Source organism: Enterobacter sp. CP102 (assembly GCF_025152625.1).
Classification (GTDB): domain Bacteria; phylum Pseudomonadota; class Gammaproteobacteria; order Enterobacterales; family Enterobacteriaceae; genus Enterobacter; species Enterobacter soli.
Map to the genome: position 1 here is coordinate 2,984,251 of NZ_CP104014.1, position 57,671 is coordinate 3,041,921.

The window sequence follows — 57,671 nt, forward strand, 5'->3', positions numbered from 1 at the left end:
CGCGTCATCCTGATAACCCAGTAAGGTGATATTGCTGGTTGCCAGTTGCTTAATCTTGTCCATTTCTGAACCATCGCCGATAACGATGAGTTTTTTATCCGGCATTTTGGCAAACGCGCTGACGATAAGATCGACACGCTTATAAGGAACCATACGACATGCGGCCAGATAAAAGTCTTCTTTGCTGTCGCTGAACTCAAACTTATCCGTATTCACTGGCGGATAAATAACGTCCGCTTGTCTGCCATAAACTTTATTGATACGGCGGGCAATAAACTGCGAGTTACCAATGAAATGGTTAACACCCGCGGCTGTACGGTAGTCCCAGATACGGATTTTGTGCAGCAGATACTTAGCAAGCCAACCCTTAAGGCCTTTGTTTAAGCCTGATTCACGCAGATACTGATGCTGGAAATCCCACGCATAGCGGATTGGTGAGTGAACATAAGAAACATGGATCTGGTCCGGCCCCGTGATCACCCCTTTAGACACCGCATGACTACTTGAAATCACCACATCATAAGCGGACATATCAAGTTGTTCGATTGCCAGCGGCATCAATGGCAGGTAGGACTGGAATTTTTTAGCGGCAAAAGGTAAACGCTGGATGAAGGTCGTCGCGACTTTTTTATTATTCAGAAAATGTCTGTCTTTTGGTTTTAAAAAATCACATACGGCAAATACATCCGCTTCTGGATAGCAACGCAGAATTTGCTCAACTACTTTTTCAGAACCGGCATAGGAACTGAACCACTCATGAACGATTGCTACTTTCATTACGCTTCTCATCAATTAACTTAAACATTTTTTCAGTACGTGACTGGTAAGTATACTGCTGCGCAAGTTCCTGGCATTTCTCAACAGAAATCCTGTTCCCTGACGTAATATCTTCCAGTGCTGAAATAAAATCTGTTGGCGTGTGAGCGATACGAACATAGTCTTTAAAGTCACATAATGACGCTAAGTCCACACTCACAACGGCCTTCCCCGCAGCCAGATATTCAAAGAACTTCATTGGGAACATCGAGGCGGTGTATTCATTCAAATTGTTCGGCAACAACGTTGCCGTGAACCCTTTCAAATACCCCGGTAACTGCTGGTACGATCGTGGGCCAATCAGATGAATATTCTTATGACGGGTTAACTGAGTCGCATCGGTATTCGGGTCACCCTCGCCGACGTCGCCGATCATCACGATAGACCATTCCGGATGCGCCTTCGCTATCTCTTCCAGCAGCGAGAAATTAACTTTATAGCCACTGATTGCACCGATGAAACCAATTCTTGGCTCCGGGATCTGGCTCAGGTCTGCGGGTACAGGCAAATTCTCGTCAAGCGCGGTAGAAAAGTGGTTATAGTCGGCCACATTCGAAAAGTAATAAACCTCATCGCTCCATTTCTGCCTTGATTTTAGCAGCGTCAGGGAAGTCACGAAGGTGATATCTGCGCGACGTACCAGCTCTTCTTCCGCATCCTGGAGGATATCTACCGGCATTCCCGGCTGCGCTTTAATTTCATCCACGCAATGATAGACAACGTAACCAAAATCACTCGGCTCAAGAAAACGGGTGGTCAGCGGGTTATAGGTCCAAAGCGTTTCATCTTTGAACTTCAATCGCCAGCACCAGAACTTGAGCGCACTGCTGAGGATCAACTTGTTGAGCTTACGGACAAACGCATAATTATTGAACGGGATCGATATTGGCGACCAGACCCAGATGTTGTCACGTACCTGACGAGGAGCTTTAATCGCTTTTAATACGCGACGGAAGATACGCGAGAGATCTTTCTTGTTCACGCTTGGGCGGCGCAGCCCCAAAGATTCAATATACAGCACGCGATGCCCGCGGTTTGCCAGCTCTACAGCAACATGCTGTTTGTTTGTCCAGAAAGGGTTGTCCCAGTCTGCTGTTGATAAGACGACGATGTCGTTTATGTCTGTAGTATTTTTCATAAGATTAATATGTTATCTCAGTCCCTTTTTGATGAAAATCCCTTTAATACCCTCGCGGTACATGGGGAACAACATTGCCCATAACAGACTAAACACCACAAATAATGTGCCATTCACCAGCAATCTGACCATCACATTACCAGGTTCAGTAATGACGTTTTCTAAAGCCAGGAGCAACAATGTGTATATCATCAGCCCAGGCACAATCTTCAATGCGGCAGGGATCAGGTCTTTCGCAATTTTAAGATACCAGGCACTGCATACGAACATGACCAGTCCATAAATAGAGTTACCGATCCCCAGACCAAATGCGCCCCAAATCTTGTATGTAGCCAGGTTAACCAGTGCGTTACTCAACAGTGCCACGATCATCACAATCAGGACCTGCTTATTATTAAGATGGGCGCTGAGTGCTTTAATGAAAATGTAACCGATAACCTGCGCCCAGAGTCCGATACACATCCCCTGGATGATGTCAGTTGTGACGGTCACAGAGTGTTCATTAAACTGACCGCGCATAAAGAGCAACTCAACAATATCCCTGGCATACATAAAGATGAAAAAGGACATATTCATCGAAAGCAGTGCCAGCCAGTTATATATCGTGGTTACTTTCTCACGGACAACTTCAGTGGATTGCGAGGACCAGACAGGTAAACCCGCAAAAGCAATAGGTACCGAAAGGATGAAGGTGACGGTGTCGGTAATAAAGCGGGCATAATCCAGACCGGATACCACATCAATACTGAGTAACGACGCCAGCGCCCTTTCGAGCGTGATGTTTCCCTGAAGAATCAGGGGCAGCAACAGCAATGGGCGTAATGTTATCCAGAAGCTATTCATCACCTGCTTAACTTCCGCCATCTCAAAACGTTCCGGCAGGTTAAGAATGTTGCCTTTTTTGGCTCTCATCACCGCCCAGAAGCTAAAGACGATGTAACTGCCTGTAAAACCCCACGCCAACAACAAATAATTATTATAGTAATAGGCGGCAACAACACCTAACAGCATCCCCACGTTCTGAATAGAGGCACGCATGGACATGGGTTTATAGTCCCCATGCGCCATTGATATGTAGTTTATCAAGCCAGAACAGAGATAGAATGGGCAGCAAATCGCCATTATCTTGAACAGCTCATTAGTCATTTCACGGGCATTACCATTAATACCCGGCGCCATAATACCGACCCAATAATCAGACAAGAAGAACAGAACAAAAAATAGCAGCAGCGAAATCACAGCAAAGAACATAAACATGCACAACTTGAACGTTGAAGCACGAAACTCGTTTTCTGTGAGATATTTTTTATATAACGGAATAAATGCTGAATTCAGGCTATCGCTTGTCATGAAGTTGATGGGTACTAAGGTGCCGGTCTGGGCAATTCGGTAGGCCCCGTTGATATCACCTGTACCAAAAAATTTCGCCATCAAAACTTCTCGCACCAACCCAAGAACTTTTGAGAGCATATTTCCGCCAAGTAACTGGCTAATAGCTTTTTTCATTTAGAGATTCTTTGAAATAATGAAATATATTCACCCACGGCGTAACTCAGTGTGTTTTTAACGGGAATATATGATTCTCTTTCCATGTTGCTAACCGTATCAATATAAGCAAGCACTTGTCCTGTAGGAATTTCATTCGGATTACATTTGAAAATCTTTTCACCTGCGGTAAATGTAAGATGTTCAGAGATAATTAATGGCAATCCTGCACTCATGGCTTCAAGCACGTTTAAGGGTAACCCTTCCACTCTTTTCGTCAGGAACAAAAAGAGATCGGCACACTGCATGAGAGTGGCTAATTCATTTCTGGTTTTCGCGCCCATAAACAGCACGTCCTGGCTCAATGCAAGCTCGTCAACCTTCTTCCGCAGCTGCGGTTCATAGGGGCCATTACCGCAAACTAGCAGTTTTGCATCAGGCTTGAGTTTTTTGACCTGTGCAAACAGCTCAATGTTTTTATCCACCCCTTTTTGCTCATGCAAACGTGAAGCAGACAAAAATACCAGCGCATCAGGCGCGATGCCCAGTTGCTCCCGCAAGGCGACTTTTTGCGAAATCGCATCGGAGAAAAGCTGTTCATCAATGCCATTCTCAATCTTCGCCACCTTGTTCTTATCACAGATAAGACGAGTCGGGAAATTCGTTAAATCAGCCCGGACAGCTTCCCCCACCGCCACAACCCAGTCGAAGTGGGAATAATGCATAGCATCTAAGTAAAAACCGTGTACGTTTTTTACACTGGACAGGATTTTTTTAATCTGCCGGGTTTTCAGTTTGGAAACGAATTCCCCGACCGACGTCCCGTGCGCCTGCATAATAAACTTCGCTTCAGGAAACAGCTTTTTATACTTTAGCGTACTAAACGCGCCGGCACTGATGCTTATCACCGCGCGGACATTTTCTTTATTGCTCCAGCACTCTGCTAACTTCTCTGTTTCAGACCACCATCCTTTCGAATACGCAGCCCTCGGGATATTTTTAATCTTAATGATTTCAGGAAGATGCTCTGAAGCAGGAACCTCTGCATCAAAATCTGTCGTGATAACCTTAACATCGAACCCTTTTATCTGTAGTTGCAAAGCAAGATCCCATGCCACGACTTCCATGCCACCAAGATGGTGGAACGGAAGGGAGCGCGCGAAAATAATAACTTCTTCAGCCATGAATCAGTTCCTGATAAATTTTTCTAACTTTAAGGTTTACGTCGATAAATTGAATTTTTCGCTGATAAAGTTACGTGCATTCCTGCCCATTTCAGCGCGTTTTTGTTCGTCATTAAGCAGGAATGATATTCTGTCGGCCAACTGCATATCATCACGTTCAGTGACCAAAAAAGCCGGGTTGCTCATCGATGATGGCTTCTGAGATACTGCCATGACGGATACCAATCACCGGCACGCCCGTTACTGCTGCTTCCAGCAGCACCATTCCCAGGCCTTCTGCATCCCCAGTTTTGGCCAGTATGCTGGTTTTAGCCATCCATGCAATAACATCTTTGTGTGGCAAAACGCCAATGAAGATGGCGTTTTGCTCAAGGATTAATGGCGCTAATTAAAACGGCAGCTTTTTTTCAACCAGGCTCGCCACATGCCGGATAATACCCTGATCGTCTTCTCTTTCGCGAGGTTGGTATTTATCAACATCAATACCGATATCGTGCTGGACATATCTTATGTTCAGGGAAGCCGTGGCTCAGGGCTTACTGGGCGATGACATTGGAAACACTGATAAATTTATCGCCCTGGTTTTTAACTTTTTGCTGACGAATTATGCAGTTCCCAGCATTCATTTAATACACAGGCAATCGCGCCCTCAGTTTTTTACCGATGACGTGCCTGCCGACATAGCACTTTTCAAAGTGCTGAGGAGCCTCAGCCTGCTGCTGAATGAAAACCGCTGAACCTTTAAATAGTTGGCCCCTGAAAATACCGACCATTTTCATTCTTATCTCTTATTTTTCGAGTTATCTGTACGTTACCTGCCATACATAACCCCAGCATGACGGCTAATACCATCATCTGATGCGGTTCACCAATCAGGCCAAAGTTTTCGCCAAAACCATGCGCAAACAACCAGGAGAGCACCATTAATAACGCGAAACCAATATTTTTCTGTTCTGCGCTGGCGTTTTTGATTGCGCGTAATGCAATACCAATGCTGCCCAGAATAAAAGCTATTCCCATAATAGAGGCAATCACCCCGGACTTTGACCAGAGATAGATCAAGGTGTTGTGCGGTGGAAGGAAATAGTCACTGTGCTGACTGTAATCCACTTCCCAGCCGCCGAAACCTTGCCCCATCAACGGGTTGTTTAAGAATGCATTGAACGCGTAATTCCAGATTTGATAGCGCGCTTCAGCTGTGTCGGTTGACTCCTGCAAGAAGCCGCTCTGCTCAACAACGCTGAAAATAACGCTAATAGCAATCAAAATAATGGCAAAAGAGGCTCCAACCGAGCCGACAACCACCTTTGTCGAACGTTGTAATTTCAGGTAGAAAATAAAAGCTGGGATCAGCACGGCAAAGAGCACACCCGCTTTTGACCCGGTAAAGAAGACGGTCAACCACAGCAGAATCGCCATAAGCAGCGTTATTTTGGACTTCAACGCTTTATAAATACCCCATGCCATAAAGGATGAAATACCCGCATAACATGCCGCAGCGTTGGCATTGACAAACAGTACACCGCCCGCTTTTACCGGATCGTAGAAATTATTCCTGACCCCATCCAGTAATCCCTGAAGCGTGTTCATTCCCATGGTAAATTTACTTACCGGAGAAAGAACTATCGCCAGTTCCAGCGATTCATTCAACCTGAATATGATGACGGTAATTGCCTGTAAGCAAATAAAAAATATCATCACATTGATGGTTTTATAAAGCGCTATCCGGTCTTTTAATGCCAGTACATAGATGGCATTGGAAATCACGATAAACTCAGTCAGGTAAGCAATATCGCGAATGCCCATCGATTTTTCAACCGACCACGCAAGACTCAAGGTACTAATACAAATCAGCCCCAGAAGCGCGATGTTCGTCGGTTTGGCTAAGAACCGGTTTGCATTAATTATCAACTCGGGCAAAAGCAGTGCAGGGAGCAAAAACGCAAGCGGGACATCTGCCCCACCCAGTTGCACCAGATATAACTGTGGAACGCTACACACCAGCACCATCAACAGCCTGATGTGTAAGGGAAGCGCGAGGAAAATAAAAAAGAAAATTAAACCTAACGCTGCTAATAACACTTCTATCATTACTATTTTCCCACGCGATTAAGCACTCTAATAATTTAGCTATTTATCAGCCCTAACAGCTCATCTCGTTTTGTTTCCATCAAATCCCAGTTGGCATCCGTTTCAACATTAAGGCGCAGCAGCGGTTCTGTGTTAGACGTACGGATGTTGAAACGCCAGTCGGGGAACGACATGCTCAGACCATCCGTATAATCAATATCAATGGCCTGTGATGAATAACGAGCCTCAATATCTGCGATTAGCGCTGTGGCATTTGCCACTTTACGGTTGATTTCACCCGAAACAGGGAATCTGGCAATACGAGATTTCACCAGCGAGCCCAGTGAAGAACCAGAAGTTAAAACAAGCTCAGCGACCAGAAGCCACGGGATCATTCCACTGTCGCAGTAGGCAAACTCCCGGAAGTAATGGTGGGCACTCATTTCACCACCGTAAACCGCGTTCTCTGAACGCATACGCTCTTTGATAAATGCATGTCCGGTTTTAGACATCACAGGGATACCACCCGCCGTCTCAACAATATCAACAGTGTTCCATGTGAGTCGCGGGTCGTGGATGATTTTCGCGCCAGGCTCCTTATTCAGGAACGCTTCCGCTAAGAGCCCGACAATATAGTAGCCCTCGATGAAATTTGCTTTTTCATCGAAGAGGAAACAGCGGTCAAAATCACCGTCAAACGCGATACCCATATCCGCCTGAGTGGCTAATACAGCATTTGCCGTATCCTGGCGCGCTTCAGGTAACAGGGGGTTAGGAATGCCGTGCGGGAACGTACCATCCGGGTCGTTATGAACTTTATTGAATTCAACCGGCAAACCTGCCGTTTTGAAGCGTCGTTCAATTTCGTCAATGACGTGTCCCGCAGCACCATTCCCGGAGTTAATGACCAGCGTCATTGGCGAGATACGGAAATTATCGAGATTCACATAGCCCAGCAGATGATCAACATACTCATTCAGAATAGTGACTTTCCTGTAGCTCCCTTTGCTTTCATAGGGGGTAAAGTCGTTGGCTTCCGCCAGGCGCTGAATGTCTCTTAAACCGGTGTCACCGCTGATTGGACGGGCGCCGCTGCGAACCAGCTTCATCCCGTTATAGTTGATGGGGTTGTGGCTGGCGGTCACTTCAATTCCGCCATCGACGTTCAAATGGAAGGTGGCAAAATAAATCTCTTCTGTTCCGGAAAGCCCGATATCAAGGACATCACAACCGCCATCCATCAGCCCTTCTGCCAGCGCCATCTTTAATGACTCGCTGGTCAGACGCACATCGCCGCCCACGACAACCTGTTTTGGTCCCAGACACTGTGCATAAGCGCGGCCAATACGCCAGGCGATATCTTCATTAAGCTCTTCACCTAATTTCCCACGGATATCATAGGCTTTAAAACAGGTTAACTTGTTATTATTTTTATCGTCCATTACGAAATCCTTAGTACGTCATCTTCGCCCAAATAACTACCAAACTGAATTTCCAGAATCTCCAGATTTATTTTTCCAGGATTCGACAGCTTATGTTTTTTACCAACTGGAATGGTCGTTGACTCATTTTCAGTGAGATAAATTTCATTACCTTCAACGCCAATCAATGCCGTCCCGGTCAGGACAACCCAGTGCTCAATACGATGATGATGCAACTGAAGAGAGAGCTCACCGCCAGGAATAATGGTTACGCGATTCACTTTATATCGAGCATCACGCACCAGGGTTTCGACATGGCCCCACGGCATATAGCGCGTAGTATGTTCACGGCATTCGCTTCGCGCATTCGCTTTAAGGTGTTCTACGACAACTTTAACGTCCTGGACATTATCTTTATGGGATACCAGAAGCGCGTCTTTGGTATTAACGATAATCAGGTCATCGACCCCTAACGCCGCCGTCAGTTTACCTTCGCTGCGAATATAGCAATCACGCGTTTTATGGGTAAAGACATCACCAATCAGCGCATTACCCTGCGCATCATGGGCAGAGGTTTCCCACAGAGCGGACCACGAACCCACGTCATTCCAGCCAGCATCCATTGCCGTCACAATACCTAATTCGGTATGTTCCATCACAGCGTAATCGATTGAATCTGAAGGGCAGCAGTTGAAAATCTCTTTATCGAGTTTAATAAAGTCGAGATCGTTGACAGGCTGCTGCATGGCATTTTTGCAGGCATCGAGGATCGACGGGCAAAACTTCGCCACTTCGTTCAGATAAGCAGAAGCGCGGAACATGAACATGCCGCTGTTCCACAAGTACTCTTTGCTTTCGAGGTAAGAAACCGCGGTTGCCTGATCGGGTTTTTCAACAAATCGCTTAATTTTCCAGGCCGTTGAATTCCCCGCGTGCTGTACTTCGCCGCGCTGAATATAGCCATAGCCGGTTTCTGGTTGCGTTGGCACGATGCCAAACGTAACCAGTTTTCCGTCTTCGGCGAAAGGAATTGCGTCGGTAATAACCGAATGGAATGCCGTGTTATCGGCGATGAGGTGGTCGGCTGCCAGAATTAACATCACAGGGTCCTCCCCTGTTTCCAGCGCATGTAAGGCAGCCAGAGTGATAGCCGGAGCAGTATTACGACCAACAGGTTCAAGGATGATGTTGCCGGCCAGTTTGTGCATTTGCCTTAACTGTTCCGCCACCAGAAAACGGTGATCTTCGTTACAGATGACAATCGGATCTGCCACGTCCAGCCCATTCAGACGCGAGATCGTGTTTTGCAGCATTGACCCCCCCTGATGGAATGAAAGGAATTGCTTGGGCTGCAACTCTCGAGACATCGGCCAAAGTCGACTCCCTGTTCCTCCTGCGATCACCACTGGAAGTAACATCCTGCTTCTCCTGCTTTGCTCAATACGGGTTTGTGTGTAAAAAAGGCACGCTACCGCCCCTGGCTTACGCTACCAGAAGCAATATTCGAAATTGATATTTCCCGGACTGCATGTGTCGTTCAGTTGCAGGCGAGATTAGCAATAAGGTATTTGGCAGCGTTTATGCCAAAATCTAAAATCGGGTTTGTATGCTTTATATAAGACAAAAGACCACACTGAAATTTCAGGGTAGTCTCCTGTTTTACTACGCCATCAAAACGGTCGTTTACTCATAGGTTTCTAACAGCTTCTTAATGCTCTCGCGGAACTTCTGCCCTTCTTTCAGGTTGCGCATTCCGTAGTTCACAAACGCCTGCATGTAACCCATTTTCTTACCGCAGTCGTAGCTGTCGCCGGTCATCAGCATGGCGTCAACGGACTGTTTCTTCGCCAGCTCTGCAATGGCGTCAGTCAGTTGAACACGATCCCATGCGCCAGGAGTCGTCTTCTCGAGCTCGGCCCAGATATCAGCGTTCAGAACATAACGGCCAACGGCCATCAGATCGGAATCCAGCGTCTGTGGTTGATCCGGTTTTTCGATGAACTCAACGATGCGGCTCACCTGACCTTCAGAATCCAGGGACTCTTTAGTCTGGATGACGGAGTATTCGGACAGATCGCCCTTCATGCGCTTAGCCAGAACCTGGCTGCGGCCGGTTTCATTGAAACGGGCAACCATAGCGGCGAGGTTGTAACGCAGCGGATCGGCGGTTGCGTTGTCCAGAATGATGTCTGGCAGCACAACAATAAATGGATTGTCACCCACGACAGGACGTGCACAAAGAATGGAGTGCCCCAGGCCCAGTGGCTGCGCCTGACGCACGTTCATGATGGTCACGCCAGGAGGACAGATGGACTGAACTTCGGCCAGCAGCTGGCGCTTAACACGCTGCTCAAGCAGCGCTTCGAGTTCATAAGAGGTGTCGAAGTGGTTTTCTACGGCATTCTTGGATGAGTGCGTCACCAGAACGATTTCTTTGATCCCTGCGGCAACAATTTCGTCAACGATGTACTGAATCATTGGCTTATCAACGATTGGCAGCATCTCTTTAGGAATTGCCTTCGTGGCTGGCAGCATGTGCATACCCAGGCCCGCCACCGGAATGACTGCTTTCAAATTAATCATTATTTCTTCCACCTTAAAATGGTTGACGAATTATAGCTCTTTAACCTGTTTTCGCCAGCATGATTTACCATAACCTTCAGGTGATATTACGCTTTACCATCACAAATTACAGTAGTTGCATTCTGAATCACGCGTGGATTCATACCAGGAATTATCGCAAAATAGCAAAATCCGGGTTAACCGTGCGGCAGTCTAAAATTTAGCCGATCCGTATTCACGATTTGCTGATCAACCCGGTCAATATCTACCGAACTTTGCCCCTTCTCATTTACTGCCTTGATGTTTGCCAGAGACAACAACGTCTCTTCTTTGGCCATAAATTTGCCGCGGACATCCTTGCGGAGATCAAAGTTCATCTTCAGTGCCGGACCGATGGTGGACTCTTGCATCACATTGATATTGCGTAAGAAAAGATGTTGAGGTTTATTGTGAAGTTCGAGGGTGGCGCGCGTCATGTTGACGTTGGTGATGGCGACAAAAGAGGTGGCATTGCCGGATGATATCTGGATACCGCGCAACTTATAATCAAGCTGCCTATTATCCAGGCTAATATCATTGATTTTAAAGTTCTGCGGTATCGAAAGATAATCTCCCTTAATTACCCCATAGCCAATTAACATGCCAGCGCTATTGACCATATCAATATTATCAATAACAAAGTTATCGCAGCCGTAAATAGCTACCGTGGCATTATCGATCCCCGCTTTTTTACTGAAATCAGGGGTGATATTTTTGGCTTTTACATTACGAATAATAAAGTGTTTGCCGTTTTCCACATGGACTAATTGCCTGCAATTGCTGCCGGTAATATTCGCTACCACGAAATTCTTCACCGCCTGCTTTTCAGGATAATCATTGTCATAGGTGCTTCCGGCAAGACCGATGCCGATGCCCCAGTTGATCTTGCCGTTGGTACAGTTGATGTTATCGATAACATGGTCAGAGATCAGGATATCCTGGTCGTTAATGGCCACGTTCCATTCGATGGCATCCCCCTGTAAATGACTAAAACGGCTGTTGGTTATGCGCGCGCCTGCCACCTGATTATGAAATCCCTGGCGCAGGATAGCGTAATTCGCCTGCGTCACAGTAATGTCATCAATAATAAGGTTACGCATAATTTGTGGCTTTTTACCCCCAATATAAATCTGGGTAACGGGGCCAAAACCACTCATCGCCAGCCCGCGGATAACACAATTCGATCCGCGAACGTCCAGGGTAATATTCTCGCTACGCCCCCCCGCTTCGCCAATCACCTGGCAGCCATCCTGTAACACAAAGCGACCACGTCCATTGCCCGTCAGCGTCCCGCGGATCAGCAGCGTTTTACCCTCAGGAATAAAAATGCCGGTATTGATGTTGTCACAGGTGAAGCCAGCGGGAACCACCACGGTATTGCCTTCGGCAAATGCCTGCTTAAACGCGGCTATCCAGTCATGGTTGTTGTACTGGTTGATGTTCACCGTGCGGCTGCCGGCCGCCCTGGCAACCGGAGAAGAGAACAACGGGGTTGCGGCCAGCACAGAGCAGGCCGAAATAAATGAGCGTCGGGTAATTTTTTTCAGCATACAACCTCGGCGTTAAAGCGTATGTAACAGGCAGGCCAGTTCGCGGTTTATCACGCGCTGGTTGAACTCAGCCTCTACCTTCCGGCGCGCGTTATGCAGTACGGGGATCAGGTCCTGCTGGGCAATATGGCTAAAGGTTGCCAGACGTTCGGCCAGTGCCGGTGCATCGTTTTCAGGCACCAGCCAGCCGGAGTGATCAGGTTCGATAAGCTCAGGGATACCGCTGTGTAACGTCGATACCACCGGGATCCCTACCGCCATGGCTTCCATCAGCGCAACCGGGATCCCCTCCATATCACCATCCGTGCCGGTTACGGAAGGCAGCAGGAAAACATCCGCCTCATCCAGCATGGCTTTGACTTCATGGCTCGGTTTGAAACCGGGCATCTCGACATAGCCATCAAGCTCATACTGTTCGATAAGCGTACGCAGGCGGCGTTCCCACGGGCCGATACCCAGAATGCGATAGTGGAACGCCACCCCTTGTTCTTTCAGCTGCCGACAGGCCTCAATGGCCACATGCAACCCTTTTTTCTCAGTCAGGCGCGCAACAGAGATGATTTGCAGCGGTTTCCCCGGCACCTTGACCGGGCGCTGAGTGAAGCGGTCCATATCCACGCCCATGCGCGATACAGTGATTTTCTCCCCCGGGCATCCCATGTTTTTCAGGCGCCCGGCCCATAGCTCGCTGATCGGCAGCATCATGTCGCCCCGGCGGAAAAGTTGCTGGTACTCCGGGGTGTAGTGGTTAAGCACTTCACGGCTTGAAATATCAATTCCGTGGAAAATGGTCGCGATTTTACCGTCAATAACGCCTAGCTCGCGTAATTTCGCTGCGGTAACACCCGCCGGGCCAAAGTGGGCGATAAACACATCCGCCTGATATGGCCGTGGCGTTTGCCCGCAAATTGCCGAGAGGATCAGGTTGCGCGACTCAGCACCGTAGCGCGAAATGTTCAACGCCCGCCACGTCGCGGGGCGATGGATCCCCCGCAATGTCTTAACGGCGCGATGACGCAGTTTGCTCAACCGCCCACGCGGCTCGTCCTGTAACCAGCGGGTTTTTGCCTCCAGCCCGTACTGGGTCCACGCCGCATGGGTATTTTGCGTATCGCCCTTTTGCAGGGCGATAATCTCCACGTCATACCCCATATCGATAAACGCGGTTATCTGGTTCAGGACGAAGGTTTCTGACGACAACGGAAATTTCAGTAAGAAGAAACCAACCTTCATTTCCCCTCCCCGACACGGTCGAGAACAGATTTCACCATCCCGATACCTTTTTCGCGCTCCAGTTTTACCGCCACCGCGAGGCGTTCATTAATGGCCGGAAGTTGCCCCAGCGTATCTGCAACCATCCCGGCAAGAGATCCATCCAGCAGATGACGGATATCCACTGCCATCTCGGGCATTCCCAGCTGCTGCATAATGCCGGCAGATTTGTGCTCATAGTTGATGGCAATCGCTGGCGTACCAAAGTTCATGGAGATAATCGCTGAATGCAGGCGCGTCCCGACGGTCAGGTCGCAGGCTGCGAGCAACTTGCCCATCTCAAGATCGTTCAGCTCGTCCATCACCACATGATAACGCGACGGATCGTTGATGTGCTGACGCAGGTTCAGCGCCACCATGCGGTCATCTTTGTTATAGCTGTCGATACCGGTACAGGTAGAGAGCGCCAGCACCTGATAGCCATCGTCCAGCAAGCGGTTTACCACCCCAGCGAAAGCTTTCTCGTAGGCCGCCTGCGTCGTTCCCAGACGTTTATCAAAAGGTGCAAGTTCGCGCAGGGTAATTGCCACGGTTTTCTGCTTCGCCGCGACGTCCAGCCAGTGCTGCACCGCATAGCTTGCCTGGAAATGTTCGTTCTGATTTTCCACCAGCCAGGCGGTATCCACCCCGTGCTCAACTTTAGAGGTGTCGATTTCGCTGCGTTTCATCAGGTCGAGGCTGACCGACTCGCGCAGGATCAATGCATCACAGTGGCCAAACACATAGTTGGCCAGCTGGTTAAACTGTGGATCCTGGAAAGGCCCCACGCTGTGTCCAATCATGAACAGCGGTTTTTTGGCCATAAAGGTGCAGAGCGCGTGCTCAAACTGCGGCACGCCATACAGATCGACAAAGAACGAACCACCGACCTGAATAATGGCGTCATAGCCGGACAGCAGACGAACGAAATCCGTAAAACCCTGTGCGATAGCGATGTTTCTCAGCTTGCCGGTGTCAGTCACACGGGAGAGCAGCACCTGGTGCTGATAGCGACGGCGCAACACCTTCTTTACGCGCCCCATCACACCGGCCGCATTGTTGTGCTGTTTCATCTGACTGTACAGCGGGTCGCCCATTACCGGGCGGTTCAGTAACCAGGAGGAGCTAACCGGATAACGGCTCATCACATCCACTTCTGTCTCAGGCTTAAGAGTGTTAATTGCATCCAATAAACCGCGCAGAATGGCGCTGTCGCCACGGTTGCCGCAGGTATGGTTGCCAAGGATAAGTAATTTCATAATGGCCTCTAAAATTAGCCTGCACGAAGCAGCATTTTCATTTTTTCGTTACGGCAAAACTGGCGCTTCATCTCCACCACCAGCGCATTGCGCGACAGCACGATCATCACGCCAAATGCCAGCGCGCCCGCCGCAATCTGCACTGCCAGCAGTGCCGCTAAAGGCAGATGGCCGTTCAGCACTACGCCCAGGCCATAACTCACCGCCAGGGTTGGCAAAGACAGGTATAGCGGCAGCCACAGGCTCAGAATGTACTGACGGTAGCTGGAGCCCAGCACCGGCTTAATCATCACGAAGTAGCTCAGAACGGTATTGATGATTTGCACCAGCAGGAAACCCAGGGTGACCCCAATCGCACCCGCCAGATGCCCGCCGACGATAATCGCCGGAACAAACAGGAACGTTTTGAACACATTGAATTTAAAACTGATATCGACACGTGCTTTCGCCATTAACAGCGAGCCGATTGGATTGCCAACGGAGCGCAGCAACCCCACCACGCACAGCAGTTGCAGAACCGGAATGATGCTGACCCACTTCTCACCGAAGACCAGCGGCACCACATTACTGGAAACCACCATCAGCCCCAGCAGTACCGGGAAGTTAATAATCCCCACCACTGAAAGCAGCTTGTAGAAGTTAACGCGCAGCTTCTCCGTGTCGTCCTGAATTTTGGCGAACGCCGGGAACAGCACGCGGGTGATGATGGGGTTTAGCTTCATCGGCGGAACAACCGCAACGTTATAGGCCAGGTTATAACCGCCCGCGACGCTGGCCCCCAGAATGCGCGCCAGCACCAGCGTGGACAGGTTGGTGTTGACGTAGTTGATAATGCTGTCGGCCGTCAGCCATGCGCCAAAGCGCAGGTTCGACGACACCGACGCCAGCGAGAAATGCAGCCCCGGGCGGTAGATCTTGCGGCCAAAGTAACCAAACAGCAGTGTACGTACACCAGAGTTCACCAGGTAACCCAGGATCGCGGTTAACGCCAGCGGCCAGAAATGCGCGCTCACCACGGTAAAGGTAAAGCCCGCCAGCACCGCGCTGGTTTCAATCATGCCAATCTTGTTGAACTCCAGCTCTTTTTGCATCAGCGCGCGATACTGCTGGCCGTGCGGGATCACCACAAAAGCAAAAGAGAGGGTACGCATCAGCGGGGCCAGATCCGGGTTATGCAGCACGCCCGCAATCATGTCGCTCAGCAGAAACACCAGCACAAAGACGGTGATCCCCAGCCCCACGTTCAGCCAGTAGAGCGTGGTAAGCTCAAGCTGGCTAATCTCTTTACGCTGGATAATCGAGTTGGCGATACCAAAATCCGACAGCGTGTCGGCAAGCGCAATAATCACCAGCGACACGGTCAGCAGACCGAACTGGTGATTATCGATAATGCGCGCCAGCACCGTCATCTGCACCAGGCCCAGGCCAATGATGACAATGGTCGCCATTGCCGACCATTTTGCGCCGCTGATGGTTTTTTCACGTAAACTCATGACCGTTCCTTAATACGCCGCTTTGTTCACAAAGCCTTTAAAGATGGTCAGAAAGACGATTTTGATATCGAACCAGAGACTCCACTCACGTATGTACTCCAGGTCAAACTCAATACGTTTTTCCATTTTTTCCAGGGTGTCGGTTTCACCGCGCCAGCCGTTAATCTGCGCCCAGCCAGTGATCCCCGGCTTCACTTTGTGGCGCAGCATGTAACCCTCAATCAGCGAGCGATACTGTTCGTTGTGCGCTACCGCATGTGGGCGTGGGCCGACGATGGACATGCCACCGGTAAAGACGTTGATAAACTGCGGCAGCTCATCCAGCGAGGTACGACGCAGGAAATTCCCCACCCGGGTCACGCGCGGATCGTTTTGCGTCGCCTGCGTCACCACCTTGTCGTTTTCCATCACCTTCATGGAGCGGAACTTCCACACCATGATCGGCTTGCCATCCATGCCATAGCGGGTCTGGCGGAAAATAATCGGGCCTGGAGAGCTGAGCTTCACCGCCAGCGCAATGCAGCACAGCACCGGGGAGATCAGCAGTAAAATCAGCGAGGAGAGCAGGATATCTTCCACGCGCTTGAGCACGCGGTTAATGCCTGAAAGCGGCGTATCATACAGCGGCACAACGGGCACGCCGTTCACTTCGTCGATACGTGAATGCAGGATATTAAAGGTAAAGACGTCAGGAATGAGGATCACCGAACAGGTAGTATCCGCAAGCTCTCGCACCAGATGTTTAATGTACGACTCATCGCTCATCTGCATGGCGATGTAAACGTTGTGGATCTTGCCCGCCTTCGCGTCGTCAATCAGCTGTTCGAAATTACCCGCCCAGTCGGCAGGCACGCCGCCAGGTTTGGCATCGTGGTAGATCCCTACCCCTTCCAGCCCCAGCCATGGCTCTTTGCGAAAACTGTCCAGCAGCACCTGTCCTACCGGTAAATCGCCTGCAACGGCCACATAGCGGGTGTTGTAACCCCGGTTACGCAGCCAGCCCGCGAAGTAGCGGATCAGGGAACGGCAAACCACCATGCCCAGGCTGGTTAACACATACCAGCACAGATACGTCACCAGACGGGTGTCAAAATCATGACTGAATGCCACCAGCCCTGCGCTGAAAATCAGGCTTAACGTCCAGTTCTGAATCAACAGCAGCAGCTCTGTGGTAATTTTGACGCCACGCCATGAACGGTAGAAATCGGTCACCCCGCCGATCATCTGAAACACCACCAGCGCAATCAACGCCATCAGCAAATGCATGTAGAAGAATGGCTGTCCGCTTATCCGGCACACCACCCACAATCCACCGACCATGATGGTGATGTCAGAAAATCGCTGCACCATTGAGATTAACGATGCATTCGTTCTGGCTCGCTCGCGCTTTCTTAGATTCGTCATCGTTGTTCCTGTTATCCGATCCCCCTCCCTTCGGGAGGGGGCAAGTTTTACTGATTCAACAACGCCAGAATGTCCTGCGTTCGCGCTTCCATCAGTGGGACATCCGCCCGCGATTCCACATTCAGACGCACTACCGGCTCGGTGTTTGAAGAGCGCAGATTGAACCGCCACTGCGGGAACGACATGCTGATGCCATCAGTACGATCAATTTCCAGGGCGTGGAGAGCAAAATGCTGCTCTACGCGGGCGATCGCCTCGGCCGGCAGCGCCAGCTTGCTGTTGATCTCTCCACTTGCCGGGAATGCCGCCATACGGTCACGTACCAGCTCGCCCAGCGACTGACCTTTCAGGCACAGCAGCTCCGTCACCAGCAGCCACGGGATCATCCCGCTGTCGCAGTAAGCAAAATCACGGAAGTAGTGGTGGGCACTCATCTCGCCGCCATAGATAGCATCTTCTTCACGCATCCGCTCTTTGATGAACGCGTGGCCGGTTTTGGACATCACCGGCTTGCCACCCGCAGCCGCTACCACATCGACGGTATTCCATGACAAACGCGGGTCGTGGATGATCTTCGCCCCCGGATTTTTCTCGAGGAACGCTTCCGCCAGCAGGCCAACGATGTAATAGCCTTCGATAAACTGGCCTTTTTCGTCGAACAGGAAGCAGCGGTCAAAGTCGCCGTCAAAGGCGATACCCATATCGGCGCCGTGTTCGATCACCGCGTTGCGGGTGTCATCGCGGCACTCGGGCAGCAGTGGGTTAGGAATACCGTTCGGGAAGTTACCGTCCGGGGTGTTGTGCACTTTAATGAAGGTGACCGGGACGTTCAGCGCCTTAAAGCGTGCTTCCAGGGCATCGACAACCGGGCCTGCCGCGCCGTTCCCGGAGTTAATCACCAGCTTAAGCGGCTTGAGGTTTGCCACGTTGATGTAGCCAAGCAGATGATCGATGTACTCTTTTTGCAGATTGATCTGTTTGTAGCTGCCGCGTGTTGCTTCGTTCACCGGCGGGAAGTCGTTGGCTTCGGCCAGACGCTGCACGTCGCGCAGGCCGGTGTCGCCGCTGATCGGACGCGCGCCTTTGCGCACCAGCTTCATGCCGTTGTAGTCCATCGGGTTATGGCTGGCGGTCACTTCGATACCGCCGTCCACGCCCAGGTGGAAGGTAGCAAAATAGATCTCTTCCGTACCGGAAAGGCCAATATCCAGCACGTCGACGCCTGCATCCTGCAACCCTTTTGCCAGCGCGCTTTTCAGTGACGCACTGGTCAGACGCACATCGCCACCCAGAACAATGGTTTTCGGCTTTAAATATTCGCCGTACGCACGGCCAATGCGCCACGCGATATCTTCATTCAGCTCTTCGCCCAGCTTGCCGCGAATATCGTAGGCTTTAAAACAGGTTAATTTTTCCATGATGACCCCTTTTTCAGGCAACAGTTGGCCCGCCCGATTAACAGGCAAAATTGTTTTTATTCATTCGTAGGCCGGATAAGCGAAGCGCCATCCGGCGTTAAAGACGGTGCTAGACCCGGCCGTAGCGATCCTGGAAGCGCACAATATCGTCCTCTTCCAGATACGAGCCGGAGCGAACTTCAATCAGGTCGAGCGGAATTTTCCCCGGGTTTTCCAGGCAATGCGTCGCCCCAAGCGGGATATACACCGACTCGTTTTCACCAATCAGTTTGATTTCACCGTCGATAGTCACTTTGGCGGTTCCGGCCACCACCACCCAGTGTTCGGCGCGGTGGTGGTGCATCTGCACAGACAGCCCTTCCCCTGGCTTCACGGTGATGCGTTTTACCTGGTAGCGATCGCCGGAATCGATGGAGTCATATTTGCCCCATGGGCGATACACTTCGCGGTGAATGTGGTGTTCATGGCGGCCATCAGCCTTGATCCTTTCCACCACTTTTTTGACGTCCTGAACCGCGTTACGGTCAGCAATCAGCACGGCATCTTTCGTCTGAACGACCACCAGATCCTTCACGCCCACCGTGGTAACCAGCCCGGATTCAGCGTAAACATAGCTGTTTTCCGTTTTATGGCTGATTACATCACCATGGTGGACATTTCCCTCCGGGGTGTGCGCGCTGATCTCCCACAGGGATGACCATGAGCCAACGTCGCTCCAGCCCGCATCCATCGGTACCACTACCGCATCGGCGGTACGCTCCATCACAGCATAGTCAATGGACTCTTCCGGACAGGCGAGGAAGGCTTCTTCATCCACGCGGATAAAGTCGAGATCCGGGTCAACCGCATCCATGGCTTTTTCACAGGCGCTGAGGATATCCGGGCGGAATTTTTCCAGCTCCTCCAGATAGCGCCCGGCGCGGAACAGAAACATTCCGCTGTTCCAGTAGTATTCACCGCTGGCAACGTAGGCCTGCGCGGTTTCCAGATTCGGTTTTTCGACAAACTGCGCCACATTAAACGCCAGGCTCTCTCCTTCGCCCGGCGTGACATCCCCCCGGCGGATATAGCCATAACCGGTTTCCGGCAGGTCCGGTACGATCCCGAAGGTCACCAGCTTGCCGCTCTCGGCGTAAGGAATGGCAGAACGCACCGCGTCACGGAAGCTGTCTTCCTGCTGGATAACATGGTCAGCGGCCAGCACCAGCATCATCGGATCACAGTCCGGGCTGCTGCGTTTTGCCGCCAGCGCCGCCAGCGCAATGGCAGGTGCCGTGTTGCGCCCTGCTGGCTCCAGAATGATGTTTTCCGTCAGCTTGTTGAGCTGACGCAGTTGCTCGGCCACGATAAAGCGGTGTTGTTCATTACAAATCACCACCGGGCTTTCGCATTCCACGCCGTTCAGACGGGACACCGTCGTTTGCAGCATGGTGAGATCCCCTTTCAGGCAGAGGAACTGTTTTGGATAGAGCACGCGGGACAGCGGCCACAACCGGCTACCAGAGCCACCAGCCATCACGACCGGAAAAAGTTTGGTTTGACTCATCATTTATCCCCGAATATCTGCAATAAATTGGCTAAGGACGTTCTCTTTTTCGAGCGTCCGCCCGGCATATTCACGTGCCACGATGTTCTCTTTCGGCAGCGCGAGCGCCTGTTCAATCCCGGTAACCAGCGCCTCAACGGACTCTGGCTCAACGCAAACCGCAATTCCCGGGTAGCTGTCGCACAGCTGACCCAGCTCGGTATCGGCCTCGGCGGTGATCACCGCATTGCCACCTACCGCCAGAATGTTGGTCAGTTTTGATGGCAGCACAGCATCTGCTGCGCCGCGTTTTTGTACCACCAGATGGCAGTCGCCCATCTTCAGCAACGCCGGCAGCGCCTCGTACGGCTGAAGCGGGTAAAATTTCACGTTGGTCAGCCCACGTTCGCTGACCATTTTTTCCAGTCGCGCTTTACCGCCACCCTGCCCGACAATCACAAACGTCAGGGCATGATGTTGAAGCTGTCCGGCCGCCTCAACCACGCTTTCCAGCCCCTGTTTTTCCCCGATGTTGCCCGAGTAAAGAATGATTTTTTGATCTTCAGGCAAACCGAGTTGTTCACGCAGCGCCAGCGCATCCTGTTCGGATACATCGCGAAAACGCGCCACTTCAGACCAGTTCGGGAAAAAGATCACTTTTTCCGCAGCTACGCCTTTCTCCTGCGCTTTATTCATCATTGAGCGCGAGATGGTCGAGACGTAATCCACGTTGTGCAGGCCGCTACGTTCAAACGCGCTGGCCAGTTTTGCCACCTTGCCACCCTTGCCTTTCCCGGCCATTCCCAGCCCCAGCATGGCGTCCACTTCGTAGTCCTGAATGTGCAGCAATGTCCGCGCACCTGAAAGCTTGCCCAGCAGGCGCATTCCTGGCGTGCAAAACAGCGTGGGCACCACGCCGATAATGAGTTCAGGCTTCCAGCGACGCTGCGCCATCAGCGGGAAAAAGCTGCTCAGGGCAAAACTGCCCAGATGAATTAAACGTTTCAGCGTTGACGGCTGTTTTGGCACGTACAACGGGCAACGCCAGACGGTTGCAGCGCCCTGCTCGCAGCGGTAGCGCCAGCCTGAGTAGCGCTCACCCACCTGCCATTCCGGGTAGTAAGGCGGCGCGGTAATGACCCGCACGTCATGTCCCTGCTCCGCCATCCACTCAACCATTTCGCCGGTGTATTTCCCGATGCCGGTGAGTTCCGGCGAGTAGTTGATTCCGTATACGAGGATTTTCATAAGCCCGGCACCCCGGCCTGACGTTCTGCGAGGAAATAGGCCCGACTGTTGTCATGCACATTGTCGCTCGCCAGTAACGCCTCTGGCGTCTGCCAGCGGTAATCGTCATGCTGTGAATCAGGCAGACGCAGATCTGCCTGATTCACCTTCAGGCGAAAACCGAGCACCACGTAGTGCGTGGTGAAATCAGCCCCGGAAAAGTTATCGTCGTAGAAGTGCTGCCAGACCCCGTAAAACCGGCCTGCGGACTGCGGCAAGCGCAGCCCGAGTTCCGCCAGGGTAAGACGCGCAAAAGCATCCGCGAGCGTCTCATCCTTCTGTACACGTCCACCGGGTACGAACCAGTACCCTTGTGCAGGGCGGTTGGTTCGTTTCCCCAGCAAGAACTCGCCGCGTTCGTTCTCCACAATCAAATCGATTGAGATAAGCGGAGTGGAACGGACTACCGTGGCAAAGTCTTCCTGATTTAAAAACATGTTTACCCCCGGAAGCGGTGCTGGTTTTCCAGGAACCACTGATAGGTGCTGGCCAGCCCCTGCTCAAGTGACACCTCGTGATACCAGCCCAGCTGATGCAGGCGCGTTACATCCAGTAATTTACGTGGCGTGCCGTCGGGTTTTGAGGCGTCAAACACCACGCGACCTTTGTAACCCACCACTTTCGCCAGGGTTTGCGCCAGCTCGCGAATGGTGCAGTCCACGCCGGTGCCCACGTTAATGTGCGAGAGCATCGGTTGCGTGTTCTCCTGCCACACTTCACGATCCAGCTCCATCACGTGAATGCTGGCTGCCGCCATGTCGTCCACGTGCAGGAACTCACGCATTGGCGTACCGCTGCCCCACACCACCACATCCGGGGCGTTTTCAGCCGTTGCTTCGTGAAAGCGGCGCAGCAGCGCCGGGATCACGTGCGAATTGCTCGGGTGGAAATTATCGTTCGGCCCATACAGGTTGGTCGGCATGACCGAGCGATAATCGCGGTCGTACTGGCGGTTATAGGACTCGCACAGTTTGATCCCGGCAATCTTGGCAATGGCGTACGGCTCGTTGGTTGCTTCGAGCGTGCCTTGCAGCAACTCGCTTTCCGCCATCGGCTGTTTCGCCATTTTTGGGTAGATACAGGATGAACCGAGGAACAACAGCTTATTCACGTTGTGCAGATGCGCGGCGTGAATAATGTTGCTCTCAATCATCATGTTCTCGTAGATGAAATCAGCCGGGTAGGTATTGTTGGCGACAATACCGCCCACCTTTGCCGCCGCCAGATACACCTGATCGATACGCGAGTCTGCAAAGAAATCCTGCACGGCTTTGCTGTCGAGCAAATTCAGCTCGTCACGCGTACGGACAATCACCTCAACGTCACCACGTTGTTCCAGCTGGCGGACAATGGCGGAACCCACCATGCCGCGATGACCGGCGACAAAAATACGTTGTTTGGTCATTCTCAGGACTCCAGCGCGATGGCAACCTCGTAGCCGTGGGACTTCAGCAGTGAGTGTTTCTTCGCTGCTTCAAGGTCTTTGGCTACCATTTCAGACACCATCTCCTGAAGCGTGGTCTCTGGTTTCCAGCCCAGCACTTCGTGCGCTTTGGTTGGGTCGCCCAGCAGGGTTTCCACCTCAGCAGGACGGAAGTAACGCGGGTCAACCTGAACAATCACATCACCCGGTTTCACGCCCGGCGCATCATGGCCCGTCACGGAAACAACAATACCTTTCTCGTCCACGCCAGTGCCTTCGAAGCGCAGTTTGATGCCCAGCTGTGCCGCAGCCATTTCAACGAAACGACGCACGGAATACTGCACACCGGTCGCAATCACGAAGTCTTCGGGTTTGTCCTGTTGCAGCATCATCCACTGCATTTTCACGTAGTCTTTGGCATGACCCCAGTCACGCAGAGAATCCATGTTGCCCAGGTGCAGGCAGGACTCCAGACCCTGCGCGATGTTGGCGATCGCACGGGTAATTTTACGGGTCACGAAGGTTTCACCACGGCGCGGGGATTCGTGGTTGAACAGAATGCCGTTACAGGCATACATGCCGTAGGATTCACGGTAGTTTACGGTGATCCAGTAGGCGTACAGTTTGGCTACCGCATACGGCGAGCGTGGGTAGAACGGGGTGGTTTCTTTCTGCGGGATTTCCTGCACCAGGCCGTACAGCTCAGAGGTAGAGGCCTGGTAGAAACGGGTTTTCTTCTCAAGACCGAGGAAGCGGATCGCCTCCAGCAGGCGCAGCGTACCCATGGCATCCACGTCAGCGGTATATTCCGGGGATTCAAACGATACGGCCACGTGGCTCATCGCACCCAGGTTGTAGACTTCATCCGGCTGCACTTCCTGCAGAATACGGGTCAGGTTGGAGGTATCCGTCAGGTCGCCATAGTGCAGGTGGAATTTCGGGTTTGTCGCATGAGGATCCTGATAGATATGGTCCACACGCTCGGTGTTGAACGAAGAAGCACGACGTTTAATACCGTGTACTTCATAACCTTTCTCCAGCAGCAATTCTGCCAGGTAAGAACCATCCTGTCCGGTAACGCCGGTGATGAGAGCGACTTTAGACATATTTATTTCCTCTGTACTTATCAAAGTTTTTCAGTTTCTACGCGTTCGCGTATCACCACTGCGGGATTGCCCCGGCAAACCTTATTTGCCGGAAGCGATTTAAAAACGCTGCTGCGAGCGCCAATAACGGTGCCATCGCCAACAGAAACACCCGGTGCGACAAAAACATCTGTCGCCAGCCAGCATTTTTCGCCAATCACTATTGGCGAAGCGGTAATATCAAAATGCTGACTCATAAAATCATGACTACCGGTACACAAATAACACTTCTGAGATACCACTGAATTTGCACCAATGGTGATATCACCAAGGCTATATAACACCGCGTCATCCCCCACCCAGGCGTAATCACCGAGCGTTATTTTCCACGGATACGTAATTTTGACTGACGGGCGAATGACTACGTTTTTTCCGATTTTTGCACCGAACAAGCGTAATAAAAATGCACGCCAGCGATACAGTATTTGCGGTGACCAGGCAAATAATGTGGCCTGCACTGCCCACCATAACTGCACCTTAATACCGTTCCCGCCCCGAAAACCTTTCGGCACGGAGAATCCCTTGAGTTCCTGCATTACGCTTCCTTATATTCAGGCTTTGTTATATAAGGCTTTCGTTTTACCCGTCGTTTTCAGACGCAATAAATAGGACAATTCCGCCAGTGGCCCCGGCATTCGCAATATATTGCGCTGCACGTTTTTTGCATCCTGGCACAATTCCAGATTATTCGAGGTTGACACCCCACCCATCGAAAATTCAGATACCGTACCTTTAATTCGGCGGAACGGGTAACCAGACTTATACAAACTTGCTGCCAGGGCATAATCTGATGACACTTTATACTGCAAATCATATGGCTGTTTTTTCAGCCCTGCGGTCGGGAAGAAAATAGCCTGATGACTGGCCGGTAAACTGTGGTAGATATACCAGCCGGGCTTCGCACTACGCAGAACTTTATGGTCATCGCCGAAGTCCAGAAGCGCATCACCGATATACATGGCGTCCTCTTTCTGGCGCGCCAGCTGACGGGCAAAGAGTGCAACATCTTCATGGAATACATCACCGGAATTCAGAAAGATGGCATAGCGCCCTTGCGCCATATTGATCCCTTTATTCATGGCGTCGTAGATGCCTTTATCTTTCTCGCTGATGTAGCGTAAGTTGAACTCCCCGTTGAGTTTTTCAAGAAACTCAGCCGTGCCGTCATTCGAGCCGCCATCCACGACAATCCATTCAAATGTGAGGCTTGGATCGCGTGCCAGGTTGCGCAGCGAGCGCCAGGTTTTTACCACGCCCTCATAATTGCGAAAGGCGACAGTAACCACACTAAGAAACATAAATCACCTCATTTCGTCATACCCGCGTAATATTGAGCGCCTTGCGCAGAATAAACGGACAGACAATTAAGAAAGCATATTCCGGGCTAAATATTGACCCCGTAAAGAACAACGACACTGGCGTAAAAAGATAAAGCTGCACGCGAAAGTTCTGGTTATCCCCAAACGCGTTGATCATCATTTTGAAAACTTTAAACAAGTACCACAGCGTCAACAATACGGCGAACCACGAAAAATAAATAATTAACAGATACAGACCATTGTCTATGGTTTTACCGACATCTGCACCGTTAAAGATTCCGAATGATGCAACATATTCGTAAAGTGAGCCAAATCTGACTACGCCATCAATGTGGGTTAATGAATATCCCACCATCACCAGCGGCCCAATGATGCGATAATAAGACGATGAACCTTCCGTACCCAAATCTCCCAGACGTTCTGAGATGTACGGGAAGGCAAATATCACGCCAACTAAAAACACCGTCAGGGAGATAATCGCCAGCGGCAACTTTTTCTTTATCGCATCCTTATTCAGGTACTGAAACGCCCACTCCAGCAGGTAGAACAATATAAATGTCATCACCCCGGAGAAAGAGCCTGACAGAACAATTCCTGCAAGAATCATAGCATCGGTCTTAGGGGTTTTGATACCAAACTGTTTGATGCTGAGCCAAATTGAGATTAACGCCAGAGCAAAAAATGCCGGTTCAAAATAGAGCGCGGTGGTACGCTTGCCGCCAAACTTAATGAAGTTCAGTACATAGCTGTTACTGTAAATGAGATATTTCGAAATTATCTCCATCAGGCTGCTGCCACCGGTCAAAATTATTTGCGCCATTTCCAGTGCAGCCAGCATGACAATTAACGTAACGGCAATATAAAAGAACCTAAGGATTTTCCGATAATTGTGCGGTGAAATAGTTTTAAAGCGAATACTCCAGACCATGCCAATAATAATGACGATATAAACAAACAGCATGGTCGAGGTGACGTATTTACTGGCATCCAGCGACTGACCAAAGATGTAGTTAAATGCCGTCAGGCCAAACCCAACCCCGAGGGCAATCATCAGCTTTTTCAGGCTGATTTTTTCGACGTACAGCAGCAGTAAGACCGGCAGGAACGTCACAATGGTGATGGGGAAGCTTTCGCCGAGCTGGGCAATCTTGACGTTGACCAGCAGGTAGATCAGCGGCAGCAGCAGATAACTACAGATTCTGATAGAACGAGACATATTCCTCCAGCATCTGTTGGCCACTGTACGCCTTGCGGCTGCGGTTGCGGAACGATTCCAGGTCAGTGCCAAAAACAGCCTGCGCGACGGCGGGCTTTGGCAATTGCACCAGAGGCAGCACCTCATTTTCACTGAAGGTTTTACCACCGGATTTTTCCAGCACTTCGCGCGCCGCGTCGCTGTGGGTGGCAATCACCGGCACGCCAATCGACAACGCTTCACACAGGATCAACGGGTAGTTATCCACGCGGGAGCTAAAGACCAGGGCATCCATGCCGTTCAGCGCGCTCATTAGTTTACGTTTGTCGGTTTCGAACCCGTGATTCACCACGTTCGCCCCTTCAAACGGGGAAAACTTGCCGAAGGTATGCAGCTCTATCTTGTCGCCGAGCGCCATCATGTCGCGCACCAGCTGTTGATTGGTCTTGCCGTCGTAACGCAGATCGTGTGCCACCACGGCAATTTTCGGCCTGCCGGTGGTGTGCGCCACAGGCTTCAGTTCCGCGAGGATCGCTTCGGTTGCCACGTCGATCCCGTTATTGATGATTTTGCAACGCCCTGCCCCGTACAGGCTGTTGAAGGCATCGGCGACATGCTGGCTGGGCGAGATAAACGTGCAGCCGAGCGCGAGCATCTCGCGAAACAGCTGGCGCTTTCCCGCCACCAGTTGATGCGCCCGGTCCACTTTTACCGGGGGATAGTTGGTCAGCGTTGGGCACTTCTGGCATTGCGTTTTCCAGCCTTCGCAACCGTCGGTAAAGGCGCAGCGTCCGGTCACGCTCCAGTGGTCATGCAACGTCCAGACAAAGGTGGTGTCCGGTTTGTGCGCTTTCACTTTTTCGCAAAAGGCCACCACCTCTTCCAGATTCAGCCAGTAGCTGTGCAGCACATGGAAATGCAGCACCACCGGCCCGGCCGAGCGCGTTACCGTGCGGTACAGGCTGTTCAGATTGCCAAACAGATCGCGGTTAAACAGGCGGAAAAGCGCAATATTGGCGATAGAGGTCATGCGTGGGGTCTGTTTCACCACCTGCGGGTAGTCATCGTGGCTGACGCTTTTTTTCCCGCCTTTGCCATAGCCATAGATGAAACGCGACTGTAATCCTTTTTGCAGCGCACGCTGATGAAGATCCAGCGCCACGCCTGCCGCCCCGCCCTCGGCCAGACGAACGTTAAATTGCAGAATATTCATTTGATCACCTTCACGCGGGCTTTCTCACCCACTACCAGCGCGTTATCAGGAATGCTGTCCAACACCACGCTGCCTGCACCAATGGTTACGTTGTTACCCACGGTAATGTCGCCGATGATCACCACATTGGCGCCCAGCTCGACGTTATTACCGATGACAGGGCACGCAAGGCTTGCTGGCCCACGGTTCCCGATAGTCACCGCATGGCGAATGGTGAAGTCATCACCCGCGACCACGAACTTATTGATCACCACGGCATAGCCGTGATGAATGGTGAAGCGGCGGCCAATGGTGGCGGCTGCCTGGATTTCGTAGCCAAAAAAGCATTCGGTGATGATGCGGTACAGCACCAGAACCGGCGCTGCCCAGATATTGTTCAGCACGTTTTTTTTGCGCCACACAGAGCAAAAATGTGCGATGCGATAGGCCAGAACCATGCAGCAAGGGCGCAGGCTCCAGCTGTTCGCGCGGCAATCTTCCAGAAACATTATTTCCCCCGAAGTCCATCAGCCAGACGCTTGGTATTGCGTACAGAAAAGAGCGTCAGCAGCGTGCGCCAGTTCATGCGCTTATTGCGGATCTGATAGAGGGTAAAGAGCTGATACTTACGGCTGGCACGGTCGAACTTGTCTTTGTGCTTACGGTAAAAGTGGAAGTAGCCGGAAAATTTCTTCGGCGACGAGGTGATTTGCATTTCCCCGTGGTTGATATGCAGGATTTGCGTGGCTTCTTCCACTTTCCAGGGCTCGCCATACTCCACCACCATGCGCAGGAAAATATCGTAGTCCTGCGCCGCCTTGAGTTCGGTATCGAACAGATTTTCTTTAAAGCGCCAGGACCAGGAGAAGACCTGGTTACCAATGATATTGCGCTTGTAAAACAGGCGACGCGAGTACGGTGACTTCGGATAGAGCGGCAGACTCGCCGGCTGCGAATAGACTTCGCCCTGGCAGACATAGTCGTTGGCATACAGAAACGCATGGGTAACCAACTGATGTTGGTGTGACAGGAAGGTCGACAGACGGTTGGGGGTCCATTCGTCATCATCGTCAATTCCGGTCAGATACTGCCCTTGCGCCTGCAATATCGCCTGGTTACGTACTGCACACGCCCCGGAGTTGATGGCGTTATGCGTGTACATGACCCGTGGGTCATTAAGGTCAGTCACGAATTTTTGCAGTTGTTCGTATGACGAGGAGCAGTCATCAACGATGAGCAGTTCCCAGTTGTCGTAGTCCTGACGCAGGACCGACTTAATTGCGCGGATCGCCAACTGCTGACGATTCCATGTCGGCATATAAATAGAAATCAAAGGGCGTTGTGTGGTCATGGTATTCCCCTCACCCCAGCCCTCTCCCCTTGGGGAGAGGGTGAAAGGCAACATGTCGTTATATCCCGCACCGTCTGGGTGAGGGGCTTTATTTACTGTCAGACTTGTATTCGTACTCGTAGTAACCGTAATCCTGATAACCGCTCGCGCGACGGAAGATGGAGTTCAGGATCACCCCTTTCACATCGATACCGTTCTGCTCGAAGCGGGCCAGACTGGTCTCCACTTCCTTCAGGGTATTCACCGCATAGCGCGCCACCATCAGCGTGGTGCCCGCATGGCGACCCACAACGGCAGCATCGGTTACGGCCAGGATCGGTGGGGTATCGATCAACACCAGGTCATAGTGTTTGCTCGCCCACTCCACCAGCTGGCTGAAACGTTCGCTCATCAGCAGCTCAGACGGATTTGGCGGAACCTGGCCACGTGGCACAAGATGGAAATTCGGGATTGAGGTCGGTTTGGCGCACTGTTCAATCTCCCCTTTACCGAGCAGGATCTCCGACAGGCCATTGACGTTATTGGTGCCCAGCAGTTCGTGGGTGTAGCCTTTACGCATGTCGCAGTCGATCAGCAGAACGCGTTTGTTGGTCTGGCTTACCACCGCCGCCAGGTTGGCACAGACAAACGTCTTACCGATAGACGGACTCACCCCGGTCATCATCAGCACGTTATTTTTGGCCTGCATCATGGCGAAGTGCAGGCTGGTGCGCAGGCTACGAACCGCCTCGATGGCAAGGTCAGTGGGGTTGCCCACCGCCAGCAGTTGGCTCTGCTTATAGCGCTTAACGCCTTTAACCGTTTTGACGCTATCGCGCGATTTCTGCCATTCCGACAGCGGGATACTGGCGTAAACGCTGATGCCGTTCTCTTCCAGTGCCTGCGGGCTTTCGATACCGCGGTTAAACAGCGAGCGCAGCAGCACACCCATCACCGAAAGCATCAGGCCGAGAATAATACTGCCCAGAATAATCAGCGCTTTTTTCGGTTTCAGCACGCCAGGCTGAGTAATGGCGGAGTCAACAATGCGCACATCGCCCACGGTACTGGCTTCGGTAATTTTCAGCTCCTGCTGCTTGTTCAGCAGTTGCATGTAAACCTGCTGGCCAGATTCCACATCACGGGTCAGACGAACGATCTCCTGCTGGGTTTCCGGCATAGAGTTCACACGCTTGTTGAGATTGGCTTTTTCATCTTCCAGCGCCTGGCGTTTCTCCAGCAAGGTGCGGTATGCCGGGTGACGTTTGGTGTAGAGCTTGGAGATCTCCGCTTCTTTAAAGGTCAGCTCGTTCAGTTGGGCATCGATGTTCACCATCGAATCCAGTACCGACTTGGCTTCAAGAGGCAGGTCCACCGAGTCTTTCTTCTGGCGATAGCTGTTGAGCTTCTCTTCAGCTACGTCCAGACGCTGACGTACTTCCGGCAGCTGTTTTGCCAGGAAGGCCAGGCTTTTGGCCGCCTCTTCCGATTTACGCGCAACGTTCTGCTCGAGATAGTTGCGGGTGATGCTGTTCAGGATGTCGCGGATCTGATCCTTGTCTTCACCGGTAAAACTGAGGCTCAACACGCCGGTGTCTTTACCGTTTTCGGTGACGCTAAGGTTGTTTTGCAGGTTGTTGATCATCCCCAGCATGGAGAATTTCGAAACGGTAAACTCACTGCCTTCAGCGGCCTGAATGGCACTGACCATCATGCTGACGCCGTTTTTGCTCAGCATCTGCCCCACTTCACCGCGTGCGCTAAAACCACCGTCGCTGGTAAGCTGATACTGCTTTGGCCCAAGCACGGTCAGCGTGAAGGTTTGTTCGGCACCGCCTTTCGGCAGGGTAAAGGTGGTCACATTTACCGTATCGTTCTGGCGCCCCATCAGTCTGTCCCATCCCGCGCCAAAGACCGGGAAGGTATTTTTAGTGACGGCAATATCCAGATTGAGCTCGTCAACTGTTTTGCCCAGCACCATACGCGACTGGATCAACTGAATTTCGGCATCGGATGCCGGCGGTTTGTTCGCCAGCGCAGAGCCAATATCCTGCACCAGTGAGCTACCGCTATTTTGCTCAATCTGCACCAGCGCATCGGCGCTGTAGATTGGCGTGGCGAACAGGGTGTAAACAATCGCCGCCGCGGCAAACACGGCAGTTATGCCCAGAACCCACCATTTCGCCTCTACAATCGTGCCAACCAGACGACCAATATCGATTTCATCACTGCCCGATATCGGGGCGGCAGAAGGTTTTGTTTTTTCTGTCATTGTTATCCCTGCTGAGCTTTCAGTGCCTGCGCCCACTGACGGGCAGACTGGTCAAGTAAGGTATAAACCGCCTCAAATGCCTCTCGGCTCTTGCGATACGGATCGGGAATTTCGCGTTCATTGTCCCAGTGACCAAAGAGCATCACTTTGCCTCGCATTTCAGGTGCGATTTCACACAGGGCATGAATGTGGCGTTTTTCCATCGTCAGGATCAGGTCATATTCGCGGCACATGCGCCCGGAGACCTGACGGGCGCAGTGCCCGTCTAAAGAGAGGTTATGATCCAACGCCACGTTCGCTGCGCGCTCGTCGGCGCCTTTACCCACCAGCGCCCCAAGCCCTGCGGAGTCGACCGTGAGAGCGGGTTGATAGTTCTTCAACAACCGCTCACCCGTTGGGGAACGGCAAATGTTCCCCACGCACACCACCAGAATTTTGTTAAACATCGCGGATTACCAGGTATGGATGTCGCGCGCCGTATCCGTCATGTAGCGAACGCCACTGATGGTTGGCAGCAACTGGTTGATCAGGCGGTTCCAGCGGGCAACCGGTGCGGTTGTGACATACACCACATCGTACGGCTGGAGGCGGAATTCGGTTGCCATCACCAGGGAGGTCGCGTCGGACATATCCAGCTGGTAAATGTTGGCAATCTTCCCTTTCGCGCTGCCTTCGCCTTTCAGCGGACGGATGACGAAAATACCGCTGGCGTTAGACGAGGTGAGATCGATGCCTTCAGCCGTACCCAGCGCTTCGGTCAGGGTCATGCCGCTGAAGTCCATTTTGAGCGTGCTCTGTTTTTTCACTTCGCCCATCACGAACACTTTCAGATCGTCATTGCGCGGAACAAACAAAATGTCGCCCGGATAGAGCAGACGGTTCTGGCTCAGGTCGCCGTTTTGCATCAGCGCCTGAAGGGAAATGCGCTGTTCCTGGCCGTTATGGGTCAGCACCACATTGCGCCAGTCTGCCGCATCGGTCAGACCGCCTGCGGCATTGATGGCGTCCAGCACCGTCAGCGGCACGTTGCTGATGGCCTGCTGACCTGATTTATTCACCTGCCCGGAGACATAGGCCTTTTGCGAGCGGAATGCGGCGATATTAACGTCCACCTGCGGGTCAGCGATGTACTGCGCTAAGCGGCCGGTAATATCACTACGAATTTCGGCAAGGGTTTTCCCCACCACGTGGACTTTACCGATGTAGGGATAGAACATGGTGCCATCCGGCTGAACCCAGTTCCCGGTATCGCTGGAACTGCGGTACTGACCTGCTGGTGTGGTCAGTTCCGGGTGATCCCAGACGGTCACGTTAATCACATCCCCCGGACCGACACGGTACTGGTAGGCGGCAATTTCCTGGTCCAGGGATGTATTTGGCTGGGCCACATTTGGCCGTGGACGTAATTGTTCCACCAGACGCGGGGTCAGTGGATAAACATTCACCATCCGGTCGAGGTCGAAATCAGCATCCTGCTGTTTGATCACATCCTTTCCCATGGTTGACATATTGCTGCCGGGAAAAACCGTACAACCACTCATCAAGGTCACAGACACCAATAATGGCATCAATTTCATTTTGGATTTCATCATTGATTATTTATCACTTTGGCAGAGTAATTATCCTGTGCAATTTAAATAAGCGCGGATTGAAACAACATTCAGAATGCAGTTAATAAAATAGAAATATAACTGGCATCAGTCCTAAAAAAAGCTTATTCATCCATTGGCTATTGACAGAATAATCGGGGCCGATTCACACGCTTTCAGGCACGCTACCGCCCTTGGCTTTCAGTTACCAATGCACTGTCTAAACAATATGTTATGGATAAACACCCTCTTTGATTCGGTTGAGATGACAATATATCAGGCGCAATTAAGGCCACTTTGATAATGAATCCCTCACCATTCCGTAAGCATGGTAATAGCAACAAGAAATTTGATACTGGAGGAATTGTTGCAGCTAACGTAATAGCAGGCAAGGTAACAACCGCCCGGAAATAGCTTTTTAAGAATAATATTAAGAGCAAGTTTTTCGCCTTTTAGGATTTTCTTTATATTGACATAATTAAATTAAAAACCACTCCCTGCGATATTTCTTATTTTTATTCATTATCAGATAAAATGATATTTAACATGAAAATAATAAGGCTATTTTCCGGCGCAGCACTCGATCGGTTATTGAGATAAATCTCAGGTCGTCATTGCAATTTCGCCCAGCTTTATCCATGATCGAAGTGTGACATTGGTCATATAACAGAAGGTATTGCTATTACTATGGAATGGATTGCCGATCCATCAATCTGGGCCGGGCTGGTCACTCTGGTGGTCATCGAATTAGTGCTCGGGATTGATAATCTGGTCTTTATCGCCATCCTCGCCGAAAAACTGCCCCCTTCACAGCGCGACCGCGCGCGCGTAACGGGCTTACTGCTGGCGATGGTGATGCGTTTACTGCTGCTGGCCTCTATATCCTGGCTGGTGACGCTCACAAAACCGCTGATTGCCTTTCACGGCCTGAGTTTCAGCGCCCGCGATCTGATCATGCTGTTCGGCGGGTTGTTCCTGCTGTTTAAAGCCACCGTCGAACTCAACGAGCGGCTCGAAGGCAAAGACAGCGAAAACCCAACCCAGCGCCGGGGCGCGAAGTTCTGGCCCGTCGTGGCGCAAATCGTGGTGCTGGATGCGGTCTTCTCGCTGGACTCCGTGATCACCGCCGTGGGCATGGTGGACCATCTGGCCGTGATGATGGCGGCGGTGATTATTGCTATCACCCTGATGGTGATGGCCAGCAAAGCGCTCACCCGGTTTGTGAACAGCCATCCGACGATTGTGATCCTGTGTCTTAGCTTCCTGCTGATGATTGGCTTTAGCCTGGTCGCCGACGGTTTTGGGTTCCACATTCCGAAAGGCTACCTGTACGCCGCAATCGGCTTCTCGGTGATCATCGAGTCGCTTAACCAGCTGGCCATTTTCAACCGTCGTCGCTTCCTGTCTGCCAACCAGACCCTGCGCCAGCGCACCGCCGACACGGTTATGCGCCTGCTCAGCGGGCAAAAAGAGAATGCCGAGCTTGATGCAGAGTCTGCCTCTCTGCTTGCTGACCATAACGATAGCCAGATTTTTAATCCTCAGGAGCGGCTGATGATTGAGCGCGTGCTCAACCTCAATCAGCGCTCGGTCAGCAGTATCATGACCTCCCGCCATGATATTGAGCATATCGATCTGACGGCACCGGAGTCCCAAATCCGCGCCCTGCTGGACAAAAACCAGCACACCCGCGTGGTAGTGACCGGTGGCGAAGAGGAAGAAGACCTGCTTGGCGTGGTGCATGTTATCGACCTTCTTCAGCAGCAACTGCGCGGTGAAACGCTCGATTTACGCGCGCTGGTGCGTCAGCCGCTGGTGTTCCCGGAGACGTTGCAGCTGCTTTCTGCGCTGGAACAGTTCCGTAATGCCCGCACTCACTTTGCCTTTGTAGTGGATGAGTTTGGTTCGGTTGAAGGACTGGTCACCCTCAGTGACGTGATGGAAACCATCGCCGGTAATCTGCCGAACGAAGTTGATGAAATTGATGCCCGCCATGATATCCAGAAAAACCCGGACGGCTCCTGGACGGCCAACGGCCATATGCCGCTGGAAGACCTGGTGCAGTATGTGCCGCTGCCGCTGGATGAGAAGCGCGAGTACCACACCATCGCGGGCCTGCTGATGGAGTATCTGCAACGTATTCCGCAGCCAGGCGAAGAGGTACAGGTGGGTGATTATCTGCTCAAAACGCTACAGGTTGAGAGCCATCGCGTGCAGAAAGTGCAGCTGATCCCGCTGCGCAGCGAGGATGAGCTGGATTTTGAGGTGTAGTTTTCTCGGTAAACCTCCTTCCCCCGGCATTCATTTCCGGGGGATAAATTTCAGTTACCTACCCACCATTTCATTATCATATTTATCAATTACTTATTCAATTCCATAAGCGGAGTTTATACATCCCTTTATAAATTCCTGGTTTTGGGTTTTATCCGGTTTATCACTGTTTCCTCATCAAATTCAGCGCTAAGGTTTTCCCTGCTTAAATTACGGAGAAGCCATTATGTCACTGAGGGACTGCGCTTTACGCTGGACGTGGAGGGACTGCCGGAATCGGCAACTGCCGTCGTCCCTCTGTCAGAATCTCTCCATCCCCTTTTTACTCGGTGTCGATATCACCGGGGACCAGACAGACCTATCCAGACCTGATTGCCCCGAAAAGAACGCCACACTCACCCTCTGGCGGGGCTCCGTCCCACAGCGCTACCTCCATGGCATCATCACCGGAGTGGAAACTCAGAAATCCTTGCTGGTCGGCAAAGAGTATGACGCCAGCGTGGGGGAAAACGTTAGCTTCACGGTACAGAAAGCGCCGGAAACCGGAACAGTAATGCCCTTACAAAACCAAAGCATAAAAATTTGTTAACAGAAGGAACTGAGCATGAGCGGAAAACCGGCAGCCCGGATGGGGGATATGACGAAGTACGGCGGCCCGATTGTACAGGGTTCGGCGGGAGTCATGATTGGCGCGCCAACGGGCGTGGCCTGCTCCGTGTGCCCCGGAGGCAGAACCTCCGGCAACCCGGTGAACCCGCTGCTGGGGGCTAAAGTCCTGCCCGGTGAGACAGATATTGCGCTGCCCGGCCCGCTGCCGTTTATCCTTTCCCGCAGCTACAGCAGCTACCGGACGAAAACGCCTGCCCCGGTGGGCGTCTTCGGCCCGGGCTGGAAAGCCCCCTTCGATATCCGCTTACAGCTTCGCGATGATGAACTGATTATTAACGATGACGGCGGGCGCAGTATTCACTTCGAGCCGCTGCTGCCCGGTGAAACCGCCTTCAGCCGCAGTGAATCCCTGTGGCTGGCTCGTGGCGGTGTGGCAAAGCAGCATGAGAGCAATGTGCTGCATGTGCTGTGGCAGGCCCTGCCGGAAGACCTGCGCTTAAGTCCGCATATTTATCTGGCGATCAACAGCCCGCAGGGGCCGTGGTGGATACTCGGCTGGCCTGAGCGCGTGCCAGGGGCGGACGAGGTACTGCCTGCGCCATTGCCGCAAATCTTTCACCGGGATGCAGACGGGGAATTTGCCGGCAATATCACGGCAGTCACCGACGGCGCAGGCCGCCGCTTCCGGCTGGCGCTGAGCACGCAGGCGCAGCGGGCGGAGGCGGCGCGTAAACAGGCAATCGCTTTGGGTATAAAAGCGCCGGAATATCCGCAGACAATGCCGGTCTCCGGCTACGGCCCCGACAGCGGTATCCGCCTGGAGGCGGTCTGGCTGGCGCACGACCCGGAATACCCGGATAACCTGCCCGCGGAGCCGCTGGTGCGCTATGCGTACACCCCGCGCGGCGAGCTGGCGGCGGTGTACGACCGCAGCGGTACACCGGTGCGCAGCTTCACTTACGATGATAAACATCCGGGAAGGATGACCGCACATCAGCACGCCGGTCGCCCGCAGACCATCTACCGCTATGATGCCAGCGGGAAGGTGACGGAACAGCACAACCTGGCGGGCCTGAACTATCGTTATGAATATGAAAAAAATACCGTCATTATCACCGACAGCCTGAACCGCCGCGAGGTGCTGCACACCGAAGGTGAAGGCGGACTGAAACGGGTGATTAGGGAAGAAAAAGCCGACGGCAGTGCGATTACGCGGGAATTTGACAATGCGGGTCGCATGGTGGCGATGACGGATGCTGCCGGGCGTAAAACCGAATACCGGCTGAATATAGCCTCCGGTAATGTGACGGAAATTATCGCACCAGATGGCAGGTCAGTACGGTTCAGTTACAACGACCAGCGCCAGCTCATCTCCACCACCGGCACTGACGGCCTGCGCAGCCAGCAGGCGTTTGATGACCGGGGTCGTCTGATACAGGAAAAATCCCGCAGTGGAGAAATCACCCGTTATTTTTATGATGACCCGCACAGTGACATGCCCTCTGCCATTGAAGACGCCACCGGCAGCCGGAAACAGATGACGTGGAGCCGCTACGGGCAGTTGTTAACCTTTACCGACTGCTCCGGCTACCAGACCCGCTATGAATACAACCGCTTCGGGCAGGTCACTGCCCTTCATCAGGAAGAAGGCCTCAGCCAGTACCGTGCTTACGATGAACGGGGCAGGCTTGTCAGCCTGCGGGATGCCGCAGGCCATGAAACCCGCTATGAGTACAACATCGCGGGCGACCTGACCACCGTGCTTCACCCGGACGGCAGCAAACAAACCATACACTATGACGCCGCAGGGCACCCGGTCCGCGCCACCGAAGGCGGCCTGACCAGAAGCCTGGAGTATGATGCCGCCGGGCGCATCACCACCCTGACAAACGAGAACGGGGCCATCACCACGTTTACATATGATGTGATGGACAGGCTGACGCAGGAAACGGGCTTTGACGGCAGAACGCAGCGTTATCAGTACAGTATCGCCGGACAGCTTATCCGCAGTGAGGAGGAAAGCCTCGTCACCCTGTGGTACTACGATGAGTCAGACCGCCTGACCCACCGCACCATAAACGACGAACTGGCAGAGCAGTGGCAGTACAACGAGCGCGGCTGGCTGACCGAAATCTGCCACCTCAGCGACGGACACCGCGTCGCCGTGCAGTATGAGTATGATAAACAGGGGCGTATGAGCCTTGAGCGCCAGACGGTACAGCATCCCGAAACGGGGGAACTGCTGTGGCAGCACGTCACCAGACACGATTATCCGAAGGGGCTGGCGACCCGGACCACCCCCGACAATCTGCCGCCGGTGGAATGGCTCACTTACGGTTCCGGCTATATCGCCGGGCTGAAACTCGGCGACACACCGCTTATCGACCTCACCCGCGATCGCCTGCACCGGGAAACGCTGCGCAGTTTCGGGACATATGAACTTGCCAGCACGTACAGCGCAGGCGGTCAGTTGCAGCGCCAAACACTAAATATGGCGGAATTTAACCGGGAATATACCTGGAACGACAGCGGTCAGCTTGTCCGTATCAGCGAGCCACTGCAACAGAGGCAGTATCAGTATGACGATGCAGGGCGACTGAGCCAGATACAGCTTGCCCCTGGCGGGACAACCACAGAATACTTCACCGACCCGGCGGGTAACCGGATTGCGGACCGGCAACAGTACCCGGCACTGCCTGCCCGCTTCCCTGATAACCGCGTCGGCGAAGATATGCGCTGGTTCTACCATCATGACGAACACGGCAGGCTGACGGAAAAAGACGAGCGCGGTATTCGTGACGGCGGCAGCCACAGCTACCATTACTATTACGATAACCAGCACCGGCTGGCACATTACGTCTGCGCGCAACAGGGGCAGTCGCTGCTGGAAAGTCGTTATCTGTATGACCCGCTGGGCCGCCGCATCGGGAAACGGGTGTGGAAAAGCCGACATGAGCGCGGAAGCCTCAGCGGAGAGGAATATATTTACCTGAATAAAACCCCGGAAGTGACATGGTACGGCTGGGACGGCGACAGGCTGACCACCACCGAAACAGGCACACAGCGCGTACAGACGATTTACACACCGGGCAGCTTCACGCCGCTGGTCAGAATCGAAACCCAAACCACAGAGCTGGCAAAAGCAGTACGCCGCACGCTGGCGGAGAAATTTCAGCAGGAGGCGAACGTAACCTTCCCGCCGGAACTGGTGGCAATGGTGGATAATCTGGAAGCGGAGTTACAGCGCGGGGAACTCAGCGAAGCTAACCGGGCGTGGCTGGCACAGTGCGGACTGACGCCGGAGCAGATACAAAACCAGATAGAACCGGAATATACGCCGCAGAGAAAAATGCATCTGTACCACTGTGACCACCGGGGCCTGCCGCTGGCGCTGGTCAGCCATGGCGGGACCATTGAATGGGAAGCGGAATATGATGAATGGGGAAATGTGCTCCGTGAAAATAACCCGCATAATCTGGCACAGCTCATCCGCCTGCCGGGGCAGCAGTTCGATGAAGAGACGGGGTTATATTATAACCGTCACCGGTATTACGACCCAAAACAGGGAAGGTATATTACACAGGATCCGATAGGGCTGAAGGGTGGATGGAACTTGTACAGATATACGTTAAATCCCGTTATGCTAATCGATCCTCTAGGTCTGTATAATTTATATGAATTATTATATGACGTTTGGCATGATGATTCATATGGAACATCGTCAATTGATATTACTGCCAGTGGAGATCTAATATCATTAGGTGGTCATGCTGGAGTTGGCATCGCCATTTCTAAAAAGAAAGGCGAAATGTTATCTGATATTTGCCTTTATGCAACAGCATGTGGACATGCTGGAATTGGCGGTGGATTAAATGCGGCGATTACATATTCTGAAACCAAGTCCTTACCTACATCGGGAGTTAGTAATTCAGTAGGTGCAACTGCTGGAGGAGGTGCTGTGGGGCATCTTGCGTATTCTTATGTAGTTGATGTTGATAATCCTGAATCATCAACTGAATCAGTCGGTGCTGGTGTCGGTGCTGATGCTTCGGTGATGTCTTTAGCTTGTAAAACGTGGCAAGAATGCTTAGTAAATTAATAAGAGAAAACATGAAAAAGTATATTTTTTTAGCTTTGTTTTTAATATGCGGTTGCTCTCCTGTGAATGTAGAGCCAGCAAAGTTGGAAGTTAATATCTTTCATGATTTATATCAAGAAAAAAAATACAGTGACATATATAAAATTACATCAATCGATTTTCAGACAGCAACATCTGAAAAAAAATTCATCGATATAATGACAGAAGCAAAAGAAAAACATCTTGGGAATTATAAAAAATCCACTCTAAAAAAAGAGAAAATCACGCATAGCTTATTTTCAAACGATGAGATCTCATTAGTATACTTTTCAGAGTATTCGAAAAGAATCGTCCAGGAGGTTTTTGTTTTTAAAATCGAAGGAAAAAAAATCAAGCTAAAAAGTTATAGATATGATTCCATCAATTAAGAACATTGAATACTATTTCATTGCTACCGACTATGGTGAGGATACAGGACTGCACTATGTTACCTTTATGGGTCGTAGCACCGGAAAACGGATGTGGAAAAGACGATATGATCGCGGGAACTTCAGCAGCGAGGAAAATATTTAGCTGCGACAACCGTAGCGGAGAAAGACTCCGACATTGCTGATGCCATGATAAAAGACGGAGAGAGAGAACCGAAAAATTTGCTATTAACTTGTGGTAAGAGTTTTATAGATGAAGGTAGTTCAGATTACCAGAGTAAGACGTTAGATTATCTTATTGATACACTTTCATCTTATGAGTAAAAACAATAGGTATATATTCTGTTTGTGTATATGATTTTTACTAATTGGGAGTTAACGGGGAGTATGATTAATATATCAAAGAAAAAAAAATAAAATGACTATTGCTAGTATATTAATAGTTGCTCTCTTTTTCTTTTTTTATGTTGAGCTAACAAAAAAAAGTGGAGCCATTGATGTAGAAAACCTTACCATGTTAGCAGAAAAAGGCAATGCGGAAGCTCAAACCGATCTTGGTCTTGCTTATGGTAATGGAAATGGTGTCAGGAAGGATTATAAAAAAGCAATGTATTGGTACCAGAAGTCCGCTGCACAAGATTATGCGCAGGCTCAATTTAATCTAGGCCTTTATTACGAGCATGGTTGGGGCACTGCAAAAAATATTCAACTAGCGATAAAGTGGTATATAAAAGCAGCTGAGCAAAATATGGTAAGTGCTCAAGTGAATTTAGGGACATTGTACGTCACGACGACAGGCACCGAAAGAAATTATTCGGAAGGAAAAAAATGGTTATTAAAAGCGGCTGAAAAAAACAACACTGTAGCAATGAATAATCTTGGGCAGATATATGCTCACGGTTTAGGCATTGAAAAAGACAACGTTCAAGCAGAGAAATGGTATCTGAGAGCTGTTGCTCTCGGTTCGATGAGTGCAAGGAATTCATTAGGAGCCTTTTATGGTAAAAGATTCGGAAGTCATCCAGAAGATCTCGATAAAGTTTTACCACTCGTTGAAGCAGCAGCATGTCAGGGGTATGTTCAGGCCCAAATGAACCTTGCTTCATTTTATATGGAAAATGATGGCGAAGCGCCCATTGATTACAAAAAATCATACGCCTGGTATTATATTGCATCAATTAATGGCTCGGAAAGCGCTGAAAGTGAACTTAACTCACTCACCAGTAAAATGAGTAGTGAAGAACTCATTGAAGCAAAAAAAATGGCAACAGAATACAGTCAAAAATATCGTTCCTCACCAATTGAAAATGATACCTACAAATCTCAAACAGAATGTAGATATCCCTAGTACTGGAGCGAATGAACCTGAGCCAGGCTACGACTATGACAACAAAGAACCATGATTTAGCCGTCCCAATTACGGCTGTTCCTTCATGAAATCAACCAGGAAGGGAAACCACGTGAAGGCTAGCAGACTATTACGTACAAACCATCAGGTAGAATGCTGGTCCCCTGCAGGCCGGATAAGGCAAATCTGCCCCCCGGCACAACATCCATCAAAGCTTATCCAGCAGCTTCTTCACGTCCTTCCCGCTTTGCGAATCCTTATTCCGATCCGCCCAGTCGTTCAGTCGACGCTTCGCTTCATCCTGCAAATGCTTACGTAGCACTTGATCCACCTGTAGGCTGTAGTTCAGCGCCTGCCATTTGCCGTACACGTTCAGCGGGATCGGCGTTTCTTTCAGGAAGTCGATCAGCTTGCTTTCACCTTCCCAGCCGGACAACACACGCACCTTAAATCGCGTATCCGCCGTCTCTTTCACCAGGTCGAGCGAACCGGCACCGGTCAATGACAGTAAGGACGAGGTCCCTTCCATGCCATCCAGCGAAAGCTGCCCGTTGTCCAGAGTCAGGTCCGTGGTAAATGCGTCAAGACGCGTTGCGCTGTCGTAATTCTCCTGAGCCTTCACGTCGCTGCTGCGTTCAACCGCCTGCTGCACCAGCTGCTGGAAGTTGAGCCCTTCCATACGGGTGTCTTTCAGATCAAGATGCGCCTGCCCCTGCCATTCACGGCGGAATGCATCAGCGTCAATTCGGCTGCCGGAGAAATCCCCCGCCAGCGTCATCTGCCCGGTCAGCGAGATCGGGTAATTGAAGGCTTTAAGGATGGTGCCAATCTCAACGTTTTCGAGCCGCGGCTGGAATTCTGCCGTCGGGTTATCGTTGCGTACGTCCAGGGTGCCGGGTAATGACAAATGCCCTGCACCCATTTTGCCGCTGAGTTCAGAGATAACCAGCAGGCCATTATGGTTGAACATCTGGCTGCTGACGTCAGTGAAGTCGATACCGCGCCAGCGCACGCTGTTTGCCTTGAGTAAGACATCCGCGGTAAAGCCACGCAGCCCGTTGTAATCAGGCTGGTCAAGATTCGAGGAAATGACAGGACGCGGTTGCTTCACCTGGCTTTGACCGTTCTGCGGTGCGTCCGCGTTGGCAGCATCCGGTGAAGGGGCTGCGAGCAGATTTTCCAGATTGAGCTTGTCGAATTGCAGGTTGAACACCCACTTCGGTTTTTCCGCAAGCGAAACGCTCGCCTGCCCTTTCAGGCTACTGTCATTGGCCTGCAAATTGAGATTATCCAGCTCAAGCTGTTTAAGCTCTTCACGCCAGACTGCCTGCAACGTGCCCTGGCCGGTAATGCCCTGCGTCGGCAGGTCTGCGCCCGCCAGCTGCCAGTTGAGCTGCTGGATATCCGCCGTCAACTGATGCGGATAATCTGCGGCGTTGACGTTCGCGTTAAGAGACAGTGTCAGATCACGCTGATCGCGATTAACCCGCCCGGAGAATTCAATGGTGGCCTGGTGGTTTGCATCCTGCTCCATCTTCAGGCTGATGTTGCGCACGGTGACCTGTTCGTCGTCTTCATGCTGGAACACGAGAACGCTGTCGGCCACTTTCAGGCTGCCGATATCGAACGACCAGCCGGTATCAGATGGCGCATCCGGTAAGGTATTTTCACGCGGAGCAACCGGCGCATCAGACTTACGCACCGCTTCGGTTTGCGGTGTCAGCTGGATCACCGCGCCTTTGAGCATCACCTGGTTGACCTGGAGCTGATGCGAAAAGAGCGGGATCAGGGCGACATCAAGACGCATGTTGTCTGCCGATACCAGCGGCGTTTCCGCCCCGGGTGCAGTTAACGACATACGGCCAGAGAGGATGCTGAGCTGCGGCCAGACGTGCCAGCGCAGCGGCCCATCAAGCTTCAGTTGATATCCGCTGCGCGCCTCAACCTGGCGCACCATATACCCACGAAAATCATTTGGGTTAACCAGCAGAACCAACGCTGAAAGGCCAGCTACCAGCACCACCAGCAAAATCATCAGCGTTGTCAGTACTCTTCTCATGGCATCCTCAATGGACTAACAATCAGTCTTTATCGATACGGCTGGCGACGGCACCTTGCTGATCGCGGTATTTGGCATCCTGACGGCGATTGTAAGGGCGTGCTGCCGGGCCGGTCAGCGGCTCGAAGCTCAGTGCCCCAATCATCATCCCAGGACGCAGCGCCAGCGGCAGTTTACCCGCATTGAAAAACTCCAGCACGATGCGACCAGACCAGCCCGGATCGATACGGTGCGCGGTCACGTGTACCATTAGCCCCAGACGCGCCAGAGAGGAACGGCCATCCAGCCAGCCAACCAGGTCAGCCGGAAGCGTGACGGACTCAAAGGTCACCGCCAGAGCGAGTTCGCCCGGATGAAGGTAGAACGCCTCCCCTTCATCAAGCACAATTTCGTCACTCATTACGCGGTCAAGCGCAGCGCTGACTTCATCTTTCGGCCCGCTGAGGTCGATAAATGGCGCAGTATGGCCGCTGAAGGTACGGAATTTATTCCCCAGACGCACATCAACGGTCACGCCGTTGATACGCTCCACTGGCGGACGAGGAGTAATAGACAGGCGGCCTTCATCCAGCCAGGCTTCTATATCTTGGTCACAAAGACGCATGGCACTTTCTCCTTTCGTGCATCATTCCCTGAAGCCTGTCAGGCTCCAGGGCAAACCAGGTTATCTGTGAACGGTACACAATTCGCGCGGTTTATTCAAAAAACTGGCTGATTTTCGCTTTTAAGATATCAATGGCGATACGGTTTTTACCGCCACGAGGCACGATGATATCGGCGTATTGCTTGGACGGTTCGATAAATTGCAGGAACATCGGACGGACGGTTTTCTGGTATTGCGCCATCACGGAGTCCATCGAACGGCCACGTTCGTTAACGTCACGCTTAATACGACGCATCAGGCAGATGTCCAGCGGGGTATCAACAAAGATAGAGAAGTTCATTGATTCACGCAGGCGGGCATCGGTCAGTAACAGAATGCCCTCAAGGATGATGACCTTTTTCGGTTCAATGCGTACCGTTTCTTTAGTACGGGTATGCTCAACGTAGCTGTAAACAGGCAGTTCAATCGCCTGGCCGCTTTTAAGCGCTTCTAAATGCTGGAACAACAGGCTGTGATCCATTGCATTCGGATGGTCATAGTTGGTTTTAACGCGCTCTTCCATCGAGAGATGCGATTGATCTTTATAATAGCTATCTTCGGGAATGACACCGATGTGCTCATCACCAACTTGTTCACGCAGTTCGCGATAAAGCGTACTGGCAATAAGACTTTTACCTGAAGCCGATGCGCCGGCGATGCCGATAATGACGCACTGATGAGACTTATCAGTCATAAATTTAGCGACCTGATTAACCTGGATGTTAAGGAAGGACGACGCCGGAGCGTCAAACGCGGCAATTATAGGGATTTCGCGGGCGTGATACCAGTCGAATACACAGGTTATGCGAGACAGCCTCAAAAGTGACTTTTCATTCCCTTAGCGAAATTTTAATGACCATTTTTTCGGCGTTTAACATGAATTTTTTGCAGAGTAACTATTTAATAAGTCTATGATGTCAAATTATGAGCAGTCGCCATATGAATTGTAAATTGTTTGTACTAGCATAAACGAAATTCATAAATTCACTCGTCTGGACCTGTTTCCGGACGGCCTCGCGTCCCTGGATAAAGCGGTAATGAATAAACAATACCAGCGGGTTTTGGTTACCACCCCACATCCTTTACTGCGACTTGTCTTTCTGGGCCTGGTCACCTTTATCTTTACGTTGTTTTCGCTTGAACTGACCCGTTTTGGAACGCTGCTGGCGCCATTATGGTTCCCGACATCAATTATGATGGTCGCGTTTTATCGTCACGCGGGAAAAATGTGGCCCGGCATTGCGCTGGCCTGTTCTTTTGGCAATGTTTTTGCCACCTGGATGCTGTTCTCATGGAGCGGAGTCGGCCTCGCCTACACGGCCATTAACGTTATCGAAGCCTGTATCGGCGCATTACTGTTGCGCAAACTGCTGCCCTGGTACAACCCGCTGCAAAATCTGAATGACTGGGTGCGTCTGGCCATCGGCAGCGCCCTGATACCACCGCTGGTAGGTGGTGTTCTGGTTCATTTCATTGTCCCAAGTCCGGAGCCGCTGCGTAACTTTCTGGTCTGGGTATTATCAGAGTCCATCGGCGCACTGGCACTGGTACCGTTAGGATTGCTGTTTAAACCGCACTATCTGCTGCGCCACCGCGACCCGCGCCTGCTGCTGGAAACGCTCGTGACCATGGCGATAACGCTGGTCCTGAGCTGGGTTGCGATCACCTGGCTGCCGTGGCCGTTCACCTGTGTCATTGTCCTGCTGATGTGGAGCGCGGTTCGCCTGCCGCGTCGTGAAGCGTTCCTGGTATTTTTGGTCACCGTGATGATGGTGTCGCTGATGATGGCGCACAACCCCACGCCAATGGCCACCCAAAATGCCAGCGCCATGGTCAATGCACCGTGGCTGCCCTTCCTGATGATGCTGCTGCCGGCTAACGTGATGACCATGGTGATGTATGCGTTTCGGGCGGAGCGTAAGCACATCACCGAAAGCGAAGAGCGTTTTCGCAACGCGATGGAATACTCCGCCATCGGTATGGCATTAGTCGGCATTGAAGGCCAGTGGCTCCAGGCCAACAAAGCGCTGTGTAATTTTTTAGGATATACCCAGGCAGAGCTGCAATCCCTCACCTTCCAGCAACTGACCTGGCCTGACGATTTAAACTCCGACCTCGAACAGCTGGAACAGTTGATCAACGGGGAGATCAATACCTATTCGCTGGAAAAACGCTACTACACCCGTCACGGGGAAGTGGTCTGGGCGCTGCTCGCCGTCTCGGTTGTGCGCCATGCGGATGGCACGCCCCTCTATTTTATTGCCCAGATTGAAGACATTAACGACCTGAAACAGACGGAATGGGTGAATAAGCGTCTGATGGAGCGTATTACGCTCGCCAATGAAGCAGGTGGTATTGGTATCTGGGAATGGGATCTTGAGCCGGACATCATCAGCTGGGACAAAAAAATGTTCGAGCTGTATGAAATCCCGCCGCACATCAAGCCTACGTGGCAAATCTGGCACGAAGCGATGTTGCCGGAAGACCGCCCTCACGCCGAACAGGTGATCCGCGATTCACTGATGGCAAGGCTGCCGTTTAAGCTCGAGTTCCGCATCCGGGTGAAAGAAGGCGTGCGACATATCCGCTCCCTTGCCAACCGGGTGCTGAATAAACAGGGCGAAGTTGAGCGTCTGCTGGGCATCAACATGGATATGACCGAAGTTAAGCAGCTTAACGAGGCCTTATTCCAGGAAAAAGAGCGACTGCACATTACCCTCGATTCCATCGGTGAAGCGGTGCTGTGTACCGATGTCGATATGAACGTCACCTTTATGAACCCTGTCGCCGAGAAGATGAGCGGCTGGACTCAGGTTGAAGCCATTGGTCAGCCCATCCTGAAGGTTCTGCATATTACTTTTGGCGAGAACGGCCCGCTGATGGAAAACATCCACAGCGGTGATATGTCTCGCTCCGATATCGAACAGGACGTGGTGCTGAACTGCCGCAGCGGCGGGAGTTTTGATATTCATTACAGCATCACGCCGCTCAGTACCCTGGATGGGCAAAATATCGGTTCGGTGCTGGTTATCCAGGATGTCACCGAATCACGCAAAATGCTGCGTCAGCTGAGTTATAGCGCCTCTCACGATGCCCTCACCCACCTGGCGAACCGCGTGAGTTTTGAAAACCATCTCAAGCGGCTGTTGCAGACGGTTCAGGAAACTCGCCAGCGTCATGCGCTGGTGTTTATCGATCTTGACCGTTTCAAAGCCGTCAACGATACGGCAGGCCATGCGGCGGGCGATGCCCTGCTGCGTGAGCTTTCATCGTTAATGCTGACCATGCTGCGTTCAAGCGATGTGCTGGCGCGTCTGGGCGGCGATGAGTTTGGTCTGCTGCTGCCCGACTGTAATATCGAAAGCGCACGCTATATTGCGGGGCGCCTGATCCACGCTATCAACGACTATCACTTTATGTGGGAAGGCCGCCTGCATCGTATCGGTGCCAGTGCGGGCATCACCCTGATTGACGAAAATAACTACCAGGCAGCAGAAGTGATGTCTCAGGCGGATATCGCCTGTTACGCCTCCAAGAACAACGGGCGCGGCGTGGTCACAGTCTACGAACCTCAGCAGGAACGCGTTCACACCACGCGCGGCATGATGTCGCTCGATGAGCAGTGGCATATGATCAAAGACAATCACTTGCTGATGATTGCCCGCAGCGTGGCCTCTCCGCGCATCCCGGAAAGCAGTAATTTCTGGCTGATTTCGCTGCGCCTGTGGACCAGCCAGGGCGAAGTGCAGGAAGAACACGCGTTCCGTGCCGGGCTGGCCGAGCCTGAACTGTTGCACGCCCTCGACAGACGTATTTTCAGTGAGTTTTTCCGGACCTACGCCGCACAGGTTGCCAGCAAAGGAATGGGTGTCGCCCTGCCGCTTTCAGAGGCGGGTTTAGCCAGCGTCACGCTGGTGGACGAACTGCTTGAACTACTGGAAAAAGGCTCGTTCCCGGGACGTCTGCTGCATCTGATGATCACCATTGACGTTCTGAACAACCCGGATCCAAACGTGCAGAATGGGCTGCAAAAACTCCGTCACGCTGGCTGTCGCGTGGTGTTAAGCCAGGTCGGGCGCGATATGAACATCTTTAACCAGCTGAGCATCAATATGGCCGATTACCTGATGCTGGATGCAGAAGTGGTGACCAACGTTCACGGTAATCTGATGGACGAGATGATGGTGACCATCATCCAGGGCCACGCAGATCGTCTGGGAATGAAAACCATCGCCGGGCCAAGCAATCAGCCTATCATGATGGACACCTTATCCGGCATTGGCATCGACTTTATCTATGGCGACACCATCGCCGAGCCGCAGCCGCTGGAATTACTGTTGAACACCAGTTACTTCGCCATCAACTAACGGCGTCCAGCCGTCGGTGTACCAGATGTGCAGTAGCGCATAGGAACGCCACGGCTGCCAGCGCTGGGCATAGCGCCGGATTTGTGCCGGTGTCATCCCGGCAAAACGCTGCTTAATCAGATAATCATCCGGCAGGAACACATCCTTTGCCTGCCATCCCCGAAGCGCAAGATAGTTGGCCGTCCAGCGGCCAATCCCGGGCCGCTGCTGTAACGCCTTCATTCCTGCATTGATATCATCCGGCGGCGTCAGCGGAAATGTCCCGTCGACCACGGACTGCGCCAGATGAATCAGCGACTCAGCCCGCTTAACGGGCATCCCGAGCGCCTTCAGCGCCAGCGGATCGGCGGCGGCCAGCGCATCAGGAGTGGGAAAGCAGAGGTAGTCAGGGAAATCTTTCACCGGCTCGCCACACAGCGCCACCACGCGCGCCGCCAGTTTCGCCGCCATCGCCACACTCACTAGTTGCCCCAGAATCGCCCTAACGCCCTGCTCCCAGGCATCCATCGAGCCCGGCAAGCGAAGCCCTGGCCGGGCTGCGCCCAGTTCGCCGAGCGTGTCCAGGACTTGCTGTGGTTCGCAGGAAAGATCAAACAAACGTTCGATCCGTGCCAGGCAGGCCGATGCCACAGGGATCAAGCCCGGGCTGAGGGTCACCTTCAGGGTGCAGGAATCAATATCGGGCGTGACGCGAAACACGCCCTGATGGCCGTCGCAGGCGAAACTGCGCTCGTACCAGGTATCCGTTACGGTTTCGACGCCCGTCACCGCACGCGCGCCAAGAAAGCCAAACATCCATTGCCAGTCGTAAGGGGGTTGCCATTTCAGGGTGTACATCGCGACTCCTTTTAGGTTCACCACAGCATAAACCGAACAGGCTTGTTTCGCCTTGCTTTCATATTCCTGTTGTCGCAGGCCGGACATTTCGCTAAAGTCTCGCCCCTTCTCACTGGCATGGGGATTTCTACGTGTTTATTGGATTTGACTACGGTACGGCAAACTGTTCAGTTGCCATCATGCAAAACGGGCAACCGCAGCTCCTGAAAATGGAAAAAGAGAGTACGTTGCTGCCGTCCATGCTTTGCGCACCCACGCGTGAAGCGGTCAGCGAATGGCTGTTCCGTCATCACCAGGTTCCGGCCACTGGCGCAGAATCGCAGGCGTTGCTGCGCCGTGCGGTCAGTTTTAACCGCGAAGAGGATATCGACGTCACGCCATCCAGCGTGCAGTTTGGCCTCTCTTCGCTGGGTCATTACGTTGAAGATCCTGAAGAGGTCTACTTCGTTAAATCACCAAAATCGTTCCTGGGCGCGAACGGGCTGAAGCCGCAGCAGGTGGCCATGTTTGAAGATCTTGTGTGCGCCATGATGCTGCACATTCGCAATCAGGCGCAGACTCAGGTTACCGATGCCATAACCCAGGCGGTGATTGGTCGTCCGATTAACTTCCAGGGATTAGGCGGCGAAGAAGCCAACCAGCAGGCGCAGGGTATTCTTGAGCGTGCCGCACACCGTGCGGGTTTCCGTGATGTGGTGTTCCAGTATGAGCCGGTTGCCGCAGGGCTGGATTTTGAAGCCACCCTGACGGAAGAAAAACGGGTGCTGGTGGTGGATATCGGCGGGGGAACGACAGACTGCTCCCTGTTGCTGATGGGGCCACAATGGTACGCGCGTCGTGACCGCGAAAATAGCCTGCTGGGGCACAGTGGTTGCCGCGTGGGCGGTAACGATCTGGATATCGCTCTGGCGTTTAAAAGCCTGATGCCGCTGCTGGGCATGGGCGGGCAGACGGAAAAAGGGATCGCCCTGCCGATTCTGCCGTGGTGGAACGCCATCGCCATCAACGATGTACCGGCACAAAGTGATTTCTACAGCACCGCTAACGGACGTTTCCTGAATGATCTGGTTCGCGATGCCCAGGACGCAGAGAAAGTCGCCCTGCTGTATAAAGTGTGGCGTCAGCGTTTGAGCTATCGCGTGGTGCGTACCGCTGAAGAGAGTAAAATTGCGCTCTCGGCAATCCCTGAGCACGCGGTGACCTTGCCGTTCATTAGCGATGACCTCGCCACTGCCATTACGCAGGACGGGCTGGAAACAGCGCTCACGCAGCCGTTACAGCGCATTCTGGAGCAGGTCCAGCTGGCACTGGAAAATGGTAAAGAGAAGCCAGACGTGATTTACCTGACGGGAGGAAGCGCCCGCTCACCGCTCATCAAGAAAGCACTGGCGGAACAACTGCCGGGAATACCGATTGCGGGCGGCGATGACTTTGGCTCCGTTACCGCGGGTCTGGCGCGCTGGGCGCAGGTGATGTTTAGCTAATGCCGTTGTGCCGGGTGGCGGCTCCGCCTTACCCGGCCTACAACATCCACGGACCGTAGGCCGGGTAAGTAAAAGCACCACACTCAGACAATTCCAGACAGTCTTCCATATTTCCTCCATTTTTCTGCCGTCTTGCCTGACTAAACTAGTATCATTTCCCGAAGTGTTTCAGGATGAGAACGTATAACGATGAAAGGCAGTCATAAATCCCGCTGGGCAATCGCCGCTGGCATCATTGTGGTGGTCCTTGCCGCCGCCTGGTACTGGCACAGTCAATCTTCCGGTACTGCGACACCCGCTGGAGCAAGTTCCCAGCCACAGCGCCCTGTGGGCGGTGGCCGCCACGGGATGCGCGGCGGCGCGCTGGCACCGGTGCAGGCCGCGACGGCGGTAAACAAAGCGGTTCCTCGTTATCTTTCCGGCCTGGGGACCATTACGGCGGCAAACACGGTAACGGTCCGCAGCCGCGTCGAAGGTCAACTGATGGCCATTCATTTCCAGGAAGGCCAGCAGGTTAAAGCCGGTGATTTACTGGCAGAGATCGACCCAAGCCAGTTCAAAGTCGCCCTTGCCCAGGCACAAGGTCAGCTGGCAAAAGATACAGCCACGCTCGCGAACGCCCGGCGTGATTTGGCACGCTATCAACAGCTGGTCAAAACCAATCTGGTTTCCCGCCAGGAGCTTGATACCCAGCAGTCGCTGGTGAGCGAAACCCAGGGCACAATAAAAGCTGATGAAGCTTCCGTCGCCAGCGCGCAGTTACAGCTCGACTGGAGCCGCATCACCGCACCCATTGATGGCCGCGTGGGGCTGAAACAGGTCGACATCGGAAATCAAATCTCCAGCAGCGACACCACCGGTATTGTGGTCATCACCCAAACTCATCCTATCGATTTGGTCTTTACCTTGCCGGAAAGCGATATCGCCACCGTAGTGCAGGCGCAAAAAGCCGGTCAGGGGCTGGTCGTCGAAGCCTGGGACCGCACCAACAAACAGAAGCTGAGCGAAGGTTCGCTCCTGAGCCTTGATAACCAGATTGATACCACCACCGGCACCATCAAGCTTAAAGCCCGCTTTAACAATCAGGACGACGCCCTGTTCCCGAACCAGTTTGTGAATGCGCGAATGCTGGTAGCCACGGAAGAAAATGCCGTGGTCATTCCGGCGGCAGCGCTGCAAATGGGGAATGAAGGCAACTTTGTCTGGGTGCTGAACAGTGAAAACAAGGTCAGCAAGCATCTGGTGAAAACCGGGATCCAGGACAGCCAGACGGTGGTGATCAGCGCCGGGATTTCCGCGGGCGACCGCGTGGTGACCGACGGCATTGACCGCCTGACCGAAGGCGCAAAAGTCGAAGTGGTTGAAGCGCATGACAGCACCACCGCCACGGAACAACCCGCCAGACGCGAACACAAAAAACAGGGAGCGACCTCCTGATGCAGGTGATGCCACCGAGCTCTACAGGTGGGCCGTCACGCCTGTTCATTTTGCGCCCCGTCGCCACCACGCTGTTGATGGTGGCCATTCTTCTGGCCGGGATTATTGGTTACCGTTTTCTGCCCGTTTCGGCGCTGCCAGAAGTCGATTACCCCACCATTCAGGTTATCACGCTCTATCCTGGTGCCAGCCCGGATGTTGTAACCTCCGCCATTACCGCGCCGCTGGAGCGGCAGTTTGGCCAGATGTCTGGCTTAAAACAGATGTCCTCGCAAAGCTCGGGCGGCGCGTCTGTGGTGACCCTCCAGTTCCAGCTGACGCTGTCGCTGGACGTTGCAGAACAGGAAGTGCAGGCCGCGATTAACGCCGCCACTAACCTTCTGCCGTCTGACCTGCCTAACCCACCGGTTTACAGCAAAGTTAACCCGGCTGATCCGCCGATCATGACCCTTGCCGTCACCTCCTCCGCCATGCCGATGACCCAGGTGGAAGATATGGTGGAAACCCGCGTGGCGCAGAAAATCTCGCAGGTGTCCGGGGTGGGTCTGGTGACACTGGCAGGCGGGCAACGCCCGGCTGTGCGCGTGAAGCTGAACGCCCAGGCCATTGCTTCTCTGGGGTTAACCAGCGAAACCATTCGCACGGCGATCAGCAATGCGAACGTCAACTCCGCCAAAGGCTCGCTGGATGGCCCGACGCGTGCCGTTACGCTTTCTGCAAACGACCAGATGCAGTCTGCCGATGAATATCGCCAGCTGATTGTTGCGTATCAAAATGGCGCGCCTGTTCGCCTGGGCGATGTGGCGACCGTTGAGCAAGGCGCAGAAAACAGCTGGCTTGGCGCCTGGGCCAACAAACAGCAGGCGATTGTAATGAACGTACAGCGCCAGCCTGGTGCCAACATCATTGAGACCGCCGACAGCATCCGCACGATGCTGCCGCAGCTGATTGAGAGCCTGCCGAAGTCCGTCAGCGTGAAGGTGCTTTCCGACCGCACAACCAATATTCGCGCGTCCGTTTCCGACACCCAGTTTGAGCTGATGCTGGCCATTGCGCTGGTGGTCATGATCATCTACCTGTTCCTGCGTAACGTACCGGCCACCATTATCCCTGCCGTCGCGGTACCGTTATCGCTGGTGGGTACGTTCGCCGTGATGGTGTTCCTTGATTTTTCGATCAACAACCTGACGCTGATGGCGCTCACCATCGCCACCGGTTTTGTGGTGGATGACGCCATCGTGGTTATCGAAAACATTTCGCGCTATATCGAAAAAGGCGAAAAACCGCTCGCCGCCGCGCTGAAAGGGGCGGGAGAAATTGGCTTTACCATTATCTCCCTCACCTTCTCATTAATTGCCGTACTGATCCCGCTGCTGTTTATGGGGGATATTGTCGGCCGTTTGTTCCGCGAATTTGCCGTTACTCTGGCGGTTGCGATTTTGATCTCGGCGATAGTGTCCCTGACGCTGACGCCGATGATGTGCGCCCGCATGTTGAGCGTTGAATCCCTGCGTAAACAAAACCGCTTCTCGCGGGCGTCGGAGCGCATGTTCGAACGTATCATCGCCGCCTACGGCCGCCTGCTGGCAAAAGTGCTGAATCATCCGTGGGCCACACTTGGCGTGGCGCTGGGTACGCTGGCGCTGAGCGTGATGCTGTGGATATTCATCCCAAAAGGATTTTTCCCGATTCAGGATAACGGCATCATTCAGGGCACGCTTCAGGCTCCGCAGTCCGTCTCCTTTGCCAGCATGGCGCAGCGCCAGCAGCAGGTGTCTGAACTCATCATGAAAGACCCGGCGGTTGAAAGTCTGACCTCCTTCGTGGGCGTTGACGGAACCAACCCGTCGCTGAACAGCGCGCGTCTGCAAATCAATCTCAAACCGCTAAGTGACCGGGATGACCGCGTACAAACGGTGATTGAGCGCCTGCAAACTGCCGTCGCCCGCGTGCCGGGGATCGAGCTGTATCTGCAACCGATTCAGGATTTAACCATCGATACCCAGGTGAGCCGCACCCAGTATCAGTTCACGTTACAGGCCACTTCGCTTGATGCGCTCAGCACCTGGGTGCCGCAGCTGGTAAATAAACTCAAGGCGCTGCCGCAAATATCTGACGTCAGCAGCGACTGGCAGGACAAAGGACTGGCGGCCTATGTGAACGTTAACCGCGACAGCGCCAGCCGTCTGGGTATCACGATGACGGATGTTGATAACGCGCTGTACAACGCCTTCGGGCAGCGGCTGATCTCCACGATTTATACCCAGGCGAACCAGTATCGCGTGGTGCTGGAACACAACACCGAAAACACACCGGGGCTTGCCGCGCTGGATACGGTGCGCCTGACCAGTAAGGATGGCGGCATTGTGCCGTTAAGCGCCATTGCCAGCGTGGAAGAGCGCTACACCCCGCTTGCGATTAACCATCTCGATCAGTTCCCGTCCACCACCATTTCGTTCAACGTGCCGGACGATTACTCGCTGGGTGAGGCCATAGAGGCCATTCTTGCAGCGGAAAAAGATCTTAGCTTCCCGTCAGACATTCAGACCCAGTTCCAGGGCAGTACGCTGGCCTTCCAGGCGGCGCTGGGGAATACCATCTGGCTGATTGTCGCTGCCGTGGTGGCGATGTATATCGTGCTCGGCGTGCTGTACGAAAGCTTTATTCACCCGATTACCATCCTCTCTACCCTGCCGACCGCAGGCGTTGGCGCGCTTCTGGCGCTGATGCTGGCAGGCAGCGAACTGGATGTGATTGCGATAATCGGCATCATACTGCTTATCGGTATCGTGAAGAAAAACGCCATCATGATGATCGACTTTGCCCTTGCCGCCGAACGCGAACAGGGCATGTCGCCGCGGGATGCTATCTTCCAGGCGTGTCTGCTGCGTTTTCGCCCGATCCTGATGACCACGCTGGCCGCGCTGTTGGGTGCCCTGCCGCTGATGCTGAGTACCGGCGTGGGCGCTGAGCTGCGCCGCCCTCTGGGGATTGGCATGGTCGGCGGTCTGCTGGTAAGCCAGGTGCTGACGCTGTTTACCACCCCGGTGATTTACCTGCTCTTTGACCAGCTGGCTATCTGGGCCAAAAGCCGTTTCCCGAAACGTGAAGAGGAGGCGTAAGTGAAGTTTTTCGCCCTCTTCATTTACCGCCCGGTCGCGACGATATTAATTTCGCTCGCTATCACCCTGTGCGGCGTGCTTGGCTTCCGGCTGCTGCCGGTGGCCCCGCTGCCGCAGGTGGATTTCCCGGTGATCATGATCAGCGCCTCGCTGCCGGGCGCGTCGCCAGAAACGATGGCCTCTTCCGTGGCCACGCCGCTGGAACGCTCCCTGGGACGTATTGCCGGGGTAAACGAAATGACCTCCAGCAGTTCGCTTGGCAGCACGCGTATCATTCTGGAATTCAGCTTCGACCGCGATATTAACGGTGCCGCACGTGACGTACAGGCAGCCATCAACGCCGCGCAAAGCCTGTTGCCAAGCGGGATGCCAAGCCGTCCAACTTATCGTAAAGCCAACCCGTCTGACGCGCCCATCATGATCCTGACGCTCACCTCGGACACCTACTCTCAGGGGCAACTGTACGACTTTGCCTCCACCCAACTGGCGCAGACCATCGCCCAGATTGACGGCGTGGGTGACGTTGACGTCGGCGGCAGCTCCCTGCCTGCGGTCCGCGTGGGCTTAAACCCGCAGGCACTGTTCAACCAGGGCGTGTCGCTGGATGACGTGCGTACTGCCATCAGCAACGCGAACGTTCGCAAGCCGCAAGGGGCGATCGATGACCAGAGCCATCGCTGGCAGATCCAGACCAACGACGAGCTGAAAACCGCCGCGGAATATCAACCGCTGATCATTCACTACAACAACGGTGCGGCGGTACGCTTAAGCGATGTCGCCAGCGTCACCGATTCGGTGCAGGACGTACGTAACGCCGGGATGACCAATGCCAAACCGGCTATTTTGCTGATGATCCGCAAATTACCTGAAGCCAACATCATCCAGACGGTCAACAGCATCCGCGCGCGCCTGCCAGAGTTACAGGAAACCATTCCGGCGGCCATTGATCTGCAGATTGCTCAGGATCGCTCTCCGACGATCCGCGCCTCGCTCGAAGAGGTGGAGCAGACGTTAATTATCTCTGTGGCGCTGGTTATCCTGGTGGTGTTTTTATTCCTGCGCTCGGGGCGCGCAACGCTTATCCCGGCGGTAGCCGTTCCGGTGTCATTGATCGGGACCTTTGCCGCCATGTATCTGTGCGGATTTAGCCTGAACAACCTTTCGCTGATGGCGCTGACCATTGCCACGGGCTTCGTTGTGGATGACGCCATTGTGGTGCTGGAGAATATCTCCCGCCATCTTGAAGCTGGCGTGAAACCGCTCCAGGCGGCGCTTCAGGGGACGCGCGAAGTGGGTTTCACCGTGCTTTCCATGAGTCTGTCTCTGGTTGCGGTGTTCCTGCCGCTGCTGCTGATGGGCGGGCTGCCTGGCCGCCTGCTGCGGGAATTTGCCGTTACGCTCTCCGTCGCGATTGGTATTTCTCTGGCTATATCGCTGACATTAACGCCGATGATGTGCGGCTGGATGCTCAAACGCAGCAAACCGCACTCCCAGCCACGGCGTAAAGGTTTTGGCCGTTTCCTGATGGCCATGCAGGAGAGCTACGGCAAGTCGCTGAGATGGGTGCTGAACCACACGCGGATCGTCGGGCTGGTACTGATTGGCACCATCGTGCTCAACG

Annotated in this window: 43 protein-coding genes (2 of these 43 only partly in view); 10 read left to right on the forward strand and 33 right to left on the reverse strand. The window is 52.8% G+C overall.

Features of this window, described 5'->3' with window-relative positions; translation table 11 throughout:
* The 5 genes from N1249_RS14195 to N1249_RS14215 form a co-directional block, all read right to left on the reverse strand.
* Positions 1–777: the 5' portion of a glycosyltransferase family 4 protein gene (locus tag N1249_RS14195; RefSeq protein ID WP_014070915.1), read on the reverse strand. 405 nt of this gene lie to the left of the window's left edge; only the first 777 of its 1,182 coding nucleotides appear in the window; the start codon lies at positions 775–777; the stop codon falls past the left edge of the window.
* Complete coding sequence (locus N1249_RS14200; RefSeq protein WP_259830256.1) at positions 755–1,954, reverse strand: glycosyltransferase; 1,200 nt, start codon at positions 1,952–1,954, stop codon at positions 755–757. The genes N1249_RS14195 and N1249_RS14200 overlap by 23 nt, the downstream gene beginning before the upstream one ends.
* 12 nt (positions 1,955–1,966) lie before the next feature.
* The gene (locus tag N1249_RS14205) at positions 1,967–3,460 is read right to left on the reverse strand and encodes a lipid II flippase MurJ (RefSeq protein WP_259830258.1); all 1,494 of its coding nucleotides are present in this window, start codon (positions 3,458–3,460) and stop codon (positions 1,967–1,969) included.
* A complete protein-coding gene (locus N1249_RS14210) occupies positions 3,457–4,623 on the reverse strand; it encodes a glycosyltransferase family 4 protein (RefSeq protein WP_259830260.1) in 1,167 nt (388 codons plus the stop codon). The genes N1249_RS14205 and N1249_RS14210 overlap by 4 nt, the downstream gene beginning before the upstream one ends.
* A 157-nt stretch (positions 4,624–4,780) precedes the next feature.
* Complete coding sequence (locus tag N1249_RS14215) at positions 4,781–4,939, reverse strand: glycosyltransferase (protein WP_259830262.1); 159 nt, start codon at positions 4,937–4,939, stop codon at positions 4,781–4,783.
* A gap of 193 nt (positions 4,940–5,132) precedes the next feature.
* Here N1249_RS14215 and N1249_RS14220 point away from each other — a divergent pair, with 193 nt between their 5' ends.
* Positions 5,133–5,360 carry a hypothetical protein gene (locus N1249_RS14220; RefSeq protein ID WP_259830265.1) on the forward strand — a complete coding sequence of 76 codons (228 nt, stop codon included), beginning with the start codon at positions 5,133–5,135 and terminating at the stop codon, positions 5,358–5,360.
* 4 nt (positions 5,361–5,364) lie between these two features.
* Here N1249_RS14220 and N1249_RS14225 read toward each other — a convergent pair whose 3' ends face one another.
* The 24 genes from N1249_RS14225 to N1249_RS14340 all read right to left on the reverse strand — a co-directional run bounded on the left by N1249_RS14225 (position 5,365) and on the right by N1249_RS14340 (position 33,370).
* Complete coding sequence (locus tag N1249_RS14225; protein WP_259830266.1) at positions 5,365–6,714, reverse strand: O-antigen ligase; 1,350 nt, start codon at positions 6,712–6,714, stop codon at positions 5,365–5,367.
* Positions 6,715–6,749: 35 nt separating this feature from the next.
* Positions 6,750–8,135, reverse strand: a complete 1,386-nt coding sequence (gene cpsG, locus N1249_RS14230; protein WP_259830268.1) for a phosphomannomutase CpsG — start codon at positions 8,133–8,135, stop codon at positions 6,750–6,752.
* A complete protein-coding gene (locus N1249_RS14235; protein WP_259830270.1) occupies positions 8,135–9,532 on the reverse strand; it encodes a mannose-1-phosphate guanylyltransferase/mannose-6-phosphate isomerase in 1,398 nt (465 codons plus the stop codon). Before N1249_RS14235 ends, cpsG (N1249_RS14230) begins: the two co-directional genes overlap by 1 nt.
* Before the next feature lie 265 nt (positions 9,533–9,797).
* Complete coding sequence (gene galF / locus N1249_RS14240) at positions 9,798–10,697, reverse strand: GalU regulator GalF (protein ID WP_259830272.1); 900 nt, start codon at positions 10,695–10,697, stop codon at positions 9,798–9,800.
* Positions 10,698–10,873: 176 nt separating this feature from the next.
* Positions 10,874–12,265 (reverse strand): colanic acid biosynthesis protein WcaM, encoded by a 1,392-nt coding sequence (wcaM, locus tag N1249_RS14245; RefSeq protein ID WP_259830274.1) that lies wholly within the window; start codon positions 12,263–12,265, stop codon positions 10,874–10,876.
* Between the two features lie 12 nt (positions 12,266–12,277).
* Positions 12,278–13,498 (reverse strand): colanic acid biosynthesis glycosyltransferase WcaL, encoded by a 1,221-nt coding sequence (wcaL, locus tag N1249_RS14250; RefSeq protein ID WP_259830276.1) that lies wholly within the window; start codon positions 13,496–13,498, stop codon positions 12,278–12,280.
* Positions 13,495–14,775 (reverse strand): colanic acid biosynthesis pyruvyl transferase WcaK, encoded by a 1,281-nt coding sequence (wcaK, locus tag N1249_RS14255; RefSeq protein ID WP_259830277.1) that lies wholly within the window; start codon positions 14,773–14,775, stop codon positions 13,495–13,497. Before wcaK ends, wcaL begins: the two co-directional genes overlap by 4 nt.
* 14 nt (positions 14,776–14,789) lie before the next feature.
* Positions 14,790–16,268: a colanic acid undecaprenyl disphosphate flippase WzxC gene (gene wzxC, locus N1249_RS14260; RefSeq protein ID WP_259830278.1), complete on the reverse strand. Its 1,479-nt coding sequence runs from the start codon at positions 16,266–16,268 to the stop codon at positions 14,790–14,792.
* 9 nt (positions 16,269–16,277) lie between these two features.
* Positions 16,278–17,672, reverse strand: a complete 1,395-nt coding sequence (gene wcaJ / locus N1249_RS14265; RefSeq protein ID WP_259830280.1) for an undecaprenyl-phosphate glucose phosphotransferase — start codon at positions 17,670–17,672, stop codon at positions 16,278–16,280.
* A gap of 47 nt (positions 17,673–17,719) precedes the next feature.
* The gene (gene cpsG, locus N1249_RS14270; protein WP_259830281.1) at positions 17,720–19,090 is read right to left on the reverse strand and encodes a colanic acid biosynthesis phosphomannomutase CpsG; all 1,371 of its coding nucleotides are present in this window, start codon (positions 19,088–19,090) and stop codon (positions 17,720–17,722) included.
* Between the two features lie 109 nt (positions 19,091–19,199).
* Entirely contained in the window at positions 19,200–20,636 is a 1,437-nt protein-coding gene (gene cpsB / locus N1249_RS14275; protein WP_259838130.1) for a mannose-1-phosphate guanyltransferase, read from the reverse strand.
* A gap of 3 nt (positions 20,637–20,639) precedes the next feature.
* Entirely contained in the window at positions 20,640–21,863 is a 1,224-nt protein-coding gene (wcaI, locus tag N1249_RS14280) for a colanic acid biosynthesis fucosyltransferase WcaI (RefSeq protein WP_259830286.1), read from the reverse strand.
* Positions 21,860–22,339, reverse strand: coding sequence for a GDP-mannose mannosyl hydrolase (locus tag N1249_RS14285; protein ID WP_259830289.1), 480 nt, complete (start codon positions 22,337–22,339; stop codon positions 21,860–21,862). The genes wcaI and N1249_RS14285 overlap by 4 nt, the downstream gene beginning before the upstream one ends.
* A gap of 2 nt (positions 22,340–22,341) precedes the next feature.
* On the reverse strand, positions 22,342–23,307 hold the full coding sequence (locus N1249_RS14290; RefSeq protein WP_259830291.1) for a GDP-L-fucose synthase: 966 nt from the start codon (positions 23,305–23,307) through the stop codon (positions 22,342–22,344).
* A gap of 2 nt (positions 23,308–23,309) precedes the next feature.
* Positions 23,310–24,431, reverse strand: coding sequence for a GDP-mannose 4,6-dehydratase (gene gmd / locus N1249_RS14295; protein ID WP_014070934.1), 1,122 nt, complete (start codon positions 24,429–24,431; stop codon positions 23,310–23,312).
* A 20-nt stretch (positions 24,432–24,451) separates the two neighbouring features.
* Entirely contained in the window at positions 24,452–25,006 is a 555-nt protein-coding gene (wcaF, locus tag N1249_RS14300; RefSeq protein WP_259830299.1) for a colanic acid biosynthesis acetyltransferase WcaF, read from the reverse strand.
* Positions 25,007–25,021: 15 nt separating this feature from the next.
* Positions 25,022–25,768, reverse strand: a complete 747-nt coding sequence (gene wcaE / locus N1249_RS14305) for a colanic acid biosynthesis glycosyltransferase WcaE (protein ID WP_259830301.1) — start codon at positions 25,766–25,768, stop codon at positions 25,022–25,024.
* A 16-nt stretch (positions 25,769–25,784) separates the two neighbouring features.
* Positions 25,785–27,005, reverse strand: coding sequence for a colanic acid polymerase WcaD (wcaD, locus tag N1249_RS14310; RefSeq protein ID WP_014070937.1), 1,221 nt, complete (start codon positions 27,003–27,005; stop codon positions 25,785–25,787).
* Positions 26,980–28,197: a colanic acid biosynthesis glycosyltransferase WcaC gene (gene wcaC / locus N1249_RS14315; protein ID WP_259830303.1), complete on the reverse strand. Its 1,218-nt coding sequence runs from the start codon at positions 28,195–28,197 to the stop codon at positions 26,980–26,982. The genes wcaD and wcaC overlap by 26 nt, the downstream gene beginning before the upstream one ends.
* Positions 28,194–28,685, reverse strand: a complete 492-nt coding sequence (gene wcaB / locus N1249_RS14320) for a colanic acid biosynthesis acetyltransferase WcaB (RefSeq protein WP_014070939.1) — start codon at positions 28,683–28,685, stop codon at positions 28,194–28,196. Before wcaB ends, wcaC begins: the two co-directional genes overlap by 4 nt.
* Entirely contained in the window at positions 28,685–29,527 is an 843-nt protein-coding gene (wcaA, locus tag N1249_RS14325) for a colanic acid biosynthesis glycosyltransferase WcaA (protein WP_014070940.1), read from the reverse strand. The genes wcaB and wcaA overlap by 1 nt, the downstream gene beginning before the upstream one ends.
* An 88-nt stretch (positions 29,528–29,615) precedes the next feature.
* Positions 29,616–31,778 (reverse strand): tyrosine-protein kinase Wzc, encoded by a 2,163-nt coding sequence (gene wzc, locus N1249_RS14330; RefSeq protein WP_259830310.1) that lies wholly within the window; start codon positions 31,776–31,778, stop codon positions 29,616–29,618.
* A gap of 2 nt (positions 31,779–31,780) precedes the next feature.
* On the reverse strand, positions 31,781–32,224 hold the full coding sequence (gene wzb / locus N1249_RS14335; protein WP_166716174.1) for a low molecular weight protein-tyrosine-phosphatase Wzb: 444 nt from the start codon (positions 32,222–32,224) through the stop codon (positions 31,781–31,783).
* A gap of 6 nt (positions 32,225–32,230) precedes the next feature.
* Positions 32,231–33,370: a polysaccharide export protein gene (locus N1249_RS14340; RefSeq protein ID WP_259830312.1), complete on the reverse strand. Its 1,140-nt coding sequence runs from the start codon at positions 33,368–33,370 to the stop codon at positions 32,231–32,233.
* 684 nt (positions 33,371–34,054) lie between these two features.
* On the opposite strand from N1249_RS14340, the gene N1249_RS14345 reads away from it, so the two are divergent.
* From N1249_RS14345 to N1249_RS14360, 4 genes are all read left to right on the forward strand, one after another.
* A complete protein-coding gene (locus tag N1249_RS14345) occupies positions 34,055–35,638 on the forward strand; it encodes a TerC family protein (RefSeq protein ID WP_259830314.1) in 1,584 nt (527 codons plus the stop codon).
* A 604-nt stretch (positions 35,639–36,242) separates the two neighbouring features.
* A complete protein-coding gene (locus N1249_RS14350; RefSeq protein WP_259830315.1) occupies positions 36,243–40,346 on the forward strand; it encodes an RHS element core protein in 4,104 nt (1,367 codons plus the stop codon).
* Between the two features lie 11 nt (positions 40,347–40,357).
* Entirely contained in the window at positions 40,358–40,753 is a 396-nt protein-coding gene (locus N1249_RS14355) for a type IV secretion protein Rhs (RefSeq protein ID WP_259830317.1), read from the forward strand.
* A gap of 418 nt (positions 40,754–41,171) precedes the next feature.
* Positions 41,172–42,101: a tetratricopeptide repeat protein gene (locus N1249_RS14360; protein WP_259830318.1), complete on the forward strand. Its 930-nt coding sequence runs from the start codon at positions 41,172–41,174 to the stop codon at positions 42,099–42,101.
* Positions 42,102–42,309: 208 nt separating this feature from the next.
* Here the strand turns inward: N1249_RS14360 and asmA are convergent, their stop codons facing one another.
* The 3 genes from asmA to udk form a co-directional block, all read right to left on the reverse strand.
* The gene (gene asmA / locus N1249_RS14365) at positions 42,310–44,160 is read right to left on the reverse strand and encodes an outer membrane assembly protein AsmA (protein ID WP_259830324.1); all 1,851 of its coding nucleotides are present in this window, start codon (positions 44,158–44,160) and stop codon (positions 42,310–42,312) included.
* A gap of 22 nt (positions 44,161–44,182) precedes the next feature.
* Entirely contained in the window at positions 44,183–44,764 is a 582-nt protein-coding gene (dcd, locus tag N1249_RS14370) for a dCTP deaminase (RefSeq protein ID WP_014070946.1), read from the reverse strand.
* A gap of 91 nt (positions 44,765–44,855) precedes the next feature.
* The gene (udk, locus tag N1249_RS14375) at positions 44,856–45,497 is read right to left on the reverse strand and encodes a uridine kinase (RefSeq protein WP_041162252.1); all 642 of its coding nucleotides are present in this window, start codon (positions 45,495–45,497) and stop codon (positions 44,856–44,858) included.
* Positions 45,498–45,840: 343 nt separating this feature from the next.
* On the opposite strand from udk, the gene N1249_RS14380 reads away from it, so the two are divergent.
* Positions 45,841–49,170: a diguanylate cyclase gene (locus N1249_RS14380; RefSeq protein ID WP_259830327.1), complete on the forward strand. Its 3,330-nt coding sequence runs from the start codon at positions 45,841–45,843 to the stop codon at positions 49,168–49,170.
* Here the strand turns inward: N1249_RS14380 and alkA are convergent.
* Entirely contained in the window at positions 49,135–50,007 is an 873-nt protein-coding gene (gene alkA, locus N1249_RS14385; protein ID WP_259830333.1) for a DNA-3-methyladenine glycosylase 2, read from the reverse strand. The genes N1249_RS14380 and alkA overlap by 36 nt on opposite strands.
* 131 nt (positions 50,008–50,138) lie before the next feature.
* On the opposite strand from alkA, the gene yegD reads away from it, so the two are divergent.
* From yegD to mdtC, 4 genes are all read left to right on the forward strand, one after another.
* A complete protein-coding gene (gene yegD, locus N1249_RS14390; RefSeq protein ID WP_259830335.1) occupies positions 50,139–51,491 on the forward strand; it encodes a molecular chaperone in 1,353 nt (450 codons plus the stop codon).
* A 189-nt stretch (positions 51,492–51,680) separates the two neighbouring features.
* Positions 51,681–52,928 (forward strand): MdtA/MuxA family multidrug efflux RND transporter periplasmic adaptor subunit, encoded by a 1,248-nt coding sequence (locus N1249_RS14395; RefSeq protein WP_259830337.1) that lies wholly within the window; start codon positions 51,681–51,683, stop codon positions 52,926–52,928.
* Positions 52,928–56,050: an MdtB/MuxB family multidrug efflux RND transporter permease subunit gene (locus tag N1249_RS14400; protein ID WP_259830339.1), complete on the forward strand. Its 3,123-nt coding sequence runs from the start codon at positions 52,928–52,930 to the stop codon at positions 56,048–56,050. Before N1249_RS14395 ends, N1249_RS14400 begins: the two co-directional genes overlap by 1 nt.
* Positions 56,051–57,671, forward strand: partial view of a multidrug efflux RND transporter permease subunit MdtC gene (gene mdtC / locus N1249_RS14405; protein WP_259830342.1) — the 5' portion only. Its footprint extends 1,457 nt past the window's final position; the window shows 1,621 of its 3,078 coding nt (coding positions 1–1,621); the start codon lies at positions 56,051–56,053; the stop codon falls past the right edge of the window. It begins immediately after the preceding gene.

Coding starts and splice junctions, on each gene's coding strand:
- dcd (WP_014070946.1), bottom strand. CDS start 44,764: ATGCGTCTTTGTGACCAAGATATAGAAGCCTGGCTGGATGAAGGCCGC.
- N1249_RS14380 (WP_259830327.1), top strand. CDS start 45,841: ATGAATAAACAATACCAGCGGGTTTTGGTTACCACCCCACATCCTTTA.
- wcaD (WP_014070937.1), bottom strand. CDS start 27,005: ATGTCTCGTTCTATCAGAATCTGTAGTTATCTGCTGCTGCCGCTGATC.
- N1249_RS14290 (WP_259830291.1), bottom strand. CDS start 23,307: ATGACCAAACAACGTATTTTTGTCGCCGGTCATCGCGGCATGGTGGGT.
- wcaJ (WP_259830280.1), bottom strand. CDS start 17,672: ATGACGAATCTAAGAAAGCGCGAGCGAGCCAGAACGAATGCATCGTTA.
- N1249_RS14345 (WP_259830314.1), top strand. CDS start 34,055: ATGGAATGGATTGCCGATCCATCAATCTGGGCCGGGCTGGTCACTCTG.
- wzxC (WP_259830278.1), bottom strand. CDS start 16,268: ATGAGTTTACGTGAAAAAACCATCAGCGGCGCAAAATGGTCGGCAATG.
- udk (WP_041162252.1), bottom strand. CDS start 45,497: ATGACTGATAAGTCTCATCAGTGCGTCATTATCGGCATCGCCGGCGCA.
- N1249_RS14205 (WP_259830258.1), bottom strand. CDS start 3,460: ATGAAAAAAGCTATTAGCCAGTTACTTGGCGGAAATATGCTCTCAAAA.
- wcaC (WP_259830303.1), bottom strand. CDS start 28,197: ATGAATATTCTGCAATTTAACGTTCGTCTGGCCGAGGGCGGGGCGGCA.
- wzc (WP_259830310.1), bottom strand. CDS start 31,778: ATGACAGAAAAAACAAAACCTTCTGCCGCCCCGATATCGGGCAGTGAT.
- wcaM (WP_259830274.1), bottom strand. CDS start 12,265: ATGCTGAAAAAAATTACCCGACGCTCATTTATTTCGGCCTGCTCTGTG.
- N1249_RS14350 (WP_259830315.1), top strand. CDS start 36,243: ATGAGCGGAAAACCGGCAGCCCGGATGGGGGATATGACGAAGTACGGC.
- wcaI (WP_259830286.1), bottom strand. CDS start 21,863: ATGAAAATCCTCGTATACGGAATCAACTACTCGCCGGAACTCACCGGC.
- N1249_RS14285 (WP_259830289.1), bottom strand. CDS start 22,339: ATGTTTTTAAATCAGGAAGACTTTGCCACGGTAGTCCGTTCCACTCCG.
- wcaK (WP_259830277.1), bottom strand. CDS start 14,775: ATGAAATTACTTATCCTTGGCAACCATACCTGCGGCAACCGTGGCGAC.
- cpsB (WP_259838130.1), bottom strand. CDS start 20,636: ATGAGTCAAACCAAACTTTTTCCGGTCGTGATGGCTGGTGGCTCTGGT.
- gmd (WP_014070934.1), bottom strand. CDS start 24,431: ATGTCTAAAGTCGCTCTCATCACCGGCGTTACCGGACAGGATGGTTCT.
- N1249_RS14355 (WP_259830317.1), top strand. CDS start 40,358: ATGAAAAAGTATATTTTTTTAGCTTTGTTTTTAATATGCGGTTGCTCT.
- N1249_RS14215 (WP_259830262.1), bottom strand. CDS start 4,939: ATGGCTAAAACCAGCATACTGGCCAAAACTGGGGATGCAGAAGGCCTG.
- wzb (WP_166716174.1), bottom strand. CDS start 32,224: ATGTTTAACAAAATTCTGGTGGTGTGCGTGGGGAACATTTGCCGTTCC.
- asmA (WP_259830324.1), bottom strand. CDS start 44,160: ATGAGAAGAGTACTGACAACGCTGATGATTTTGCTGGTGGTGCTGGTA.
- N1249_RS14225 (WP_259830266.1), bottom strand. CDS start 6,714: ATGATAGAAGTGTTATTAGCAGCGTTAGGTTTAATTTTCTTTTTTATT.
- N1249_RS14395 (WP_259830337.1), top strand. CDS start 51,681: ATGAAAGGCAGTCATAAATCCCGCTGGGCAATCGCCGCTGGCATCATT.
- cpsG (WP_259830268.1), bottom strand. CDS start 8,135: ATGGACGATAAAAATAATAACAAGTTAACCTGTTTTAAAGCCTATGAT.
- N1249_RS14220 (WP_259830265.1), top strand. CDS start 5,133: ATGTTCAGGGAAGCCGTGGCTCAGGGCTTACTGGGCGATGACATTGGA.
- cpsG (WP_259830281.1), bottom strand. CDS start 19,090: ATGGAAAAATTAACCTGTTTTAAAGCCTACGATATTCGCGGCAAGCTG.
- wcaL (WP_259830276.1), bottom strand. CDS start 13,498: ATGAAGGTTGGTTTCTTCTTACTGAAATTTCCGTTGTCGTCAGAAACC.
- wcaE (WP_259830301.1), bottom strand. CDS start 25,768: ATGTTTCTTAGTGTGGTTACTGTCGCCTTTCGCAATTATGAGGGCGTG.
- N1249_RS14340 (WP_259830312.1), bottom strand. CDS start 33,370: ATGATGAAATCCAAAATGAAATTGATGCCATTATTGGTGTCTGTGACC.
- N1249_RS14210 (WP_259830260.1), bottom strand. CDS start 4,623: ATGGCTGAAGAAGTTATTATTTTCGCGCGCTCCCTTCCGTTCCACCAT.
- N1249_RS14235 (WP_259830270.1), bottom strand. CDS start 9,532: ATGTTACTTCCAGTGGTGATCGCAGGAGGAACAGGGAGTCGACTTTGG.
- N1249_RS14360 (WP_259830318.1), top strand. CDS start 41,172: ATGACTATTGCTAGTATATTAATAGTTGCTCTCTTTTTCTTTTTTTAT.
- alkA (WP_259830333.1), bottom strand. CDS start 50,007: ATGTACACCCTGAAATGGCAACCCCCTTACGACTGGCAATGGATGTTT.
- N1249_RS14400 (WP_259830339.1), top strand. CDS start 52,928: ATGCAGGTGATGCCACCGAGCTCTACAGGTGGGCCGTCACGCCTGTTC.
- N1249_RS14200 (WP_259830256.1), bottom strand. CDS start 1,954: ATGAAAAATACTACAGACATAAACGACATCGTCGTCTTATCAACAGCA.
- wcaB (WP_014070939.1), bottom strand. CDS start 28,685: ATGTTTCTGGAAGATTGCCGCGCGAACAGCTGGAGCCTGCGCCCTTGC.
- galF (WP_259830272.1), bottom strand. CDS start 10,697: ATGATTAATTTGAAAGCAGTCATTCCGGTGGCGGGCCTGGGTATGCAC.
- wcaF (WP_259830299.1), bottom strand. CDS start 25,006: ATGCAGGAACTCAAGGGATTCTCCGTGCCGAAAGGTTTTCGGGGCGGG.
- wcaA (WP_014070940.1), bottom strand. CDS start 29,527: ATGACCACACAACGCCCTTTGATTTCTATTTATATGCCGACATGGAAT.